Origin of the sequence: Neobacillus drentensis (genome assembly GCF_036965645.1) — a bacterium.
Taxonomy (GTDB): Bacteria; Bacillota; Bacilli; order Bacillales; family Cytobacillaceae; genus Neobacillus; species Neobacillus drentensis_D.
In genome coordinates, this window is the sequence record NZ_JBALPZ010000120.1 from 19,813 (window position 1) to 62,993 (window position 43,181).

43 protein-coding genes, 2 pseudogenes and 1 riboswitch are annotated in these 43,181 nt (G+C 36.9%); of the genes and pseudogenes, 25 read left to right on the forward strand and 20 right to left on the reverse strand.

The window, feature by feature from the left end; all coding sequences use genetic code 11:
- Window positions 1-221: 221 nt before the first annotated feature.
- Window positions 222-770, reverse strand: a complete 549-nt coding sequence (locus V7266_RS20890) for a GNAT family N-acetyltransferase (protein WP_335470563.1) — start codon at window positions 768-770, stop codon at window positions 222-224.
- Between the two features lie 116 nt (window positions 771-886).
- On the reverse strand, window positions 887-2,041 hold the full coding sequence (locus V7266_RS20895) for a histidine kinase N-terminal domain-containing protein (RefSeq protein WP_335470564.1): 1,155 nt from the start codon (window positions 2,039-2,041) through the stop codon (window positions 887-889).
- A 198-nt stretch (window positions 2,042-2,239) separates the two neighbouring features.
- Window positions 2,240-2,348: riboswitch (TPP riboswitch) on the forward strand.
- Between the two features lie 112 nt (window positions 2,349-2,460).
- Between V7266_RS20895 and thiT the strand changes: the two genes are divergently transcribed.
- The 7 genes and pseudogenes from thiT (at window position 2,461) to fumC (ending at window position 10,163) form a co-directional block, all read left to right on the forward strand.
- On the forward strand, window positions 2,461-3,051 hold the full coding sequence (thiT, locus tag V7266_RS20900) for an energy-coupled thiamine transporter ThiT (RefSeq protein ID WP_335470566.1): 591 nt from the start codon (window positions 2,461-2,463) through the stop codon (window positions 3,049-3,051).
- Between the two features lie 200 nt (window positions 3,052-3,251).
- Complete coding sequence (locus V7266_RS20905) at window positions 3,252-3,476, forward strand: FeoA family protein (protein WP_335470567.1); 225 nt, start codon at window positions 3,252-3,254, stop codon at window positions 3,474-3,476.
- Window positions 3,476-5,479: a ferrous iron transport protein B gene (gene feoB, locus V7266_RS20910; RefSeq protein WP_335470568.1), complete on the forward strand. Its 2,004-nt coding sequence runs from the start codon at window positions 3,476-3,478 to the stop codon at window positions 5,477-5,479. Before V7266_RS20905 ends, feoB begins: the two co-directional genes overlap by 1 nt.
- 25 nt (window positions 5,480-5,504) lie before the next feature.
- Window positions 5,505-5,660, forward strand: coding sequence for a FeoB-associated Cys-rich membrane protein (locus V7266_RS20915; protein WP_335470569.1), 156 nt, complete (start codon window positions 5,505-5,507; stop codon window positions 5,658-5,660).
- A gap of 142 nt (window positions 5,661-5,802) precedes the next feature.
- Window positions 5,803-6,258: a helix-turn-helix transcriptional regulator gene (locus V7266_RS20920; RefSeq protein WP_335470570.1), complete on the forward strand. Its 456-nt coding sequence runs from the start codon at window positions 5,803-5,805 to the stop codon at window positions 6,256-6,258.
- An 86-nt stretch (window positions 6,259-6,344) separates the two neighbouring features.
- Window positions 6,345-8,427: pseudogene (locus V7266_RS20930) on the forward strand (transglycosylase domain-containing protein).
- A 311-nt stretch (window positions 8,428-8,738) separates the two neighbouring features.
- Window positions 8,739-10,163: a class II fumarate hydratase gene (fumC, locus tag V7266_RS20935; RefSeq protein ID WP_420491469.1), complete on the forward strand. Its 1,425-nt coding sequence runs from the start codon at window positions 8,739-8,741 to the stop codon at window positions 10,161-10,163.
- Window positions 10,164-10,238: 75 nt separating this feature from the next.
- On the opposite strand, the gene V7266_RS20940 is transcribed toward fumC, so the two are convergent.
- Entirely contained in the window at window positions 10,239-10,445 is a 207-nt protein-coding gene (locus V7266_RS20940; RefSeq protein WP_098529737.1) for an alpha/beta-type small acid-soluble spore protein, read from the reverse strand.
- Between the two features lie 362 nt (window positions 10,446-10,807).
- Between V7266_RS20940 and V7266_RS20945 the strand changes: the two genes are divergently transcribed.
- Window positions 10,808-11,005, forward strand: coding sequence for a hypothetical protein (locus V7266_RS20945; protein ID WP_420491470.1), 198 nt, complete (start codon window positions 10,808-10,810; stop codon window positions 11,003-11,005).
- A 40-nt stretch (window positions 11,006-11,045) separates the two neighbouring features.
- Here the strand turns inward: V7266_RS20945 and V7266_RS20950 are convergent, their stop codons facing one another.
- The 7 genes from V7266_RS20950 to V7266_RS20980 all read right to left on the reverse strand — a co-directional run bounded on the left by V7266_RS20950 (window position 11,046) and on the right by V7266_RS20980 (window position 18,530).
- Window positions 11,046-12,158, reverse strand: a complete 1,113-nt coding sequence (locus V7266_RS20950) for an ABC transporter ATP-binding protein (protein WP_335470576.1) — start codon at window positions 12,156-12,158, stop codon at window positions 11,046-11,048.
- Window positions 12,159-12,265: 107 nt separating this feature from the next.
- The gene (locus V7266_RS20955) at window positions 12,266-13,168 is read right to left on the reverse strand and encodes a PucR family transcriptional regulator (RefSeq protein WP_335470578.1); all 903 of its coding nucleotides are present in this window, start codon (window positions 13,166-13,168) and stop codon (window positions 12,266-12,268) included.
- 122 nt (window positions 13,169-13,290) lie between these two features.
- The gene (locus V7266_RS20960) at window positions 13,291-13,476 is read right to left on the reverse strand and encodes a hypothetical protein (protein WP_335470579.1); all 186 of its coding nucleotides are present in this window, start codon (window positions 13,474-13,476) and stop codon (window positions 13,291-13,293) included.
- A 181-nt stretch (window positions 13,477-13,657) separates the two neighbouring features.
- Window positions 13,658-14,707, reverse strand: coding sequence for a YheC/YheD family endospore coat-associated protein (locus V7266_RS20965; protein WP_335470581.1), 1,050 nt, complete (start codon window positions 14,705-14,707; stop codon window positions 13,658-13,660).
- Window positions 14,704-16,068, reverse strand: a complete 1,365-nt coding sequence (locus V7266_RS20970; RefSeq protein WP_335470582.1) for a YheC/YheD family endospore coat-associated protein — start codon at window positions 16,066-16,068, stop codon at window positions 14,704-14,706. Before V7266_RS20970 ends, V7266_RS20965 begins: the two co-directional genes overlap by 4 nt.
- On the reverse strand, window positions 16,046-17,149 hold the full coding sequence (locus V7266_RS20975) for a YheC/YheD family endospore coat-associated protein (protein WP_335470583.1): 1,104 nt from the start codon (window positions 17,147-17,149) through the stop codon (window positions 16,046-16,048). The genes V7266_RS20970 and V7266_RS20975 overlap by 23 nt, the downstream gene beginning before the upstream one ends.
- A gap of 1 nt (window position 17,150) precedes the next feature.
- Window positions 17,151-18,530 carry a YheC/YheD family endospore coat-associated protein gene (locus tag V7266_RS20980; protein WP_335470585.1) on the reverse strand — a complete coding sequence of 460 codons (1,380 nt, stop codon included), beginning with the start codon at window positions 18,528-18,530 and terminating at the stop codon, window positions 17,151-17,153.
- 149 nt (window positions 18,531-18,679) lie between these two features.
- On the opposite strand from V7266_RS20980, the gene V7266_RS20985 reads away from it, so the two are divergent.
- From V7266_RS20985 to V7266_RS20995, 3 genes are all read left to right on the forward strand, one after another.
- Window positions 18,680-19,027 carry a YlbF family regulator gene (locus tag V7266_RS20985; protein WP_335470586.1) on the forward strand — a complete coding sequence of 116 codons (348 nt, stop codon included), beginning with the start codon at window positions 18,680-18,682 and terminating at the stop codon, window positions 19,025-19,027.
- Between the two features lie 147 nt (window positions 19,028-19,174).
- Entirely contained in the window at window positions 19,175-20,044 is an 870-nt protein-coding gene (locus V7266_RS20990; protein ID WP_335470587.1) for a Cof-type HAD-IIB family hydrolase, read from the forward strand.
- 276 nt (window positions 20,045-20,320) lie between these two features.
- Entirely contained in the window at window positions 20,321-21,112 is a 792-nt protein-coding gene (locus tag V7266_RS20995; protein WP_335470588.1) for an enoyl-CoA hydratase, read from the forward strand.
- 31 nt (window positions 21,113-21,143) lie between these two features.
- On the opposite strand, the gene V7266_RS21000 is transcribed toward V7266_RS20995, so the two are convergent.
- Window positions 21,144-21,329, reverse strand: a complete 186-nt coding sequence (locus V7266_RS21000; protein ID WP_335470589.1) for a YhzD family protein — start codon at window positions 21,327-21,329, stop codon at window positions 21,144-21,146.
- Between the two features lie 165 nt (window positions 21,330-21,494).
- Between V7266_RS21000 and V7266_RS21005 the strand changes: the two genes are divergently transcribed.
- From V7266_RS21005 to V7266_RS21030, 6 genes are all read left to right on the forward strand, one after another.
- Window positions 21,495-22,394 (forward strand): ABC transporter ATP-binding protein, encoded by a 900-nt coding sequence (locus V7266_RS21005; RefSeq protein ID WP_335470591.1) that lies wholly within the window; start codon window positions 21,495-21,497, stop codon window positions 22,392-22,394.
- On the forward strand, window positions 22,387-23,640 hold the full coding sequence (locus V7266_RS21010) for an ABC transporter permease (RefSeq protein ID WP_335470592.1): 1,254 nt from the start codon (window positions 22,387-22,389) through the stop codon (window positions 23,638-23,640). The genes V7266_RS21005 and V7266_RS21010 overlap by 8 nt, the downstream gene beginning before the upstream one ends.
- A 111-nt stretch (window positions 23,641-23,751) precedes the next feature.
- A complete protein-coding gene (locus V7266_RS21015) occupies window positions 23,752-24,972 on the forward strand; it encodes a metallophosphoesterase family protein (RefSeq protein WP_335470594.1) in 1,221 nt (406 codons plus the stop codon).
- A gap of 116 nt (window positions 24,973-25,088) precedes the next feature.
- Window positions 25,089-28,091: an ATP-binding protein gene (locus V7266_RS21020; RefSeq protein WP_335470595.1), complete on the forward strand. Its 3,003-nt coding sequence runs from the start codon at window positions 25,089-25,091 to the stop codon at window positions 28,089-28,091.
- Window positions 28,092-28,143: 52 nt separating this feature from the next.
- Window positions 28,144-29,088, forward strand: coding sequence for a 3'-5' exoribonuclease YhaM (gene yhaM, locus V7266_RS21025; protein WP_335470597.1), 945 nt, complete (start codon window positions 28,144-28,146; stop codon window positions 29,086-29,088).
- A gap of 115 nt (window positions 29,089-29,203) precedes the next feature.
- Complete coding sequence (locus tag V7266_RS21030; protein WP_335470628.1) at window positions 29,204-29,389, forward strand: sporulation YhaL family protein; 186 nt, start codon at window positions 29,204-29,206, stop codon at window positions 29,387-29,389.
- 114 nt (window positions 29,390-29,503) lie between these two features.
- Here V7266_RS21030 and V7266_RS21035 read toward each other — a convergent pair whose 3' ends face one another.
- On the reverse strand, window positions 29,504-30,376 hold the full coding sequence (locus V7266_RS21035; protein ID WP_335470599.1) for a peptidylprolyl isomerase: 873 nt from the start codon (window positions 30,374-30,376) through the stop codon (window positions 29,504-29,506).
- Window positions 30,377-30,596: 220 nt separating this feature from the next.
- Between V7266_RS21035 and V7266_RS21040 the strand changes: the two genes are divergently transcribed.
- Complete coding sequence (locus V7266_RS21040; protein WP_180960339.1) at window positions 30,597-30,683, forward strand: YjcZ family sporulation protein; 87 nt, start codon at window positions 30,597-30,599, stop codon at window positions 30,681-30,683.
- Window positions 30,684-30,717: 34 nt separating this feature from the next.
- Window positions 30,718-30,810 (forward strand): YjcZ family sporulation protein, encoded by a 93-nt coding sequence (locus V7266_RS21045; RefSeq protein ID WP_205178909.1) that lies wholly within the window; start codon window positions 30,718-30,720, stop codon window positions 30,808-30,810.
- Between the two features lie 97 nt (window positions 30,811-30,907).
- On the opposite strand, the gene V7266_RS21050 is transcribed toward V7266_RS21045, so the two are convergent.
- Entirely contained in the window at window positions 30,908-31,087 is a 180-nt protein-coding gene (locus V7266_RS21050) for a hypothetical protein (protein WP_335470601.1), read from the reverse strand.
- Between the two features lie 278 nt (window positions 31,088-31,365).
- Between V7266_RS21050 and V7266_RS21055 the strand changes: the two genes are divergently transcribed.
- On the forward strand, window positions 31,366-31,704 hold the full coding sequence (locus tag V7266_RS21055; protein ID WP_335470602.1) for a DUF1878 family protein: 339 nt from the start codon (window positions 31,366-31,368) through the stop codon (window positions 31,702-31,704).
- 12 nt (window positions 31,705-31,716) lie between these two features.
- Here the strand turns inward: V7266_RS21055 and V7266_RS21060 are convergent, their stop codons facing one another.
- Together V7266_RS21060 and V7266_RS21065 are read right to left on the reverse strand one after the other, a co-directional pair.
- The gene (locus tag V7266_RS21060; RefSeq protein WP_335470604.1) at window positions 31,717-32,292 is read right to left on the reverse strand and encodes an HTH-type transcriptional regulator Hpr; all 576 of its coding nucleotides are present in this window, start codon (window positions 32,290-32,292) and stop codon (window positions 31,717-31,719) included.
- 169 nt (window positions 32,293-32,461) lie between these two features.
- Window positions 32,462-32,824, reverse strand: coding sequence for a YtxH domain-containing protein (locus V7266_RS21065; RefSeq protein WP_335470605.1), 363 nt, complete (start codon window positions 32,822-32,824; stop codon window positions 32,462-32,464).
- 171 nt (window positions 32,825-32,995) lie between these two features.
- Here V7266_RS21065 and V7266_RS21070 point away from each other — a divergent pair, with 171 nt between their 5' ends.
- On the forward strand, window positions 32,996-33,187 hold the full coding sequence (locus tag V7266_RS21070) for a hypothetical protein (RefSeq protein ID WP_335470607.1): 192 nt from the start codon (window positions 32,996-32,998) through the stop codon (window positions 33,185-33,187).
- Window positions 33,188-33,240: 53 nt separating this feature from the next.
- Here V7266_RS21070 and V7266_RS21075 read toward each other — a convergent pair whose 3' ends face one another.
- Both V7266_RS21075 and V7266_RS21080 read right to left on the reverse strand, forming a co-directional pair.
- Window positions 33,241-33,768 (reverse strand): tryptophan transporter, encoded by a 528-nt coding sequence (locus tag V7266_RS21075; protein ID WP_335470609.1) that lies wholly within the window; start codon window positions 33,766-33,768, stop codon window positions 33,241-33,243.
- A gap of 153 nt (window positions 33,769-33,921) precedes the next feature.
- The gene (locus V7266_RS21080) at window positions 33,922-34,341 is read right to left on the reverse strand and encodes an HIT family protein (protein ID WP_335470610.1); all 420 of its coding nucleotides are present in this window, start codon (window positions 34,339-34,341) and stop codon (window positions 33,922-33,924) included.
- Between the two features lie 640 nt (window positions 34,342-34,981).
- Here V7266_RS21080 and V7266_RS21085 point away from each other — a divergent pair.
- The 3 genes from V7266_RS21085 to V7266_RS21095 all read left to right on the forward strand — a co-directional run bounded on the left by V7266_RS21085 (window position 34,982) and on the right by V7266_RS21095 (window position 37,748).
- Complete coding sequence (locus V7266_RS21085; RefSeq protein ID WP_335470612.1) at window positions 34,982-35,722, forward strand: ABC transporter ATP-binding protein; 741 nt, start codon at window positions 34,982-34,984, stop codon at window positions 35,720-35,722.
- Complete coding sequence (locus V7266_RS21090; protein WP_335470614.1) at window positions 35,715-36,926, forward strand: ABC transporter permease; 1,212 nt, start codon at window positions 35,715-35,717, stop codon at window positions 36,924-36,926. Before V7266_RS21085 ends, V7266_RS21090 begins: the two co-directional genes overlap by 8 nt.
- A 99-nt stretch (window positions 36,927-37,025) precedes the next feature.
- Entirely contained in the window at window positions 37,026-37,748 is a 723-nt protein-coding gene (locus tag V7266_RS21095) for an EcsC family protein (RefSeq protein WP_335470616.1), read from the forward strand.
- Between the two features lie 20 nt (window positions 37,749-37,768).
- On the opposite strand, the gene V7266_RS21100 is transcribed toward V7266_RS21095, so the two are convergent.
- Window positions 37,769-38,944, reverse strand: a complete 1,176-nt coding sequence (locus V7266_RS21100) for a M20 family metallopeptidase (RefSeq protein WP_335470618.1) — start codon at window positions 38,942-38,944, stop codon at window positions 37,769-37,771.
- Between the two features lie 149 nt (window positions 38,945-39,093).
- Between V7266_RS21100 and V7266_RS21105 the strand changes: the two genes are divergently transcribed.
- Window positions 39,094-39,729: a phosphatase PAP2 family protein gene (locus V7266_RS21105; RefSeq protein WP_335470620.1), complete on the forward strand. Its 636-nt coding sequence runs from the start codon at window positions 39,094-39,096 to the stop codon at window positions 39,727-39,729.
- Window positions 39,730-39,745: 16 nt separating this feature from the next.
- Here V7266_RS21105 and V7266_RS21110 read toward each other — a convergent pair.
- Window positions 39,746-39,967, reverse strand: a pseudogene (locus tag V7266_RS21110) (hypothetical protein); the annotation flags it as partial.
- Window positions 39,968-39,993: 26 nt separating this feature from the next.
- Window positions 39,994-41,553 carry a recombinase family protein gene (locus tag V7266_RS21115; protein ID WP_335470622.1) on the reverse strand — a complete coding sequence of 520 codons (1,560 nt, stop codon included), beginning with the start codon at window positions 41,551-41,553 and terminating at the stop codon, window positions 39,994-39,996.
- Window positions 41,554-43,181 lie beyond the last annotated feature (1,628 nt).

Consider the following 43,181-nt stretch of genomic DNA (forward strand, 5'->3'; position numbering starts at 1 on the left):
ATTTCCGCTCCAGGCACTCGCTTTCCGCGGGGAGGCTCCCCGGCACGCCCGCGGAAAGCGAAGTGCCTGGAGCGCCAATCAACAGACATGTTTCAAAGCCAAAACTAATAATGTTTTAATGAATTAATACGGTGAACTTCTAAAGGGTATAAATAAAATAAAAGGCTATCGAAAGTTTTTCGACAGCCTGAGCAGCCATGTGGCTGCTTATTCATACATATTTAACGCATAGGATTCCAATCCCGAGCCAGCATGCTATAAATAATCAGGTCATGAAAATGACCATTTAAATGTTCCCCATCCCGTACGGTTCCTTCCATAACAAACTTCAGCCGCTCAGGGATGGCCCGGCTTTTAATATTTTTTACCCCGCAGCGAATTTCAATCCGGTTTAAACGTAATTGGAAAAAGCAATAATTTAGCAGCGCTTTGACAGATCTAGTAATAATACCATGACCTTCAGCTTTCTTACTTAAATAATAACCAATACTCGCCATACTGTTATACCAATCAATTTGGTGCAAGCCTAAGGATCCAACAAGCTCCCCGCGATAAAGAATCCCCACATTAAGACCGTTGTTTTCCGCAAATTGATTAAGCCATACGGGGATAACAGATTCAACGTGATACGGGGAGGTCATACTATCCACCCATGGCATCCATTCCCGCAAATGTTCACGATTCTCCTCGATGAGTTGGAAGAGCGTTATTGCGTGATGCCGTTCGAACAATTGAAGCTCAATTTCATGATCGACTTTTAATGTAAACATAGGCCTATTCTCCTGAAGATGATGATTTTGGTACATCATATGCGCAGACAGGCCGGAAGGGGAGATGAATTTAAAAAGAAAAAATCCCTGCTTATTAAAAGTGGGATTAAATGTTCCTATAAGTTATTTTCCTGCTCTTTACTTTGGTCTGAAGCTACTGGCAAATAAATAGAAAAGGTTGTTTTGTCCTCTGAAGAGTTACAACTTAATTTTCCTTTATGTTTTTCGATAATTTCTTTACAAACAAACAAGCCGAGCCCAGTCCCTAGTTTTTTTGTAGTGAAAAACGGCTCAAAAATGGTTTTATGCAATTCCGTTGGAATGACGGGGCCATTATTAGAAATACTGATTTTAATGGTTGTATCGTCTTCCAATGAACTGTTGATCTCAATGGTCGGATTTGCAACCTCATGATGATTCAAAACATCGATGGCATTGAAAATAATATTAATAAAGACTTGCCTAATTTCATCTGCATAGCCATTCAATGTACATTCGCCGTTTAACTGATTTTGAATTTTAACTTTCCCATCTAGGATACTTGGGTAGAGAAAATTTAAAACCTCATCAATTAGGTGATTTAATCTAAAGTAAACCTTCTCTTTGCCAATAAGTTCTTTTTTCGAAAGTAACAAGAACTGTGAGATACGGAAATTAAGCTGATCCAATTCACTTGAAATAATATCTAAATATCTCATATTAGGATAATCAGCTTTTAGTAATTGAATAAATCCTTGAACCGATGTAAGTGGGTTTCTAAATTCATGAATAAAGCTCGAGGTCATTTGTCCGAGAAGAGTTAAACGATCTTGGTGGGTTGAATCAATAAACATCGTCTTTTCTTCAATAATTTTATTTTTTGCTTCTGAATAATGGGATACGGCAAAATATAAAAATTTATCAAAACAAAAATTAATATCATTAATAGATTTCTGTAATTCGGACCATGTAAGTCCTGTCTTGCTTAAATAGCTATATAAAATGGTCCTGCCTATATTGACATTGTAAACAAAATCACCAATATTAATGTCTGCCATAACCCTTTCCTCTGATATGGAAATGGCGATCTTTTCAATAATTTTCAATAATTCTTCCTTAGATAAGGTATGCATCGTTAAAATGACCTCTAATAGTGCTTCCCCGTTTTCCCGTATTTTACCTTTAAAGGGATCACCATGATAAATCATGATTGCATTTTCCCATTCTTGTACTAACTGATTTTTGTTATTAGCAAAAAAGGCGACTAAATCGGTTTGTTCTCCCGTGAACATGTTGTTTCCCCCTAATGATTTTAACCAAACTGATTACCATGATAATTCGCTGACGAATGTAAAAATCCTTTATGAAATTTCAGGAAAAAATTTTTTTCAGTAAAATGTTGTAAAATTTATTAAATTCATCGGTTATCTACCACAAATATCTTGTTTAATGAAGGAAAGAGTAGTATATTTTCTTTGGATATAATTGAATACTTCCACAGGGGGAGCTGTTTTCTGGGCGGCTGAGAGTGAACGTAAGAGTTCTGACCCTATGAACCTGTTAGTTAACACTAGCGTAGGGATGTGGTCTGCCAATAAGAAAGCAATTCAGACATTCCTTGTTCTGGATTGCTTTTTCTTTTTGTTAATGGCGCCATATAGCCTTTAGGAAGAAATCAAGAACATCCTATTAGATAAAGGGGGAATCATTGGTGAATCAAACAAGAAGAAATACTTTATTTATTGCAGAAGTTGCAGTATTTACTGCACTTGCTTATTTATTAGATTTTGTGGCGGGAATTGTATCTTTAAAAATATGGCCGCAGGGGGGTTCGATCTCCATTGCGATGGTGCCGATATTTCTAGTTGCCTATCGCTGGGGGATAAAAGGCGGACTTTTAACAGGCTTTTTATTAGGTTTTCTTCAGTTTGTTCTAGGATTTTCCCAAGTTTATACGATTGTACAAGGGATTATTGATTACTTTATTGCTTTTTCAGTAGTCGGGTTCTCAGGAGTTTTTGCTTCTGTTACTAAAAAAGCAATTGATGATCAGAACAAAGGTAAATGGATGTCATACGTAATTAGTGGGGCATTTTTGGGAAGTGCACTAAGGTATATTTGTCATGTGATTTCTGGGATTGTCTTTTTTGGTGAGTATGCTCCAAAGGGTCAGCCGGTAGCTATATATTCTTTACTATATAATGGAACCTACATGCTGCCTAATTTCATTATTAGTGCGATTTTCACAATTGTATTAATTAGTGCTCTTCCTAAGAAAATGATTTTGCAAAAAGGTCTTTAATATATACAAAAAAGGAAAGGATTTAATCATCCTTTCCAAGGCTGTCACACCTAGGCAGCCTTTTATTTTTGTCTCACTTATGATTTTCAGAATATTTTTTCGAACTTTTGTCAAATTTATTATGCTTATTAACTCTAAAAAGTGATAAAATACAATTAGAAAGATAATCATTCTCAATTAAAACAGATAGGGTGATATACATGTTTGCTTCTTTAAAAGCAGGAGATAAAGGAAAAATAATTGATCTATCTCATGTTGGTCACCTCGTTCAAAGACGCTTACTTGATTTAGGCATTACTGAAGGATCAGAAGTCTGTGTAAAATGTGTAATGCCATTTGGCGGACCGATTATGATTGAGTCATGCGGCCAATGTGTTGGGATCCGCCGGAGAGAAGCCGTTCAGATTGAAGTGGAGAGAATATAATGGAAATCGCTCTAATCGGAAATCCGAATACAGGAAAAACTTCATTGTTTAATAACCTTACAGGTTCCTATGAGTATGTTGGCAATTGGAGCGGTGTAACGGTTGAAAAAAAAATCGGAGTTTTCAAGAATAATATTGGACAATTAATAGATTTACCTGGAGTATATACTCTTAATCCTTTATCAAAGGATGAGGGGGTTGTAACCTCGTTCTTTTTGAATGAATCAGTTGATCGGTTATTGAATATTTTGGATGCATCACAATTAGAACGAAATTTACATTTAACACTGCAATTGCTGGAGTTTGAGAAGCCTGCTCTTATCGGTTTAAATATGATTGATGTTGCAAATAAACGCGGAATTCATGTAGACGCTCAGAAGCTGGCCCAATTACTAGGCGTTCCGGTTGTACCTGTCGTGGCTCGAAGCGGAAAAGGGTGTGACAAGCTTGTAGATGTAATCTCTACAAAATCCATCCAGCCTGCTAATAAGCACCTAGTTTATTATGGTAAAGAGGTAGAAGAGGCAATTACGGCGATTACCGGCGAAATTAGTGGGAAGACCAGTCATTCGATTCGTTTTCTTGCTATTCAATATTTTGAGGGAAATCAATATGTTCAAAACTATGTTAACAGTATTGCCAATCCTCAAAGAATAAATGATATAGTGAGAAATTTGGAAAACAAGCTTCAAGCACGGTTGGATGGAAAGTCACTCTCCAATTTTATTTACTTAAAACGAAAAGAAGTGATTGAAAAAATCGTTGCCGAAGTAGCAAGCAAAAGTGACTCGGTAATTCCACTGTCTGAAAAAATTGATAGCATTGTAACGAATCGCTTTCTTGGAATGCCCATCTTTTTGCTGCTCATGTATTTCATGTTTATGCTTACATTTGATTGGCTGGGCACTCCTTTATCAGATGTGCTCGATTCCTTATTAACGGGACCTGTTACGGCCGGGTTTGAGGCAGTCTTAAGTGCTATCCATGCTTCAGATTTTATTCATGACCTAATTATTGAAGGATTAGTAGCTGGGGTTGGCGGCGTACTAGTGTTTGTACCGCAAATCTTTATCCTGTTCTTCTTTATTTCTTTATTAGAAGACTCTGGTTACATGGCGCGAGTAGCCCTTGTAATGGACCGTATAATGGAATCAGTAGGATTAAATGGTAAAGCGTTTATCCCAATGATGATTGGTTTTGGCTGTAATGTTCCTGGGATTATGGCAGCTAGAACGATTGAAACTCCTAGGGAAAGACTATTAACTATACTTTTAACACCATTAATGTCTTGCTCAGCACGTTTACCGGTATACGCCTTATTTGTAGGAGCTTTCTTTGCAGGTCATAAGGCATTCGTTGTCCTTAGCCTATACGTATTGGGAATTGTGGTGGCATTGACATTAGCCAAAATATTTTCTAAAACTCTCCTAAAATCTGAAACATCTCTATTTGTTATAGAACTTCCTCCATACAGGCTTCCACAGTTTCAATCTTTATGGAGAAGTACTTGGGATAAAGGGAAAGGATTTGTGAGGAAGGCAGGAACATTTATTTTTGCCGGTTCTGTCTTTATCTGGCTCTTATCCTATGCAGGTCCTAATGGCCTTAAAGTTGATATGGACCATAGCTATTTAGCGTCTGTTGGTAATATCATCGCTCCTATTTTTGACCCGATTGGCTTTGGAACCTGGCAGGCATCTGCTTCCTTGATTACAGGTTTCCTGGCTAAAGAAGCAATTATTTCAACGATGAATATTATTTACTTTGTTCCAAAGGATGCAAGTCTGCAAGGGTTATTAGCTAATTATTATACACCGCTGGCAGCCTATAGTTTCATGGTCTTTATCTTATTGTATATTCCTTGTCTAGCAACGACGGCAACGATTTATAAGGAAACCGGTTCTAAAAAATGGACTGCCTTTTCCATGATTTATGCATTCGTTATTGCTTATGTTTTATCCTTGATCATTTACCAAGGTGGAAAGTTGGTTGGATTGATTTAAAATCTTGAAGGGGTGGGTGGATCCAATGATTGCGAGTATAATAATCGGTGTGGCTATTTTTGGATATGCAGGATTTGCATTAGTGAAATTCATTAATAAATCCAAAAAGGGAAAATGCGCTGCCTGTGATTTGAAAAATTCATGTTCCAGTCAATGCGGGATCCCGCCCAAAAATGCGTAAGCGTCCTGGAGCTGGATAATTATTAAATATCAAGTACTTAAAACTGCTATTATGGAATGTAGCAGTTTTTTTTCTTGAAATTTGAATAGTCCTATAAACTTGTGTAAAATTACACTAGAAGAAATTGAAGGAAGGGCTAACTGTGACCAGGGATGAAATTATTATGCAGGTTTCTGAGAAGCTTCGTCTTATAAGGACAGAAGCAGGTTATACCCAGGATAAGATGGCAGATATTATTGGTATCTCGAAGAAAACCCTTGTACAAATTGAAAAAGGGAGGGTTTTAGCTGGCTGGTCGACGGTTGTTTCCATTTGTGCCCTTTTTCGAGAAACGGAAACGGTCCAATTTTTATTTGGAAATGAACCTCTTGAGGTATTAGAAACCGTAGCTCTAAACGGAATCGATCTTCGTAAAACAAAAACCCTCGGAGGAAGAGTTTGGTGGAGGGGAATCTCGCAAAAAAACGGCTTTATCCTTCAACAAAATATATTAAGCAAGCATTTTCGGATATTAGATCATCAAAACTATCGAATTTTTTCAAGCTTCGATGAAAAGCTTTCAAGACACCGCTTTAAAGAACTAGCAAAAAGTGAATAATAAAAGCGAAAAAAGATGAGGCCTCGGCCCATCTTTTTTTTGTAGTCATGTTTTTTTTCAGGATTATTATAAACACTAATAGCGGAATGATATGTATACCTGTTAAAAGATTACAGCAAAAGGATGTCCTCATAGTGATATTTACAGAAAAAGTAATCGGCCTTTTTAAGCAGCTGAGGAAGTGGCATTTGTTTCAAGTGATTTTCTTGTTGATATTGATTCTAGTGTTAGTCTTTTTCGGTCTTCTTTCTTATTTCTCAAAGGATGCAGATATTTCAGGCTTAAAGAATAATCTGTCTCAGCCGACTGTTTTTTATGATGTAAGTGGAAAAATCGCCAGCAAGGTATCTGCTAATAAGAATGAAGGAGTTCCAATCAAAGTAGTACCGGATTCATTGAAGAATGCCATTATTGCGATTGAAGATCATCGATTTTACCAGCATAATGGAGTTGATTTAATCGGAACTTCGCGTGCACTGTTTCGTGACCTAAAGGCAGGAGGGATGGTTGAAGGAGGCAGCACGATTACGCAGCAATTAACGAAAAATACGATTCTTACATCAGAAAAAGACTCTAAAAAGAAAGATACAAGAGGTATTTTTAGCCATTGCTGTTGAACGAAAGTATTCTAAACAGGAAATTCTTCAAATGTATGTGAATCAAATTTACTTTGGTAATGGGGCCTATGGTATTAAACAAGCGGCTAGCAAATATTTTGCGAAAGATGTACAGGATTTATCAGTAAGTGAATCTGCCCTGCTTGCCGGGTTAATTAAGGCGCCATCCGCCCTTAATCCTTATAAGCATATGGAAAAGGCAACCGCAAGACGCAATCTAGTCTTGTCCGAGATGAAGAAGCAAGGTTTTATCGATAATGGGCAATATCAGCAGGCTAAAGTGGAAAAGATTGTCTTAGATGATAAGGGAGGCGATCCATTTCGCGGAAAATACCCTTATTACGTCGATCAAGTATTAGATGAGGCCATAAAAAAATATGGTTTTACTCAGGATGAATTATTAACTGGCGGCTTTCAAATTTATACGGAACTGGATCCAAAAATGCAAACAGTAATGGAAACAACCTATCAAGATAGCTCCCTTTTTCCTAAAAGTACGGATCGCCTTGTCCAAAGCGGCGGTGTGCTACTTGATCCAAAAACAGGCGGGGTCAGGGCCATTGTTGGCGGCAGGGGGAAGCATACCTTTAGAGGCTATAACCGTGCTTCCCAATTAAAAGCACAGCCAGGCTCTTCGTTTAAGCCAATAGCGGTATATACACCAGCTTTAGAGGAAGGCTGGAAAATTACCGATATGCTAAAGGATAAACCAATGAAATTTGGATCTTATCAGCCAAGTAATTATGACCATCAGTATGCAGGTGAGGTCCCTATGTATGAAGCAGTAAAGGAATCAAAAAATGTTGCTGCTGTGTGGCTCTTAAATGAATTAGGAATTGAAAAGGGAATTGATGCTGCTAAGCGATTTGGGATTCCTTTGGATAAAGAGGATGATAATCTATCAATGGCTCTGGGCGGCCTGCATAAAGGGGTATCACCCTTACATATGGCCGAGGCATTTTCTGTTTTTCCTAATAAAGGCAGTCGAATTAAAGCGCATGTTATTAAAAAAATCGTTGATTCAGAGGGGAATACAGTCGCCGAGTGGAAGGAAAAAAAGGTGAGAGTAACATCAAAAGCTGTAACCGACAATATGACGACTATGCTTCTTGGTGTAGTGGAAGAAGGAACAGGTAAAGCAGCACAAATCCCCGGCAGGGAAACAGCGGGGAAGACTGGTTCCACTCAAGTACCAATAAAAGGAATAAACGGCTTGAAGGATCAATGGTTTGTCGGTTATACACCTCAGTTAGTTGGTGCAATCTGGGTTGGCTATGATAAAACAGATGCTGACCATTTTATTACCCCAGCTAGCGGTACTGGTTCAGCTGTTATTTTTCGCACGATCATGAAAGAGGCATTAAAGGGCACCTCGATCAAAAGATTTAATGTTCCTCATATCGCTCCATTGATTGAAAAACGGAAAAAAGAAGAAGAAAAAAGAAATTTTCAAGAGCATTTCAACAATGAAGTTCAAAAGTGGGAGGACAGGTGGAATAAACAGATCGAGAGGTGGAATAAAAAGTGGTGGAATAAAAGAAAAGAGCCTTAAGACCAAAGAGGTACGGGAAGAAGATCCTGTACCTCTTTTCTCACCTAAAAATAACAAAAAAGTTTTATCTAAAAGCCAGAAGGTGTAATTTTTATCACTTGCTGAATCTCTTCTTTGTGATATTTTATAGTCAAAATTAAAGGGTGGGATGTATATGTCAGAATACTCCGTAATACTAGAGATTGGCAGTTTTTTGATTCTTTCTTATTTTATTGGATATACACTCATTAAATCTTAGACTGCAGACATTTGTCTGTAGTCTTTTTAATTTAACAAAAGATACCGGTGCGATGTTAATAAATTAGGTAACAATGGATATATATATTGAAGTAGTCAAAAATGTGAGGTGGAAGGATTTGGACAAATTTAGAATTGAGAAGGATACGCTAGGTGAAATTCAAGTTCCCGAAGATAAATATTGGGGAGCTCAGACACAGCGGAGCAGAGAAAATTTTAAAATTGGTGAAGAAAGAATGCCGATTGAAGTTATCTATGGGTTGGCATTCATTAAAAAAGCTGCGGCGATTGTTAATTCAAAATTAGGAAAGCTTAATGATGCTAAAATGAGAACCATCGTAAAGGTATGTAATGAGATACATAATGGGGATTATGATCAACATTTTCCATTACTTGTTTGGCAAACCGGCAGTGGTACCCAATCTAATATGAATGTCAATGAAGTCATCGCCAATCGAGCAAACCAAAAATTTGTTGATATGGGAAGTGCAGAAAGAATTCATCCAAATGATGATGTTAATATGTCTCAAAGTTCGAATGATACTTTCCCAACTGCTATGCATATGGCAGCTTATATGGAAATTAATAGTCACTTAATCCCAGTGATTTTAGAACTGAAAAATACGCTACAAGACAAAGAGAAGGCTTTTGCTGACATTGTCAAAATTGGCAGAACTCATTTACAGGATGCAACCCCGCTTACCCTTGGCCAGGAAATCAGCGGCTGGAGGGCGATGCTTGAAAAAGATGTACAGATGATTAAGGAAGCTAGCCAGCATTTATTGAATTTGGCAATAGGAGGAACAGCGGTAGGGACAGGCATTAATGCCCATCCGCAATTCGGACAAATGATGGCTGAGGAACTTGGCAAGATAACGGGATATCCCTTTAAATCTTCAGATAATAAATTTCATGCCTTAACCAGTCATGATGAAATTGTCCATGTCCATGGCGCATTAAAAGCATTAGCGGCGGATTTAATGAAAATGGCTAATGATATCCGCTGGCTTGCAAGTGGCCCACGCAGTGGAATAGGAGAGATTAGGATTCCAGCAAATGAACCGGGAAGTTCCATTATGCCGGGAAAAGTTAATCCAACACAGAGTGAGGCCTTGACGATGGTCGCCTGCCAGGTTTTTGGGAATGATACTGCGATTAGTTTTGCTGCCAGCCAAGGCAATTTTGAGTTAAATGTTTTTAAACCAGTTATTATTTATAATCTCATTCAGTCAATAAGGCTTCTTAGCGACGGGATCCGCTCCTTTAATGAAAATTGCGCAATAGGGATTGAAGCGAACGGAGAAAAGATTAAAAATAATGTGGAGCGGTCGTTAATGTTAGTTACAGCGCTTAATCCACATATCGGCTATGAAAAAGCAGCAGAAATTGCTAAGCTTGCCTTCAAAGAAAATAGTACCCTAAAAGAAGCAGCACTTAAAACGGGTTACGTTACAGAAGAACAATTTTCTAAGTGGATCCAGCCTGAAAAGATGGTGTAACAGTGAAAGCCCCCTCCGTTAATAGGAGGGGGCTAAGCCATATTATTTAATTTGTACAATAAAGTTTGTTAAAGATTAGCGTTGGAATCCGCCGCCAAGTTGAGATTCTGCCATAGCTACAAGACGCTTAGTAATTTCTCCTCCGACAGAGCCGTTTGCACGTGAAGTAGTATCTGCACCAAGATTTACGCCAAACTCTTGAGCAATTTCATACTTCATTTGGTTAAGTGCTTGTTCTACGCCTGGTACTAAAAGTTGATTAGAGTTGTTGTTACTTGCCATAGTTGAATAACACTCCTCTTATTAATTTTGGGGTCAGTATGGAATTGAACCATAATATTGCCACCTGGCCTAACCCATATTATCACTGGTGTTGATAAAGAATATTAGTAATTGGAGATGGTTGGATGATCCGGAGTTGCACCGGATACTACCCTTGGTTGGTTTCATCCATCGGTGTAATTGTTGCTTTGTAATCTTTATTATGATTAATTTTTTGAGTTCTATTCAAAAAAAACAATTAGAAATTTATTCCATTACATATGAAGTTTAAGTTAACACAAACTAACATTATCTTATAAATAAAAGGGTGAGGAATTTTGGCAATATGCCCGGTATGTAATGGGTTAAGGGAAGTCTATTTAATGTGTACGAATTGCGGAGAACCTATGTTGGAAGCGGGGAGGCTCATTGATTTTTATGATGATTACAGCCCCTATATGGAAATTGATTTAATGAAGCTTGAAGATGGATACCCAGATACGAATTCAGGTCATAAGTGCCCGCACCTGTATAAATGCCCTGCCTGTCATCATGATGAAGTGATTTTTATAAAAGAATAACCCCGTTACCTTAAATAACGGGGCCGATTCTCCATACTATTTATCTTTCATTAACTGTTCTAATACGAGATTCCGTATCAGCATCAAAGAAATGTGCTTTATTTAAGTCAAAAGCAAGTTCAACCGTATCACCAGGATGAACATCAGCACGTGAATCTAAACGGGCAACGAAGTCCTGGCCTCCGAAACTAGAGTAAACCATCAATTCAGCACCAGTTAACTCGGCAACATCGATTTTCGCATTAATTTTTGTTCCGGCAGATGCCTCGATAAAGACAGGCTCATCATGAATATCTTCTGGACGTACGCCAAGGATTATTTCTTTGCCAACATAACCTTGTTCACGAAGGAATTTCATTTTTCCTTCAGGAACAGCAACGGAAACATTGCCAATTGAGAATTTTCCATCTTGTAATTTACCATTAAAGAAGTTCATCGCAGGAGAACCGATGAAGCCGCCAACAAAGACATTCTCAGGCTTTTCATAAACTTCTTTAGGTGAACCAACTTGTTGGATAACACCGTCTTTCATTACAACTAAACGAGTAGCCATTGTCATAGCTTCTGTTTGGTCATGTGTAACATAGATAGTTGTCGTATCTAGGCGGCGGTGAAGTTTAGCAATCTCCGCACGCATCGCAACACGAAGCTTCGCATCCAGGTTTGATAATGGCTCGTCCATTAAGAATACTTTTGCGTCACGAACAATCGCACGGCCTAGGGCAACACGCTGACGCTGACCACCTGAAAGTGCTTTTGGCTTACGAGTTAAATAAGCTTCTAAGCCAAGGATTTTTGCAGCTTCTTTCACACGACGATCAATTTCATCTTTTGGAAATTTACGTAATTTTAATCCAAATGCCATGTTATCATATACAGTCATGTGCGGATATAAAGCGTAGTTTTGGAATACCATCGCGATATCACGATCTTTTGGAGCTACATCGTTCACTCTTTTTCCATCGATGTAAAAATCTCCTTTTGAAATATCTTCAAGTCCGGCAATCATTCGAAGTGTTGTAGATTTACCACAGCCTGATGGACCAACGAATACGATAAATTCCTTATCTTCGATATGCAAATTGAAGTCCTGTACAGCCGTTACTTTATTATCGTAAATTTTATAAATATGATCTAATTTTAATTCAGCCATTTTTTTCTTCCTCCCTGTGTAAGTTGTATCTTTAGTTTACAGGGAATGAAAACATTTACATATAGACAGGTTGCACAAAATATGAAAACGCTTTTTTGGGCATGTTGTCACTTTTTTTGTTCATATAGGAGGCAGGCTAAGAAGACGGTAAAAGCACCGTAAAAATCTTTAAGGCTAATACCTGTTTTTTCAACAAATTTATCAATTCGATACTGTAGTGTATTTCGATGAATATATAATTTTTTGGCTGTCATGCTGGCATTTAAATTATTTTCAAGAAAAACTCTAATGGTTGAGAACATTTCTTGATCTTCGTTAAATAACTCAATTATTTCTTGACTAACCTTTATTTTTAATTCAGGTGGCAAATAATAGGCTAAATAGGCAGGTACCACCCGTTCAAATGTAAAGATATTAGAAAGTCCTAATTGTGAAAGGGCGAATGTAAAATATTCTTTCTCTAGATGAAATTTTCCTGGCAGCTGCTCTGACAATACACTTGGCTTTCCAATGTAAAAAGAAACTTTTACATAAAAATCGCTTTCTAGTGTTTCTGACATTGAAAGGATTTCTTCATCTGAGAGTGACATTGTATTCCTGCCTTCAATCACAATCCCACGGCTTTCGCCTACCCAAATAATGATTACTTCTTCAGTAAAGAAACCCTTTAAAGCTGATTCTATTTCAGGTTGGCTTGCTTCCGATCCGTTAATATTAAACTGAATAATTCTTAGAGTATTTCCAGCTAAATGACTTGGCATAGGACCATTTAAAAAAAGAAAATCATGCCATGCTTTTACAGTCGGATGGAGGTTTGAACTTGGAAATTCCACTAAAGTATAGAGCGCTTTTAGAAGGGTTAATTCTCGCTCATTGAGTTCTGTTTTAGGAATCCCAATCCATTCATCCGCTGATTCACTGCAAAAGTATAGATAGCGTTCTGATGGATTTTCTGGCTTGTTGGGAAAAAAGATGGAATTTTGATAGAGCGGCAATAATTTTTTTATCATGGTTGCTTTCCCCATTTTTTTAAAAATTTTCAGGCTTTGGGCATTATTATACCAATAGTTCGAGAATGCATAAAATATAAATGGCTGTACCTGCTAAATTGTTAGGTACAGCCACTACACACTTATTCAATTTCTGCTGGTGGTTGCTCTTTTGGAAGATCATGCGCTTCCTCAATATTAACGGCATCCTTACGGGCGTGGACTGAACCGCCGGACAATCCTTCATTAATCATACGGTCTACATCTACATAAGCCTTCTCTCTGCCTTCATAGGCAGATTCAGTGTTGGTGATATTATCTTTACTCATGCCAGTCACCCTTTCCTTAGATAAAATGGACATCAAACATTTATTCCTCTTCGCTGAGGATATTCTCCTCCATGCAAGAAGAGATTATTTTCTTATTGTGTGTAAAAGCATGAGAAAACATCCTTCTTAAAAATGATTATAAGTATAACTCATCTTGTCATAAGGAGGATGGATATCTTTTTTAAATCTTAGAAGATTTTTCTATTAGTTGAAGAAATAGACGGCACAGGTTTTCGATTTTCTTTTCCTCAATATCGGCTTCATCAAAGCTCATCGGTTTTGAATTTACCTCGTAAATATAATATCGTCCTGTTTTACTTAACCCTGCGTCAATGGTAAACTCACCGAAGTAACCCAAGTGGCTGGACAGTGATTTGCCGATAGTAGAAATAATGGTTTGAATAAATTCATCATGCTCGTTTGATTGAACCAGCTGATAAGGAAGGAGCTTGCCTCCTAATGGGATATGAGTTGTAATTTCCTGCTCCTGGGAAAGTCGGATTCCAACTCCTGTTAGTGTATAACCATCCTGATTGCCGTGTGCTAAAATACGAAAATCAAAACGTTTTCCTTCATACTCCGCCGGGCGTATTTCCTCCTGGGCTAGATATTGTTTCTTAAATAATTCTTCGGCCCATTCCTCCCAAAAATGAGCAATGGATGGGTAGGTTTCTAGTCTATTAATGCCTTTAAGTTGAATGCCTGAAGGGCCATCCAGCCTTAAACGAACAATTCCTTTTCCCTTTGAGGACTGCGTGGGTTTTAAATAAATGCCCCCAAAATTCTTTAGAAAGTCTAATAATTCATGTTGTTTCTGAACAAGGATGGTTTCCGGTAAATAGTCTCGAAGGGTTCTATCTTTTTTTAATAATTGAAAAAGTTCGTATTTATCGATAAAACAAGGATTAAAAAAAGGTATGTTCTTTTCCTGCAAGTGCTTAAATAACCATTGGCTCTTTTCTTTCTTTTCTGAAGATCGAAATGGGATTCGATTATAGACAAGATCTGGATAGGGAAAGGATTCCTTTTTCCAGCGTCTTTCCTCAGGTGAATAGCAATAGCCGCTTATATGATCAGTTTCCACCTCTTCGGGTATAAAGACAAAGCTTATTCCATTTAGTGAAATAAGCTTCTTTTGTATTTCTATAAAGAGCGGACCGTTACCGGCTATGGTTCCATCTGATTTCCTTGCTGTTAAGATTCCAATCAATGGTATGCCGTTGTTTTTCATTTAAATAATTCCTCTGGGTGTATTAGAGACTGCTCTGTTAAAAAAACGGCAAAGGCAATCGATAATTTCCGGGTTAATAAATCAAATTCTTTTAATTCCGGATGACTAAAGATCGACCTTCCCGGTTTTGAATTTGCTTCAAACAGCCAAACATCCCCGTTTCGGTCAATTCCTAAATCAAAGCCAATTTCACCAATTATACCCTCAATATTTTTATCAAGTGCTTTACTTAGCAAGAGCGCAGCGTTACTTAGCTTTTCGCGATATACTTCTGCTTCATCCTTGGGGAAAATTTCCCCAATTGTTTTGATATCCCCGCCGCTCCGTGCGTGGGTGGTTACACTGCCCTGACCGGCAATTTTTCCGGCAATGGCTGTTACCTGCCATTCACCGTGTTCGTCCTTATTAGTATGGACGCGGAAATCAACCGTACGCTGATCCATTCTAAGCAGATGAATACCTTGCTGGACTAACATTCTATCTAATGATTGAACTGCAAACACTGATTGGAATAAACGTTCCAAGCTTGAGTATTTTCGAAGACGATTAACACCCTCTTCATCTTGATAGCGGCAATAATAATCATCCGTGTGTTTGTCATAAATGACTTGATGAACACCATGACCAAGGCTGCCATTCCTTGGTTTAATAAAAATATGGCCAAAGGTGGAAAGCATTGTTTCGATCGAGGAAAAAGACGTAAATGGATAAGTCTCAGGCAAGTAAGCTGTAACAGATGAGTCTTGGTGCAGTTTTTCATAAATATCAAGTTTATTAAAGAAACCTGGATTGTACCAAGGAATGAGATATTCCTTTTGTAGACGCTCTCTCACTTTAATTAATTTTGGATTTTCCTCACTCTTTCGGTTTGGCAGGCGGTCATAAATAACATTTGGAAAAGGGACTTCGATTGTTTGCCAAGAGTTATCCTGATAAAAGTAACCTTCTATCATTCCCTGATCCCATTGAATATGCTGCTCACCAAAAATAAAGGCAAGCGCACCGACAGAGCGATTGACAGAAAGAAGTTTTGCAAAAAATAAGGTGCGTTCACCAATAGGCTGTTCGGGGTATGATGTAAAACCGGCAGTAAATATGCCTACTAATGGACCAATATAGAGAATCTCATCCTCTAGAAAGGCGTGTAAAGGTACTTTTAAATTCGGAAACTGAATGGCCTCTTGGATTTTCCTGCTTATGACAATCCGGTCATTTTTATCTGGATGTGGGAAAAATTCAACCTCCATTGAGTTTGAGCCAAAAGCAATTCTTTTAATCTGTTTATGTTTTAGAAAATTAGAAGGACAAAAGACAACTAATTGATCATTTTGAGCAACTTCAATGAGATAATGTTTTCTCATAATAGACCTTCCTTTCCGTTTGCTCCATTTCTGAAAGGTACTTTCCGTAAAGAAGAGGTTTGGTATATAGGGACTCTTGTAATTCAGGTCTGGCAGATAAAAGCACCTTTCTCCCTGGTTTAGAGTTTATATCAAGAATCCAGATGGATCCGTCTTTGGCAATGCCGATATCAACACCAATTTCAAATAGTGGCATAAACGCACTCTCTAAGGCAGCAGGGAGGCAATTGAGTATATAATTAAGCTCCTGCCGTATATATTCAGCTTTAGCCGGCGGCAGGGAAACGAGCCAATCTTTAAAATTCATCACGGACCCTCCGGCAGCTAAGTTTGATAGAATTCCACCCGTCGTCCCAATCCGGATACCCCGCCCTTGTTCACCCCAAATTCCCAGCTCAGTCTTTTGTAAGAGAATCCTGATATCAAAGGGTTTGTATTCATTGTTTGATAATTCTAAATATGGCTGTAATAGATATTGGTGTTGTTTAAATAATAGTGTTAACCATTGTATAAGCTTTGCTTCGTTCGGAAAAATCCGTGAAATAATTCTTTTTTGTTTTTCTGTTTTAACATGGATTGTTTTTTCATTTCTCTTTAAATAGTAAATACCGTACCCCTGGGAACCATTGATCGGTTTTAAAATAATTTTTTTCTTTCGTTTAAGTTCCGTTATAACACTTTCGACATCTGATACGGCTTGTGTGAAGGGTAAATAGGAGGAAAGAGCAGTCGTTCTTAACGCTTGATATAATTCCAATTTATTAGGTAAGCCATAACCTAAGAAGGTAATATCATTTCTGTTTTTTAACCAGGTTACGATGGGCAGGCATTGTTTGGAATGTTTATCCTCTCCGTAAAAACAGCGGTCATAAATAATGGTTGGGACAGGTGCAAGACAGTCCAGCCAAGTGTTAGATTGTGAGTCAAACTTCCTCCCATTAACATGGAAATTATGGGGATTGATATTGGATGGGATGAACCGGAAAACCTCCATTTCCAATGACTCGGCTCGGTTGGCCAGCTCGTTTATATATTCATTTTCACTTTCCATATTTAATGTCATAATTCCAAATGTTAACAATTTATATATCCTCCTTTATTACAGCAGTCTCAAATGCAAGAATGGTACAGAACTGGATAATGGCCTTGGCAGAAGGTCTAATTTTTGATAAGTCATTCTCAAAGTTTTTGGATGGCTTCGAATTCACCTCGATTAACCATGGTTTTTCTTCTTGGTCAACCCCAATGTCAATCCCAAGTTCTCCAATAATGCTTGATGAATTTCGGCTAATAATGGAGGCAGTCTCAAGTGCCAATTCCTTCATTAGGGCTAGTACTTCTAAAGCATTTTTATTGTTCATACAGCTCCTTAATGCGGTTAATGGCCGTGTAAGGGTGCCGCCTCTTGCTAAATTAGAGACAAATTCCTGTTCTCCAGCAATCCTTGCGACAGTTGAGGTCACCCGCCAAATGTTATCCAGATTTTGATGACATAAAACTCGGAAATCCATTGAAGAGGTTTGGCACGTCATCAATGAAATACCTTGTTGAATAATATAAATTCGATTCTGGATAAGTGGCTTAATTCGTTGAAATAGTTCATCCAAGGTAAACGTTCCGCTTTTCTCAGCCGGGGCAGTTTTCATCGAGGTTTCAAGTGAGTAATGAGTCTCTAGGTCCCGACTAATCTTAATAATATTTCGGCCTTGACTTCCATGTATTGGCTTTAGAAAAAGGGTGTCATATAATTGTGCCATTTCATAAAAGTGATCTTTCGAAAAAAGCTTAGTTTTGGGAAGATAGGCCTCCAGACTCCTAATGCCTTTCAGGTGTTCATATACCTCCCATTTTGAAAGGAAACGGTCGTTAAAAAATGGAATTAAAAGTTGGTTCACTTTTTCCCGAAAATGTTTAAATTCTATTTTGTACTCCAGAGCTCTAGAATGAACGCGATTATAAATGACATCTGGTACAGGCAGTTGTGCAGCTGTCCATTTTCCATTTTCTAAGTAATATCCTTGACTTAAAAACTGGTCATAGGAAAAGACATAGAAGAATCCACCATTTTCACTAATTCCTTGCTGAAGTTCCTCACAAAATAAATGTATGGAGCGAAAGTAAGGTCCTTCGTTTTTAATCTCAATTGAATCTGTTAATAAAGCTACAATCGGACCAAGCTTTAACGTCTGAATTTCAGGGAGAACCGTTGCATGAAATTTATGTGGGCGAATGGGGAGGTAAAAAGATTTCAGTAAATCTTCGGAAAAGTAGACCGTATCTTCTGGTATATCCTTGGTTTTAACTAACGCTGGAATGGTTTTTCTGCCAATTGAAATATTTATCGTGCGATGCTTATTAAATTGAAGCTTCTTAACCAATTGGTCCGATATTTGGATAACATTTTGATCTTTTCCTGTCAATTTTATCGGTTCGGTTAGAATCGAGATTAATTGAAATGACATAATCACTCCTCATTTACTTGGATTTTGGGCATAAGTTGATATAAGTAATTTATGTAAATGCCTAAGAAATGGTGATTTGAACATTCTCGCATTTAATTGAATAGTTTGTTATAGTTGTGAAGATGTTTATACAAAAAGGAGTGGCTCAAATGGCAGTAAATTTATATGATTCCGCCTATGCTTTAGAGACAGCGATTCGTCAAAGTAATGAGTATATACAATTACAGCAGGCTTATAAGGAAGTAAATACAGATCCTCAAGCAAAACAAATGTTTGATCAGTTCCGTCAAATGCAAATGAATTTGCAGCAAAAACAAATGATGGGCCAGAATATCTCTGAACAAGAAGTCCAACAAGCACAATCCACTGTGGCCCTAGTTCAGCAGAATCAAAAAATAGCCCGGTTAATGGAAGCAGAGCAGCGAATGAGCATGGTGATTGGCGAGCTAAACAAAGTTATTATGAAACCATTGGAAGATTTATACGGTAATCTGTAAGATTAGTTGAAAGCCTTCGGTCTAAATCCGAAGGCTTTCTTTTTCCCTGTTCAAGGCGCTTCCGCTTTTCTTTTTTCTGTTCTATATACTAGTGAAAGGTCATAAAAGTGATATAAAGGCATTTCACCAAGAACAGGGGGCAACATAATGATTTATCGCTTGCTTGCGCTAAATATTGATGGCACTCTTCTACAATCAAACGGGAAAATTCATAAATCAACAAAGGAAGCAATTGAATATGTTCAGCAAAAAGGAATCTATGTGACATTAGTGACATCGCGGAGCTTCCCTTCTGCTAAGAAGGTGGCAAAAGCGTTAAAAATAACAGCACCACTTATTACCCACCAAGGGGCGTTTATTGCAAGTACTGCGGAAAAACCCGTTTATGTAAAAAGAATTAATGAGGACATTACGTATGATACGATCCGATTTCTAGAGGGATTACCTTGTCAAATTAGGCTAGTCCATGAGCAATTCTCATTAGCAAATAAATTAAAGCTTAATAATCAACTACTAGCCAAAACAGTGTTTACATCAGGAGACCCCGTTTTTTATTCCCAACAGTTTGTGCCTACCTTAAGTGACTATCTACACGACCAGCCGGTCACAACTCCTAAAATAGAAGTGTATTTTGAAGATGAACGGGACCTTAAGGATGCAATCCAGGCATTAAGAAAAATGTATACAGAGATTGACGTGATTCAATTGGATTCACTTAGACTTGATATTGTTCCAGCTGGTGTTTCCAAACTAACGGGATTATCGTATTTAGGCAATCAGCTAGGGATCAAGCAAAGTGAAATGGTCTATATTGGTGATGGTCTTGATGATATCCCGTTAATTGAGGCAGCGGGTCTAGGAGTTTCAATGTGGAATGCCAGCTTTGAGGTAAAAAAGGCATCCGATTGGGTAACGAGGTCAGAAAACGAACATGGTGTTGCCTATATGGTAAAAGAACACTTCCGCAAGCAGCAGCCAATTGAATTTTTAAGAAAAATGAAGATTATTAAAAATTAAATAAAAGGAGATATCATGGCAAATAGCTTTGATATCTCTTTTTTATGTCTTCTAAATCCCAATATCCACCTTATTGACCTCCTTTTCTTGATTTTGTACTCTTAAGAGAGTTTAGTTTTTAGATGAACTATTCTCAGAAAAAGGGTCTCCTGCTTAATTTAAGTAGTTTTTTTTTGCTCTAGCGAAAAATTCAATATATTTTGAAAGCTTGTTTTTATTCCACGGATTTCCATATATAATGAAAGTGAATGAATAAAAAAGGGGAGGAAATATCCCATGTCAATTAATTTTCAAACGGATAAGGTCAATTTGCGTGTGAATGGCCGTGTTGCCACCATTGAATTAAATAGGCCGGAGGCATTAAACGCCATGGATATGGACGTCATCAAAGGGCTGGTTTACAAGCTGAAGGAAATTAGTGATTCAGATGAAATTGATATTTTAGTATTAACAGGAAAAGGAAGAGCCTTTTCCGCCGGCGGAGATATTAAAACTATGCTGTCCAATATGAATGAAAGTGAATTCTTTCCTGTAATGGATTGTATTAGCGAATTAATTATTACCTTGTACAGCCTGCCAAAACTAACTATTAGTGCCATTTCTGGTGCAGCAGCTGGGTTAGGATTTAGTCTAGCACTGTCGACTGATTATATTATTGCAGACAAAACTAGTAAGTTGGCGATGAATTTTATTGGTATTGGCTTAATACCTGATGGCGGGGCACACTTCTTTTTGGAAAAAAGATTAGGAGAGACAATGGCTAAGCAGGTGATTTGGGACGGAAAAATGTTAAGTGCTGACGAAGCATTTAAAAGGGGATTAATCCAAGAAGTAGCTGAAAGCGACCTACAAGAAACGCTAGAGGAAAGGGTGCAAGATTGGCTGAGCCGGCCAGTTCAGGCGATGATTAAAACCAAAAAGATAATGGCTGAGAAGAATCGTCCACAATTACTTAAAGTGCTGGAATTAGAAAAATACGGCCAGCAAAAAATGCGTGAAACACTTGACCATCGTGAAGGAATCAGAGCATTTATCGAAAAAAGAAAGCCGAATTTTATAGGAAAATAAAACAACAAAGAAGCCTCTGGGCTTCTTTGTTTTAGGAATGAAATAGTAAAAGCTTGCCGCTGGGTGAGGTTAATCGGTGTGTCTTTTCTAGCAACTGCTTCACTTGCAATAGCTGCTCTCCCTGTTTCTTTGCTGCCTCATCATTTTCAGCTTGAAGGCTCTCATCTAATAATTTGTCTCCATTTGCCTCGAAGGCTGTTAATTTATACGTTTTCATCGATATTCCTCCATATTCATCAATGATTACTAGGTACCGGCATTTAAAAATGCAGCCATTTTCACTTTTATATTATTTTCACACAATTCTTAAAATTTTTCAAAAAAAATATTCTGAAACCAAATTATGGTATATTCGTATTAAAGAAAGAAAGGGGTGCGTAATTTGGTACTCAAACTTGAACATGTTACCAAGAAGTTTGGTCAATTTACAGCTGTTAATGATTTATCGATAACGATTCCGGAAAAAGAGATGTTTGGTTTCTTGGGGGCAAACGGAGCCGGAAAAACGACGACATTTCGAATGGTATTAGGACTGCTGGATAGTTCAGCCGGCAGTATTACTTGGGATGACCAGCCAATTGATTATTCCACCAGCCATCTGGTTGGCTATTTGCCTGAGGAAAGAGGCTTATATCCTAAATTAAAAGTACGTGATCAAATTGTCTATTTAGCTAGATTAAGAGGAATGCAAAAGGCTGAGGCATTAGTTGAATTAAAATCATGGTTAGAGCGTTTTAGGATCCCAGAGTATGAGAATAAGAAGGTTGAAGAGCTTTCGAAAGGGAACCAGCAGAAAATCCAATTTATTGCCGCGGTCGTCCATAAACCTAAATTATTAATCTTAGATGAGCCATTCAGCGGACTTGATCCTGTTAATGTGGAAATGCTAAAAGAAGCGGTGTTAACCTTGAAGGAAAATGGAGCAACGATTGTGTTTTCAAGTCATCGGATGGAGCATGTGGAGGAGATGTGTGAACATCTATGCATTTTACATAAAGGAAGCCCGGTCGTAAGTGGATCGTTGAAGGAAATCAAACGTGAATTTGGCAAAAAGAATTTAGTGATCCATGCCGATTTTTCTTTAGACTCATTGAAGAATTTCCTTGGGGTAGTTAAATCAAAAAAGACAATGGAGGGTATACACCTGCAAATTGAAGGGGAGGATATTGCGGGAAAAATCCTTAAAGAAATTGTTAATTATGGGTTTATTCGCAAGTTTGCCCTAGAAGAGCCCTCATTGAATGATATTTTTATTGAGAAAGTAGGTAATTCCTATGAATAGTTTCTGGATTATCTTATTTCATACCTATCTTAACAAGCTCAAAACGAAATCGTTTCTTGTTACGACGTTATTAACCATAGTCATTGTTTTAGCAATCACAAATATTAATAATATCATAGATTTATTTGATAAAAACGGCGGAAAGGATAAGGTGGCAGTAATCGACCGCACCGGCCAGCTTTACGAGCCATATAAGCAGCAAGTAAAAAAGGTTAATAAAGAGATTCAACTGACTTTTTTCAAGGGCAGTGAAGAACAAGCGGAAAAACTGGTCAATAAAGGCGAGTATGCAGGGGTTATTCAACTGGGTGTGAACGGCGAAAAGTTACCTGAAGCTACCTACAAAGCCATGAGTATCGCAGATTCAACCCTATATACTGATCTTCAAACAGGTTTGCAGCAGCTCAAGACGATGCTTGCGGCTTCACAAATTAACCTGGCGCCAGAGCAGCTCCAAAAGCTTTATGAACCCGTTTCATTCAAGAAATTTGCACTTGAGAAAAATGCCAAAACAGAGGAAGAATTAAACCAGGCAAGAGGTTTAGTTTATGTCTTGTTATTTGTTATTTATTTTGCCGTTATTATGTATGCCAATATGATTGCGATGGAGGTTGCAACCGAGAAATCTTCACGCGTTATGGAGATATTAATCTCAAGTGTATCACCAATTAAACAAATGTTTGCAAAAATAGTCGGAATTGGATTATTAAGCCTAACGCAATTAGCTGCTTTCTTGTTGGTGGGTTATTTTTCATTTACGAGAAATATGGAATCATTAAAGGATGGCTTTTTCGGTGTGTACGGGTTTGGAGGAATTCCTACTGGGACAATCGTCTACGCGGTCATTTTCTTTATTCTCGGCTATTTTCTTTACGCGACACTCGCCGCCTTTTTGGGATCGCTTGTCAGCCGGATTGAAGATGTACAGCAGATGATTACACCGATGACCTTATTAGTTGTGGCTGGATTTATGATTGCCATGTTCGGTCTTGGCAAGCCTGACGCTCCATTTATTACGGTAACATCTTATATTCCTTTCTTCACACCGATGATCATGTTTTTGCGTGTAGGTATGCTGACGATACCGGCCTGGGAGGCAATCATAGGAATAATCATCCTTATTGCAACCATTTCAATACTTGCTATATTTGGAGCCCGGGTATACCGCGGAGGTGTCTTAATGTATGGAAAATCTAACTCCTATAAAGACATTAAAAAGGCCTTACAATTAACAAAAAACGAATAAGAGTAAAAGAGTCTTACCACTTTTGGTAAGACTCTTTTATTTCAGAACATGCATTCGCATTTTTGGGATAAAGGTGCTACAATGGAGAAAAGATGGTGAAAGGAATATTTTATGAAAAAGATATCATTTATTCATGCAGCCGACCTTCATTTAGATAGTCCAATGGTTGGGCTAAAGCATTTGCCGGAAAATATCTTCACTAGAGTTAAAGATAGTACATTTGCTGCATTGAAAAAGCTGACAGCTACTGCGATTCAGCGGCAAGTGGATTTTGTCATAATTGCTGGAGATATATTTGATGGCGAGGATCGCAGTTTACGTGCCCAAGCGCGGTTTCGTAAGGAAATGTTAAAACTTAATCAAGAAAATATCCCTGTTTATATCGTACATGGTAATCATGACCATTTAAACGGTTCTTGGGTGCACCTTGACATGCCAGAAAATGTTCATGTTTTCGGCAGCAAGGTTGAAACAATGGAGCTTCAGACAAAAAGCAGTGAAATTGTTCATCTCTACGGTTTTAGTTATGGAACAAGACATGTTTTTGAGCGGAAAATCGATGAGTACCAAAAAAAAGATGGGGCTGATTATCATATCGGTATCCTCCATGGCAATGAAAGCTCCGGGACAGAACACGATAATTACGCTCCATTTACAGTAAAGGACCTTGTCCAGAAAAATTTTGATTATTGGGCACTGGGGCATATCCATAAACGTGCTGAATTGTCTTTGAACCCGCCCATTATTTATCCCGGGAATATTCAAGGTAGAAATAAAAAAGAGTCAGGAAGTAAAGGCTTTTATCACGTTACCTTTACAGACTCTGATGCAACAATGAACTATATTGAGGCTTCCGATATTATTTGGGAGGAACAAATCGTTGATGCTGACACAGCAGTTAGTTTCGACGATCTCTTTCATTTATGCCAATCAGCCATTAATGGATTTAGAAAGGAACATACTGGAACACTGCTAACCCTTTTGTTGAAAAATACGCAGCTTGCCGATGTTCGTGAACAAAAAAGCATTGATAATGAATTGCTTGAACTTCTATTAGAAGATGAGAGTGAAGAAGAAGCCTTTGTTTGGGTGACGGACTTGAAATTAACAGAAAAATTGCCTATCGATAAAGAAAAAATAAAAACAGAAGCCAATTTCTATGGAGAACTATTTGAGACCATTGATCAGTTTGACCAAATCGACCAAGCTTTAGCACTCCTTTTTGAGCATCCATTAGGGAGAAAATACTTACCACATTTAATAAAGGAAGAAAAGGATGAGTTGCTAGAGAAAGCAGAAAAATTATTAATTGAATTACTTTATCAGGCCTAAAATAAGGGCTCTGATAAATTGCGTTTTTGTTTTTATACACTGTTGATTGGAGCGGAAACTAACATCCGAAACTAACAACCGAATTAAAACAGAGCCAAAATTAAAGGAGGAGAGGCATGAAAATTCTTGAAATATACATATATGGGTACGGCCAATTAGAAAATGTAACAATAAAGTCTCTTTCAGATTTTCAAGTTTTCTATGGCGAGAATGAAGCAGGAAAGACAACCTTGATGGCCTTTATACATGGGGTTTTATTCGGTTTTCCTACTAAACAGTCAACCGAGCTGCGCTATGAACCAAAACATAGTACTAAGTACGGTGGTAAACTTAGAATTTTTCACGAAGAGCATGGGTACGCTGTGATTGAACGTGTCAAGGGGAAAGCTGCAGGAGATGTAAATGTCATAATGGATAGTGGAGCTGTCGGTGGTGAAGAGCTCTTAAAACAATTACTGGGAAACTTTGATAGAAGCTTGTTCCAATCCGTTTTCTCCTTTAACCTACAAGGGCTCCAGAACATCCATCAGATGAAGGGAGAAGAGATTGGCAAATTTTTATTTTCTGCCGGTACCTTGGGCACTGAGCAGCTATCTAAAGCGGAAAGCTTTTTGCAAAAAGAACTAGATGTTCGTTTTAAGCCATCAGGCAAGAAACCAATCCTCAACGAAAAATTGCAGGAACTTCATGAATTAAAAGGGCAATTAAAAAAGGCTGCAGCCAAAAATAACGAATACGAACAACTTAATCAAAAGAAGGAAAAGATACATCAAGAAATCCATCGAATCAATGGTATGCTTCTGGAAACCGGAGAAAAAATCAATAAAATAAAAGAATGGAAGAGAATTGAATCGGTTGTTAAGGAAAATATTTGGACAGAAAAAGAGTTAAACGAGTTAGGTGAAATCGACTTTCCAGTCCGTGGAGTGGAAAGAATCGAAAAATTAAATCAACTAATCCATCCCTATAAAGCAGAGATTACCAGTATCACTAATCGAGTAAAGGGTTTACAGGAGGAAATAGCCAGGATTAAACCTAATCCTGAGCTTCTTCAAAACGAGCCCTCCATTTTAACATTACTTGACCAAGTTCCAATCATGGAACAATTGAGAATGGAAAAACAGCAAACGGAACAGAAACTCTCAGAATATGAAGAGAAGCTTTTGATAACAAGAGAAAAACTTCATTTGCCATTATCTGAAGAAGAAATCCTCAATATTAATACAAATATCTACATGAAAAATCAAGTAGAAATGGTTACCCGTAAAAAGAAAAAGTTAGAAGAAGTAAAGGACGAATTAGAAAATCATTACCAAGAAGAAAAAATGGGACTGGATGAAATAGAAAAAGAGGTTCGTGCTGCTGAGGGTAAGATTCTACCGCAAAAAGAGAGATTATTCCTCGAAGAGCAAGTAAATCAGAAGAGTGATAAAAAGAGCCTTGAGTGGGAAATAAAATCGATACAAGAAAAGATAGAATTCTATCAACAAGAGCATGAGCGAAAACAAGCAGTAAAAAACAAGATAAAGAGCGATCGGAAGCTTCAGTTGCTACTCTTTGAATTTATTTTATTCGGTATATTTTTGTATGGGTTATTAACCAAGCAATGGTTCCTGCTAGCTGTTGGACTGGTTGGTTGTATTGGTATTGTGTTCTTTTTAGTAAAAGGAGCAAACCAGACTAAAGAGGACAACATCTGGCAACTGATTAATAGCTTAAAAGAAAAGGAAAAAACATTGCAAGAAAAGCTTCATACAACTGAGTATCTCAATATTAAATCATTCGAGAATCAATTAATCGCTGATAATCAAAAGCATCAGGAACTGCAATTTTTAAAACTGAAGCTAAAGCAGCAGCAATCCCAATATGAGAAGATCGTTTCTAAATTTGAAGACTGGGAATTGGCAGCAGAGCAAAATAAAGAAAAGCTTCTCTCCATAAGTAAAGAATTAAATATCCCTGAATATATTGCAAACAGCTTCCTAGCAGAGGCTTTCGAGTTTATTGAACAATATAAATCCATAAGTCGAGAGAAAAGTCAGTTTGTACTTAGGATAAAAGAAATTAATCAACAACATTCCTTAGTAGAGGAAGGTCTAAGAACATTTGAAGCCCGCTTTTTACAAGAAAAAGGCCTTGAATTACATAATTCTGCCTATTTATTACGAAACAAACTCAAGGAAGAACATGAGAAACTAATCATGAGCAAAGAGAGAGCCCTAAAGCTAGAAGAACTTAAAGCAGATTTGAATCAGAAAGTGCAGGAACTAGAACTTTTACAAACCGAACATACGAAACTCTTACTGGGTGCCAGAGTAGATTCGGAACAGCAATTCTATAAATTGGGTGAAATGGCAAAAAAGAAGGAAGAACTGCTAGAAAAACACCGTCAACTGCAAAACCAGTTACAATATTCTTTACTCTCAAATGAGGATAAAGAAGGCTTTTTATCCGTTCCTGACAGTGCGGAATTAATAAAGCAATGGGAACTCGAAGTAACACATTTACAAGAAAAGTTGAAAAAAGACCAAGACCAAATGGCTGCCATTAATTTTGAAATTCAAGTTCTCGAGGAGGGGGGAATATACTCTGATATTCTCCATCAATTTAAACAAAAGAACTATGAATTGACAGAAGCAGCTAAAGAATGGTCTGTCTATCGTTTGGCACAAGAGGTATTGATGGAAACCATTGATAAATATAAAAACGTGCATTTGCCAAGGATGCTCTCTAAGGCAGAGGAGTATCTGTATTTTTTAACAGATGGAATTTACAATCGAATCCATTTGCAGAAGTCAGGGACAGGTTTCCTAGTTGAACGGAATGATCACACTGTCTTTGAAGCCAATGAACTAAGTCAGGCGACAACTGAGCAGTTATATGTCTCCATTCGTTTGGCCTTGGCTACGACTCTGTATGAAAAGTATCAGTTTCCGATTATAATCGATGATAGCTTTGTTAATTTTGATGCGAAGAGAACGCAAAAAGTAATAGAACTTCTTAGTAGCTTCAAACAAAATCAGATTCTATTTTTCACCTGTCATCACCATTTACTATCAAATTTCGAAAAGGAAAATGTGCTTTGTTTGGAAAAAGGTACTGTTCAGATTACTTCATAGAGTACTAGCTGGATATGGTATACTCTAATTATCGGAAGGGAGAGTGAAGAGATTGAGCAAGGGTGTTTTACAGTATGATGTTGGGGAACAGGTTGAACTATACCTTCTTATAAAAAGTTCGACAAAAGGGATTGCCAGTAATGGTAAACCATTTTTGACATTAATTCTGCAAGACCAAAGCGGGGAAATAGAGGCAAAACTCTGGGATGCTATGGCTGAAGATGAAAAGAACTATGCTGCACAGACAATTGTAAAAATATTAGGGGATGTCCAAAACTACCGTGGTAAAAGTCAGTTGAAAATTCGCCAAATCCGAAAAACAGGGCCTTCTGATGGTGTAAGACTTGATGATTTTCTTGAGACTGCACCTATTGGTCAGGAAGAAATGATGAGCAAGTTAACTCAATATATATTTGAAATGAAAAATCCGAATATCCAGAGGATCACCCGTCATTTAATAAAAAAGCATCAAAAAGCTTTCTTAGAATATCCTGCGGCAACGAAAAATCATCATGAGTTCGTTTCAGGGCTTGCTTATCACGTTGTTAGTATGCTGGACTTAGCCAAAGCAATTGCAACTTTATATCCAAGTTTAGATAAAGATTTACTTTATGCCGGAGTTATTTTGCATGACATGGGAAAGGTTATGGAGCTATCAGGTCCAATTTCTACAGTTTATACAATTGAAGGAAATTTACTTGGTCACATTACCATAATGATTACCGAAATAGGAAAGGCAGCCGAGGAACTAGGTATTTCAGGGGAAGAAGTCTTAATTCTCCAGCACATGGTTTTAAGTCATCATGGTAAAGCAGAGTGGGGTAGTCCGAAACCTCCATTAATTAAGGAAGCCGAAATTCTTCATTATATAGATAATCTTGATGCAAAAATGAACATGCTCGATCGGGCCTTAGAAAGAGTCAAGCCAGGGGAGTATACTGACCGGCTATTTGCTTTAGATAACCGAGCGTTTTATAAGCCAGTGTTCCATAAATAACCCAATTCGGGTTATTTTTTTTTGAACAAACGAATATTTTATGTTTCGACGAAATATGTTGTAGTAAAGGAAATCGAGTGTGGACAAACATTAGCGAAGGGAGCAGGGGACATTGATGATACCTATTTGGATTTATGCAGTAGTCGCAGGAATAGTCATTAGTGCCTTAATGGCGATTAAAACGGGACGGGAAGAACGGCAAGTTGAAATGGAAAGTATCGAGCGTGAAGGGGAAATTTATTTAAAACGACTGGAGCATGAGAAGGAAAAGCGAGAGGAATTGAAAGCAACAGGCGAATAAGAGACGCGGCAGTGGCACAGTTAAAAAACCAAAATAAAATGTAAAAAAGCGGAAACCTCCTAATCGGAGATTCCGCTTTTCTGTGTTAAAAGTTCAACATATCATACTTGGTTATTATTGCGCTGAAGTCTTAGTAGCATTTAGAGCATCTTTTAAGTCTTTGTCATTTACTTTGACGTCTGCTGCTTTAAGTTCGTTCTGCATGGCTTTATTAATATCATCGCTTGTTAATTTAGATGATTTAACTTGATATTCAATATCTTTCTTCATATCATTATATGACTTTTTCTCTTTTTTCTCAGTAACCTGAATGATATGATACCCAAATTGTGTTTTAACTGGTGCACTAATTTCATTTACTTTAAGAGCATATGCAGCTTTTATGAAATCAGCATCGTATTGGTCTTTATTTGTATTGTTGATGGTGCCTAAATCACCGCCGTTTGCAGCAGAAGCCGTATCGGTTGAAGATTTTTTGGCAACATCCTCAAATTTTGCGCCGCCATCAAGCTGTTTTTTTATGTCGAGCGCTGTTTTTTCATCCTTAACAAGGATGTGGCGAACCTTTATATCAGGCTGATAAGATGCATAATAATCCTTTAATTCTTTATCTGTTACCTTAACATTTTTCATTGCTGCTTTTTCTTGTAACATTCCAAGTTTCATGGTTTTTTTCAGATCTGCCTCATCTTTATAACCATATTGGGCAAGAGTAGCATCAAAATTTGTACCCAGCTGTTCTTTTAAATCGCTCACTTTTGCATTTAACTCTGCATCCGTTACTTTGTACTTTTTAGATAGCACCTTTTCATATACAAGTTGTTGAAGGGCTTGCTGACCGTATCTGTCCTTCATAGTATTGTATAGTTCCTCTTGAGTAACATCTCCTGCTTTACTTTCTGCCACTTTTTCAGAACTCGTTTGATTACATGCACCTAAAGCAAGTACACTTCCAGCCAATGTTAGAGCTAATATCCATTTTTTCATGCTGAAATCTCTCCTAAATAGTTAAATTCTGTGAAAAGGTTTGTCCACAATGATTACTATAACATAAATGGGTACTGCTGCAAAAATAAAAGTAAGCGTTTAGCGAAATTTCAAATAAAATATACAACTTGGACTTTTCCATAAAAATAAGCTAAGTGCCTAAACGAAATTAAACCCTAATGAATAGTATATCTTAGCAAATGAAAAAGGAGGTTTTATGATGAGTGGAGGTTATGGAGCAGGATTTGCTCTAATTGTAGTCCTTTTCATCCTATTGATTATTGTTGGGGCTTCTTGGGTTTATTAATTAAAACAAAATGACGTTGATGGGAGGTTAAATTATGTCTGGTGGAGCAGGTTACGGTGGAGGATTTGCATTAATTGTAGTCCTTTTCATCTTATTGATTATCATTGGAGCATCTTGGATTTACTAAGAAAGAAGAATAAACCAAAAAGCGATGAGAATCACCTCATCGCTTCGCTTTTTTCTCTAAATCTTTATTTTTACATATCCCTAAAGTTCATTATGGTTTATGTATATAGAATTTCCAAGTAGGAAGAAATCAATAAAATGGTAATGAGCACATTAATCGTACGGAATACTTTGTGTTGGTTCTCTTCCGGTATATCCTTTTGTATACACAGGGAGTTGGTCATTTTATTTACATAGAATAAAATAAATATAGCGAAGACAATAAAAATGGAGATCATCGATGATTCCCTCCTAGATGGTTTACTTATATTTTTTTAGCAATTGATGTTTTTAGTTTAACTGTGTTATACCTTAAACTATGCTGGCGCTTTTCTATATACAATATCAAAAAAAATAAAAAAAAGATAGTAAAAAAGAATGGAAGTTTTATAATTTCATGGAGTCTAAATATTTGCAATTTTTTTTGTGTATTATACGATAAAAAAGGTTTACCCATCTCTTTAAAAGGTGAATAATGAACATAGGTAAATTAAGGTATAGAAAAGAGGCGTTTAGTATGTATGAACAGGATTTTCTTTTGCAAAAGATCCATCTTCTTGAATTTCATCAGAGGTTAATAATAAAGTTGCTGAACCATCCCCATTATGATTTTTATCGGTTAATTATAGAAAACGGTATTTCTGAGCAGGAGGTCAATGATTTTTACTATTTGTGTGACAAGTTGAGCATGAAACTGGCAAAACAAAAAGCGGAAGGCTTCGTTCATTTCCATCCGCTTCTTAATCAATTATCCACTGCGTTACCAGCTAATTTAAAAATTGAAGAGGTCGTGAAGGCTTGCTTACGGCAACAATTGTACAAACCCCTTTTTGAGGAGATACAAAAATCCCTATAATATACAGTTTGTTTAAACTAATTCTTGTTCCGTTTTCTTTGCCTTTTTTAATGTGCCATTTTCTTCAACAAACTCACTTTCAATATTATGGAAAGATCGTTCGAAAATTTCCATGAAATCTTCGCCATAAATATTGCGTACAATGGCCATCATTTCGATAATATCCGGAAACTTGCCATATAAGTCTCGAAGCGGTAAGGCGCCAGAGAAAGCAGCATTCCCCTTTGGCTGATAAGTTTCCATTGATTGAAGCAGAATCTCTTCACCTTTTTCAGTCAGTTGAATATAGGTATTCCGCTTGTCATTTTCTTTTTTTGAAAAATTCAGCAATCCTCGTTCTTCTAACTTCTTTGAAAAATTAAAAGCTGTTGAGACATGCATGACTCCAAATTTTGCAACGTCAGAGATGGAAGCTCCATTCAAATGATATGCGATCCAGAGAATATGGTGTTCATTAATATTTAAATCATAGGGTTTAATCCATTGCTGCCAATCTTTTTCGATTGATTTCCATAGCGCTTTACTTAACTGTGTTATTCGCTGACTAAAAATCATCGCTTCCTTTAACGAATATTGTTTCTCAGTCATCCCCATTTTCACCTACTTTTAATTTCTCTATTTTCATTATGCCAATAAAATAAAAATTAATAAAGTATAAATTCACAAAATTTTTAGAAATCACACAATTTTTATCTTGTTTTTTATGTTTTGATGTAATATCTCCTAAAATGACAGCTTAAATAGATTCTAATTTAGACTATTTATTATAATCTGAAATTTCTTCCTCTAATTCTTGTATCGTTGTTTTCATTTCAATTATTTCTTTTTGTATTTTCAGCTGCTGAGGTTGTACGTCTTTCTCCCACTGTCCAAGGACAATCTTAACCTCTGTTAATAAGGTTGATATTTGTGCTCTGCCTTCCTTTGTAGCATTGAGAGCAGAGCTTTTTAATTCCAATAAGTTCTCTTTTAGGACTTCTAACTGATTTAATAAAATTTGTGTATTTTTCTTAATTTTACCCCTGGTTACTTTGCCTGAGTTCGGTGCGGTTAGTAAAATACTAATTCCAGCTGTGACTCCACCGGTGATAAATCCGTATAGAAATGGTTTAACTTTCATTTTTCTTACTTCCTCCAAATAGGCATCATTCAAAAAATTGAAGTGAGTATTGATATTAGAACTCCCTCTAACGATTTCCCGTTCACTCATCAGTTCATAGGAATGGACAATAAATCATATAAATAGTTACAGCTATTTTTCGATATGATTCTAAGTAGGGGGAATAAAGGGATGAAAACTGCAGCATTGGCTTTTTTTATTTTAAGTGCGATCCTGCTCTTTACCACACTTAAATATTTAGTTGAATTAAAAAGACCAGGTGTATATCCACCTAAACAAGTATTAAAGAAGAGGGCTGCCGGATTAGCCGGATTAGCCAGTATTTTTCTGTTAGTTGCGGTAATGCTCTCGTATTTATCATAAAGGTATTTAAGAAAAGAACCCCATGGGGTTCTTTTCTTAAAAGATTCCGTGAATTATTTCTGAATCACGGAAGCCGATGTTAATTTAGTTCTCTTAACAATAGATTGAGCTACTGGATACAAAATAACCATAACGACCGTATTTAGTACAGTTGCAGGTAATACAGCTGCTACAAATAACGCTGTAAAAGGGGCTGGTAAGCCTGCGATAAAGAAGGCAGCACCTAAAAATACACTTCCTGATACCAATGTTCCGATGGCAGTTAAGACTCCCACACTAATAATTGATTTTCGATATTTGTTTAAGGCTAAAAATAAACCGAAAAAGACTAATGCAGTGATTGGCTTATCAATGATATTCGGAATTGTACCACCAGGAAAACTAGTTGTGATGCCAGATAATATACCAGTTACAATTGCGAGCAGCATGACACTTTTAATTTCCGGAATAAGAATAATTCCTAAAAACATCATTGCCAGCATCATATCAGGCTTAATACTTAGGAACGCTGGCATAACTGTATGCAAGACGACCCCCATCCCCGCTAAAAGTGCTAAAACAACAAGATTTTTTGTATTCATTTCTCATCTCTCCTCTGCTATCCTAAGCTATTTGTTTCTCCTGCAGTGCACTCATTGCCTGCAGCGAAAAACTTACTCTCATTATACCATATTACGATAATATTTTTAAAGAAATAATTTTCTGAAAACTCGGGTTTTCGGCTTTTAAATAAGCTAGAGTTGTTTTTGAATCTTTGCGGCCATGTCCTGTAATATTTGTGGGGTATAATCATTTTGATTATTCTTCCAAACCGCACCGAAACCATCACCTTTTCCATAGCGCGGAATCAAATGTAAATGGAAGTGAAAAACGGATTGTCCCGCATGCTCACCATTATTATTAATGGAGTTTAACCCGATAGGATTAAATTCTCTCTTTAACGCATTTGCGATAGCAGGGACTACTTCATATAAATTTCTGGCAATTTCAGGTGTCAACTCATATAAGTTCTCTTTATGTATTTTAGGTATTACGAGGGTATGCCCTTTTGTTACTTGACTAATATCTAAAAAGGCTAAAACATGTTCATTTTCAAAAACTTTGGCAGACGGAATTTCTCCATTGACAATTTTACAAAAAATACAATCATTCATATCATACAGCCCCTTTTAAAATGTTTGTATTATTTTACCATGATTAAGCTAAAAAGAAAAAGGCAGGATCCGCGTGGAATCCTGCCTTCCCGAAGGGGAATGCTTCAAAACTGCGTTCATTCAGGAATGTTCTTTGATAAACACCTCATTTTTCGTAGAGTGTTTTTTTATAAAGATACATCATTGTTCAAGCTGACCATCCCCTATTTGTTTTTATTGGTTACCTAACCTTTAAAAACGGGTTGTGATCTGCGGTAAACACCTCATTTGACGTTTATTTTTTTAAGATAAACAGTGGTGTTACTTGAACTCTAAATGGTTACCATGCACATTGTACAATACAACCATCCCCTTATTTGAAACGAATAGAAGCTCACTTGTTTGAAAGGAAATTGTCTTTAGCAGACACCTCATCTCAAATTTTGATGAATCACTTCATCGGAGTAAGTTATTTCCCCTTCGAATATTATGATGTCCGTTTGCAAAAGTTTTATTCAAAAAAGAAAAGAAAATTTGATTTTCTATTTTTTACTGGTGTTATTTGTTAAAATTAATATAGAGATTCATGTTTGGTGGCGTTTTGGGTTATATAGAGACTACTTACTCATCGCGATATACTTGAAACGGAAGGACGTTTTAAATGGATTTATTAACTATTGATCATCTAATCGGTGGATATACAAGAAATCCGGTTTTAAAAGATGTTACCTTTAATGTAAAAGAAAAAGAAATTGTTGGTCTAATTGGGTTAAATGGGGCAGGGAAAAGTACAACCATTAAACATATAATTGGTCTAATGGAGCCCCATAAAGGAACCATTAAAATTAATGGTCAAAGCTTTATAGAAAATAAAGAAGCTTATCGCCGTTTATTTACATTTGTACCAGAGACACCTATTTTATATGAAGAACTGACATTAGATGAGCATTTGAGGTTAACTGCAATGGCATATGGGTTAGATGAATCTACCTATAAAGAGAGGATTACTCCATTACTTTCAGAATTTCGGATGGAAAAACGTTTGAAGTGGTTTCCAGCACATTTTTCAAAGGGAATGAAACAAAAGGTCATGATTATGTGTGCCTTTCTAGTTCAGCCATCCCTATACATCGTGGACGAACCATTTGTTGGACTCGATCCCCTTGGGATTCAATCACTTCTTGATTTAATGAAGAAGATGAAAGAAAATGGTGCAGGAATTTTAATGTCGACTCATATTCTGGCAACAGCTGAAAAGTATTGTGACCGTTTTGTCATCTTACATGAAGGGAAAATTCGTGCCAAAGGAACACTTTCTGAATTAAGGGAACAATTTTCGATGCCAACAGCTTCTTTAGATGATTTGTATATTCAATTAACAAAGGAAGAAAATTATGTTTGATGAAAATAAACTCTGGAGGGACCGTGCCGGCGGTCGAATGAAGGATTTAGGAAGATATTTGCGTTATATTTTTAACGGTCATCTAGTGATTGTCTTATTATTTTTAATTGGAACCGCCGCATTTTATTATCAAGAATGGATTAAAACTCTTTCCACGAATTTCCCGGCTGCGCTGGTAATAGCGGTTCTTATTAGTATTTTCGTTACATACAGCCCGGTTTATAATTTTTTACTTGAGGCAGACAAGGTATTTTTACTTCCTTTAGAGGAGAAATTAAAAGGATATTTCCTCCGTTCAGGGATTAGCAGTATAGTGTTTCAAGGGTATATCCTTTTACTTGTTTCAGCTGTCTTAATGCCGATCTATGCGAAGGTTAGTGGAAATGGATTCGGCTTGTTTATCCCGTTTTTTCTCGTTTTACTTTTAATAAAGGCTTGGAATTTAGCTGCAACTTGGAAAATTCAATTTTATGTGGAAACATCTGTCCACCGCTGGGATTTTCTAGTTCGTTATTTGATAAATGCCGTGTTTACTTATCTCATGTTTAAGCAGGCAAATCTTTTTATCCTGATTATAATCGGATTCATTATGGTCCTTTATTATTACTCCTTTCACGTTAGAACGACAAAAATGGGGTTAAAATGGGATCAGTTAATTGCGTCAGAAGAAAAGAGGATGTCTTCTTTTTATCGACTGGCCAATTTATTTACGGATGTACCAAAATTAAAAGAAACGGTTAAACGAAGGAAATATCTTGACTTCTTGATCAGTAAAATACCATTTTCACAAGAAAAAACCTACCTTTATTTGTTTACCAGGACTTTTTTACGTTCATCTGACTATCTGGGTTTGTTTGTCCGGCTGACTGTTATTGGTGTTCTTGCCATTTATTTTATCTCATCCGGAATCGGACAACTCTTGCTGACAGTTTTATTTTTATATTTAACGGGGTTTCAATTGCTGCCATTATGGAATCACCATCAAAATAAGCTTTGGGTGGATTTATATCCGGTTTCACAGAGGGAGAAAACAGCCTCATTCCATTTCCTTTTAATGTTAGTATTAGTGGTTCAATCCTTTATTTTTTCTTTATTCATTTTACTTAAGGCTGAATGGTTCTATTCACTGCTTGTTTTAGGTGCAGGGCTGGTGTTCAGTTATATCTTTGTTTACTTTTACAGTAAAAGCCGTTTAAAAAAATAACCTATGTATATCCCCTTTCTAAGGGGAATTTTTTTTGGAACTATTGGGCGGTTCAGCTCGTATAGATTCATAAAATAAAAAGGAGAGGAGTTGGTCCAATTGAACGAATATGAAGTAAAAGTGTACGAAGAAGTAGAAGAATGGAAGCGAAGAATGATCAGGCGTTCAGGTATGATGAATCGGTTATCGAAAAAGGCACAAGTGAAAATAAACGAATGGATACCAGAAAAGGTACATGAAATGATGACAGACAGCATCAAAGCAATGGTCAAGGCAACATTATTCGGCTCACAGCTCACAACTAATAGAGGTGAGGCTAACGAGTTAACCCTGGCTGAGAAAGATGAATTAGTACGCAAAAAGATTTCCGTTTATCAAAAGACGGCCATTGTGGAAGGAGCGGGCACAGGGGCAGGAGGAATTTTGCTGGGGCTTGCAGATTTCCCTTTACTTCTTACCATAAAAATGAAACTTCTATTTGAAGCAGCATCTATTTATGGTTTTGATACAAAAAAATATGAAGAGCGATTATTTATTCTTCATGTGTTTCAATTAGCCTTTTCAAGTGATGAAATTCGGAAAAACACCTTATCAGAAATTGAACATTGGGAACAGAGGAAAATGGAACTCGTCGAAATGGATTGGCGTAAGTTTCAGCAGGAATACCGGGATTATATTGATCTTGCTAAGCTTTTTCAACTTGTTCCAGGTATCGGAGCTTTCGTTGGTGCCTATGCCAATAATAATCTTCTAAAAACCTTAGGTGACACAGCGATGAATTGTTATCGTTTAAGACTACTGCAAAAAGCCCCTGAACTATAAAGTTTGGGGCTTCTGGATAATTATTTATTTTGGACGTTCAGTGCGGCTGAAACTAAGGTTTTAGCAGCAATTAGCATCGCTTTTTCATCTATATCAAATTTAGGGTGATGGTGTGGATAACCCTCTTCTTCGCGAATTGGTTTTGCTCCGGTGAAAAAGAAGGTGCCTGGAACCTTTTCTAAATAATAGGCAAAATCTTCTCCGCCCATTTCTGGTTCTGTCTCTTCAATGATTGAGACCTCAGATACAAACTGAGCAGAGTGGATGAGAATCTCCGTTTCTTTTTCATGGTTCACGACAGGAGGGTAACCTCTAAAGTAGTCAAACTGATAGGAACTGCCTGATGCATAACAAGTGCCATGGATGATTCTTTCCATTTCTTCTTCAATAAACTGTCTGAGATCTTCATTAAATGTTCGAACGGTCCCTGTCAGCTTTGCTCTGTCAGCAATCACATTAAAGGCATTTTCTGCTATAAATGAAGCGACCGTAACGACAGCCGGATTAACGGGGCTAACCTTGCGGCTGACAATTTGCTGCAGATTGACGACAAGCTGTGAAGCTGTCACAATAGCATCTCGAGTTTTATGTGGCTGGGCCCCGTGCCCGCCTTTCCCAAGAATCTCTATTTCAAATCGATCGGCTGCAGCCATCATCGGACCTGTTCGGTATTGAATAGTCCCTGTCGGTACACTTGCCCAAAGATGTGTCCCAAAAATGACATCCACTCCTTCTAAACAGCCCGCTTCTATCATGGCTGCAGCTCCGCCTGGTGCATATTCCTCGGCGTGTTGATGAATAAAAACAAAGGTTCCTGCTAACTCATCTCTAAGCTCATGCAATGTTTTTGCCAGAATAAGAAGGGTGGCAGTATGGCCGTCATGACCACAGGCATGCATGACGCCGGGGACTAATGATTTGTATGGTACTTCCTTTTCATCTTGAATAGGTAATGCATCAAAATCCGCGCGCAAGGCAACAGTCTTACCGGGTTTTCTGCCATAAACTTTTGCCACTACTCCATTGCCGCCGACTTGTCCTATTACTTCTATATTTAACTTTTTATAATATTCTTGAATAAACTTTGCAGTTTCATATTCCTGAAAAGATAATTCCGGATGCTGATGAAGGTAGCGGCGGATAGAGATCATTTCATCATAGTACCCTTCTAATTTAGTGAACAAGTTGTTTAACATCTATAATCCCCCTTATAGTTCATAGTAAAGAATGTATTTTCAAACAATTTTAACACTTTTAACACTATTATATAGATTTTTATGGTTATTTTTTTTATACTTTTAAAAGTATTGCAGACAGAGAGATATAAGGGTTGGGGGGGGAGTTTTTGAAAAAGAAATCGGTTGTTTTTCTAATAATTGCGTTCTTAATGGCTTTATTTACTTCTATTAAAGTGGCTTTACACAGTACTTTTTGGATGGACGCTTATGTTGCGGATTTGTTCAAACACGTTCCCGATAAGGCAATTCCATTTTTCATTCATGTAACGGAACTGGGAGATAAAAAAGGGATTGGCATTTTAGCGCTGGTGATATTAGTATGGCTCCTTTTAATAAAGCGGAACTATGCAGGGGCTGCCATGCTCGCACTATCACTTGCCTTAGCGAATGAAGTGTATAAGGTATTAAAGGATATGTTTGTCCGTCCTAGACCTGATTTAGAGCATCTGGTTGATGTTAAAAGCTATAGTTTTCCCAGCGGTCATGCATTGGTTGGCATGGTGCTTTACTTTACAGTTGCCTATTTATTAATCGAGGAAATCCAGTCAAGGTCGGCCAAATGGTTAATTGCCATTATTGCTTCAGTAGTATTACTCCTAATTGGGGCTAGCCGGATCATTTTACAAGTCCATTATCCATCCGATGTGTTTGGCGGCTATGCCTTAGGATTTATTTGGGCAACTATTTGGATATTCTTATACCAATACTTCAATAAACGTTATACGAAGAAGAGGCCGAGCTAATGCCGGCCTCTTTATGTTAGATAAGAAACATTGCTACTATGGTTGTTACAACTAGACCAGCCACTACAGGGATTAGGTTTCGTCTCGCTAATTCAAACGGGTCGACCTTACAGATGGCTGCTGCTGGGATTAAGGCCCATGGTACAAGGGTTCCGCCACCGATCCAAATGGCAGCAATTTGCCCAAGTGCAGTAAGTGTCGCGGCCCCTTTCCCGATGGCGGCAGCAAACAAACTAGCGTCTGCTACTTTATGCTATTGAAAATTTATTGAAAAAAAGGGAGGTTTAATACAACGTGCAACTCAAATTCCGATCTTTTGCCTTTCCTTCTATGTGTAATAGTTAACTCCACAAGATCAAAAATAAAATGTAAAAGTTCATTCTGGAAAGGGGGTTCTATTGATTCAAATGTATCCAAAACACTTCCAATTTTCCTTTGGAATTGCTCCAAATCAATGGATAAAGGCTTATCTTTTACTTCTTCTTGTTTTTGTATCTCTTCAATTTTTACTTGGGTTTCTTCGATTTGTTGGACATATTGATTGTTTTTTGCTTGGTATATATCTTGGTCAATGATCCCTTTCTCCGCATAGTCATCATAAAGGCGCAGACGAAGCTTTCTAAGTTTCTCTAATCGCTTTTGGAGTTCCTCAATTGCAAGTAATGAATAATGCTCCTGTTTCGGAACAGAAACATTTTGCTCGATTTTTTCCAAAAGAAGCTTTTCATCTATGTCTTCAAAGTTTTTTAAAATATCGATAATTCGTTCCAGAACACGTTCATAAGAAATATTCCCTTGGCAACAGCCGAGCAAATAAAGGACATAGGATTTTTTTTCCCCTTTTACATTGGTATAATAGCTCTTTGTATGCCGTTTAATCATATTTTTCCCACAAACGGAACACTTTACGAGTTTGCTTAAGGGGTGGACTTTTTTATAAAGATTAGGGTCATGTTTAACTTTAATGGATTGGATACGTTCCTGTGCGCTTTTAAATAGCTCATCATCAATCATATGATTGTTCATTTCAGCAACCGTCCACTGGTCTTTTGGTTGCAATTTGGCTTTCTCACCCTTTAATTTAGTTTTGCCGTAAATAGAATAGCCTACATACTTTTCATTTAATAGAAGTCTTTTAACGGTAGTTTTTAACCATTGTTTTCCTCCAGGTGAAGGAACTTGCTGTTGATTTAACAAATCAGCTATTCGTTGATATCCATATCCATCTTCCGCATACCATTTGAAAATCTGTTCAACAATCTCTTTTTCACCTTCCTTTGGAATAAGTGTTTTAGTTTTGGCATCCAATTGAAATCCATAGGGAATCGGACCACCGATAAAAAATCCTCTTTCAGCAGCGGCTTTTCTACCAGATACCATTCTTCCACGGATGATTTGCCATTCTTCGTGGAATAAAAAGAGTTCCATCCGTAACATTCGAAGGTCGTTTTCATCCGTGCAATTAATCACGCGGTCAGGTGTAATGATAAGAATTTCATTTTGGGTCAAAAGTTCATATAAAATTCCAGCATCTTTTTGGCTGCCACGGCTTAAACGTGAAATGTCCTTTACGACGATGGCATCATACTTTTCTTGTTTAATTCCCTCAATAATCCTTTTCATTTCATGTCTTTTCTCAAGACTGGAGCCTGTTACAATTTCTTCAAATGTATGATATGGAAAGGGAGCATTCTTTAAAAAGTTTCTCAAGAGTACCCGTTGTGCTTGCAGGGTATCTTCATTGGTTAATTTCTCTAACTTTAAATCTTGACGACTTTTCCGTAAGTATAAGGCTGCAAATTTTACTTTCCTTGGAAGTCTCATACACTTTCTCCTTCCTCGCAAGAACCACTTATACATAATCCATTAGTGAAAAAAGATAATAATAGATCCATCAAAAATTACGCATCTTAAAATGGCGAATAGTAAGGATTCCTTTTTATTAGAACTATAACCTTTTTAATAATTTATTCATTTAATTCAAAGTTTAATATATTAGATTTAAAGACATTTGGTTTCGGAAAATTAATTCCAAATGTATGTGCTAATAATTATAAAAAAATTTTTATTAAACTCAAAAGGAAAATCCATTATTCCCCAATGCTTGACATTCAACACACGCTTTCTTTATGTAAGGTAAAAACAAATGTAATGCTTTCCATAATAAACCTCTAATAAAGGCACTTCATCAACAACGTTACCACATTCAAATTAACTACGAGTAAAAGGAAGAAGTTAAACAAAGTCTCCAAATTTGATCCTTCTCTTATAAAAATCGATTGGTACTGGATGCTCTAAAATATGTAATTGATCCTTTCATTACAGTAAAATACAGTTCAAAGGGTTCATCCCAGTCTTTGTTATAAAGGTTACAGGTTAGAATAAGAAACCTTGAGACTCGTAAAATTAAATTTTCCTTTAGTTTTAAAAGAGATTGGTCTCGCCAATTTCATTCATGATTTTTATTAAAGTCATCTGTTCCATTACTTAGCTCCTTACTTTAAGTTTTAAGGTAAAAAAAGATAGGATTAACCCTATCTTCTCCATAATTTCGCTTAATATTCATTGTGATAAATACATGTTCATAAATATGAACAAAATTAGTGAATGGACATACCATATTTGGACGATAATTATGGGGTTCTTTTAGTCGCGGGAGGATGGAGAAGAGCATGCAGAAGTTATTCGTGATGCAGCAATTGGCAAGGATTACTTTTATAGTATTTATAGGGGTAAAAGAAAACCAAGCAGAGATAGGGCATTACATCTAGGATTTGGATTAGAGTTGACATTTGACGAGATGAACCTTTTTTTTAAAAAACTAGGACATAACGAATTGTATCTAAGAAATGAAAGAGATTTTATTGTTAGTAGCTGTTTAAATAACAAAGAAACCATATTTAAAACAGATGAGGTCTTAGAAGAAATGGGATATGACCCTATTTGTACTGAAAATTAACTAAATTATTGATGGCTTCAGATAAAATTTATCACATGATTTAAAAGGACTATTTTGCCTTAGATTTAACATCTTTGCGAAAGGATGGCTGGAGATCGTTTCGTATAGGTGTGTTTGAATTAATTAAAAAATCACTTCCTTTGAAGTGATTTTTTTCAGTTGATAAGAAAGGGTGTTTTTCCTCACTTATTAAAGTTATAAACATTACTCCTGGGAAAAAGGGAAGCAATCTAATCTATTGGGAACCCTTCCCTTAAATGATATTTATTTAGGTAAAGTGTTTAGGTATAATATAGCATATAAAACGTTTATTGCTAAAAATTCCAGGTGAATCGTTCAGAATACCTAGAGGGGGATATAATAATGTCTGGTAAAGAATATATACAGATTAGTATATTTAATGAGGAATCTGAGGAAGAAGAACAAGATAAAATCAGCAAACAAGATTATGAAGACGAAGAAGAAAAAGATGAAGAAAATGAAGATGAAAATG

Bases quoted from the DNA above. Each gene is read 5' to 3' on its own strand.
- V7266_RS21100 (WP_335470618.1), bottom strand. From the start codon at position 38,944: ATGTTAAACAACTTGTTCACTAAATTAGAAGGGTACTATGATGAAATG.
- V7266_RS21070 (WP_335470607.1), top strand. From the start codon at position 32,996: ATGAAAACTGCAGCATTGGCTTTTTTTATTTTAAGTGCGATCCTGCTC.
- V7266_RS21035 (WP_335470599.1), bottom strand. From the start codon at position 30,376: ATGAAAAAATGGATATTAGCTCTAACATTGGCTGGAAGTGTACTTGCT.
- V7266_RS21090 (WP_335470614.1), top strand. From the start codon at position 35,715: ATGTTTGATGAAAATAAACTCTGGAGGGACCGTGCCGGCGGTCGAATG.
- V7266_RS20960 (WP_335470579.1), bottom strand. From the start codon at position 13,476: ATGAGTAAAGATAATATCACCAACACTGAATCTGCCTATGAAGGCAGA.
- fumC (WP_420491469.1), top strand. From the start codon at position 8,739: ATGGATATATATATTGAAGTAGTCAAAAATGTGAGGTGGAAGGATTTG.
- V7266_RS21045 (WP_205178909.1), top strand. From the start codon at position 30,718: ATGTCTGGTGGAGCAGGTTACGGTGGAGGATTTGCATTAATTGTAGTC.
- V7266_RS21030 (WP_335470628.1), top strand. From the start codon at position 29,204: ATGATACCTATTTGGATTTATGCAGTAGTCGCAGGAATAGTCATTAGT.
- V7266_RS21015 (WP_335470594.1), top strand. From the start codon at position 23,752: ATGAAAAAGATATCATTTATTCATGCAGCCGACCTTCATTTAGATAGT.
- V7266_RS20980 (WP_335470585.1), bottom strand. From the start codon at position 18,530: ATGTCATTTCAATTAATCTCGATTCTAACCGAACCGATAAAATTGACA.
- V7266_RS21085 (WP_335470612.1), top strand. From the start codon at position 34,982: ATGGATTTATTAACTATTGATCATCTAATCGGTGGATATACAAGAAAT.
- V7266_RS21065 (WP_335470605.1), bottom strand. From the start codon at position 32,824: ATGAAAGTTAAACCATTTCTATACGGATTTATCACCGGTGGAGTCACA.
- V7266_RS21020 (WP_335470595.1), top strand. From the start codon at position 25,089: ATGAAAATTCTTGAAATATACATATATGGGTACGGCCAATTAGAAAAT.
- V7266_RS21060 (WP_335470604.1), bottom strand. From the start codon at position 32,292: ATGACTGAGAAACAATATTCGTTAAAGGAAGCGATGATTTTTAGTCAG.
- feoB (WP_335470568.1), top strand. From the start codon at position 3,476: ATGGAAATCGCTCTAATCGGAAATCCGAATACAGGAAAAACTTCATTG.
- V7266_RS20970 (WP_335470582.1), bottom strand. From the start codon at position 16,068: ATGAGAAAACATTATCTCATTGAAGTTGCTCAAAATGATCAATTAGTT.
- V7266_RS20965 (WP_335470581.1), bottom strand. From the start codon at position 14,707: ATGAAAAACAACGGCATACCATTGATTGGAATCTTAACAGCAAGGAAA.
- V7266_RS21000 (WP_335470589.1), bottom strand. From the start codon at position 21,329: ATGAAAACGTATAAATTAACAGCCTTCGAGGCAAATGGAGACAAATTA.
- V7266_RS21040 (WP_180960339.1), top strand. From the start codon at position 30,597: ATGAGTGGAGGTTATGGAGCAGGATTTGCTCTAATTGTAGTCCTTTTC.
- V7266_RS21075 (WP_335470609.1), bottom strand. From the start codon at position 33,768: ATGAATACAAAAAATCTTGTTGTTTTAGCACTTTTAGCGGGGATGGGG.
- V7266_RS21080 (WP_335470610.1), bottom strand. From the start codon at position 34,341: ATGAATGATTGTATTTTTTGTAAAATTGTCAATGGAGAAATTCCGTCT.
- V7266_RS20940 (WP_098529737.1), bottom strand. From the start codon at position 10,445: ATGGCAAGTAACAACAACTCTAATCAACTTTTAGTACCAGGCGTAGAA.
- V7266_RS20995 (WP_335470588.1), top strand. From the start codon at position 20,321: ATGTCAATTAATTTTCAAACGGATAAGGTCAATTTGCGTGTGAATGGC.
- V7266_RS20890 (WP_335470563.1), bottom strand. From the start codon at position 770: ATGTTTACATTAAAAGTCGATCATGAAATTGAGCTTCAATTGTTCGAA.
- V7266_RS21055 (WP_335470602.1), top strand. From the start codon at position 31,366: ATGTATGAACAGGATTTTCTTTTGCAAAAGATCCATCTTCTTGAATTT.
- V7266_RS21010 (WP_335470592.1), top strand. From the start codon at position 22,387: ATGAATAGTTTCTGGATTATCTTATTTCATACCTATCTTAACAAGCTC.
- V7266_RS20985 (WP_335470586.1), top strand. From the start codon at position 18,680: ATGGCAGTAAATTTATATGATTCCGCCTATGCTTTAGAGACAGCGATT.
- V7266_RS21050 (WP_335470601.1), bottom strand. From the start codon at position 31,087: ATGATCTCCATTTTTATTGTCTTCGCTATATTTATTTTATTCTATGTA.
- V7266_RS20955 (WP_335470578.1), bottom strand. From the start codon at position 13,168: ATGATAAAAAAATTATTGCCGCTCTATCAAAATTCCATCTTTTTTCCC.
- V7266_RS20915 (WP_335470569.1), top strand. From the start codon at position 5,505: ATGATTGCGAGTATAATAATCGGTGTGGCTATTTTTGGATATGCAGGA.
- V7266_RS21115 (WP_335470622.1), bottom strand. From the start codon at position 41,553: ATGAGACTTCCAAGGAAAGTAAAATTTGCAGCCTTATACTTACGGAAA.
- V7266_RS20945 (WP_420491470.1), top strand. From the start codon at position 10,808: ATGTGTACGAATTGCGGAGAACCTATGTTGGAAGCGGGGAGGCTCATT.
- V7266_RS20950 (WP_335470576.1), bottom strand. From the start codon at position 12,158: ATGGCTGAATTAAAATTAGATCATATTTATAAAATTTACGATAATAAA.
- V7266_RS20895 (WP_335470564.1), bottom strand. From the start codon at position 2,041: ATGTTCACGGGAGAACAAACCGATTTAGTCGCCTTTTTTGCTAATAAC.
- V7266_RS20905 (WP_335470567.1), top strand. From the start codon at position 3,252: ATGTTTGCTTCTTTAAAAGCAGGAGATAAAGGAAAAATAATTGATCTA.
- V7266_RS20990 (WP_335470587.1), top strand. From the start codon at position 19,175: ATGATTTATCGCTTGCTTGCGCTAAATATTGATGGCACTCTTCTACAA.